The sequence below is a fragment of the Paenibacillus oryziterrae genome, from assembly GCF_042610485.1.
GTDB lineage: Bacteria > Bacillota > Bacilli > Paenibacillales > Paenibacillaceae > Paenibacillus_AQ.
Window position 1 is genome coordinate 57672 of sequence record NZ_JBGJZO010000008.1, and the last position, 57671, is coordinate 115342.

Consider the following 57671-nt stretch of genomic DNA (forward strand, 5'->3'; position numbering starts at 1 on the left):
GTGACGTTCGTCTGGTAAAAGCGGACCTGAGCTTCCGTACGGACTGGAATCCGCAAGGACGGCTGTTGAATCCGGAGCTTGGCGGCGGCGCACTACTGGACGTGGGTATCTATCCGATTTCTTTTGCCTCCATGGTGTTTGGACCACATCCTGAGAAGATTCAAAGCACGGCACATATCGGAGAGACCGGTGTGGATGAGCATTTCTCCATGCTTCTGTCCTATAGCGGCGGTAAGGCGGCTTCCCTGAATGCCGGCGTCCGTCTCAAAACACTGGAAGAAGCACATGTATTCGGAACCGAAGGCTACATCATTGTTGAGGGAACTCTGGTTAATCCAAAATCAGCATCTCTGTATATAGGCGATGAGAAAGTGGAAACCTTTGAGGACGACCGTATATCCATAGGATACAATTTTGAAGCTGACGAAGTGGGCCGATGTCTGCAAGAGGGACTTACTGAAAGTCCGGTGATGCCGCTGGATGAGTCACTGGCTCTCCTGAAGCTGCTGGATCAAGTACGGGCGCAGTGGGGGCTTGTATATCCCGGTGAATAATCGGATGACCTTCATAACTTGAGAATATCAGCAGCCCCCGGTGTGTATGGCTTGATCCGGGGGCTGTCTTATACATATGTGACGTTTGTTTATGCAGAATCAGGTCAGTTTCGGCTATAATACAACTATCTTGATTAGGAGGAACGTCCGGCATGAGTTCATTTACCAAAAGACTTCTGGTTCATCTTGCGGTGTATACCGTTTTATTTTTCCTTATTCCGTTTATGCAGACCAATACTACAGGAACCATGAATGATTTGGGGGTTTGGGTATTGCTGCTGCTTATGGTTAATCCGACCGCAGTGCTAATCGTTACGGGGGAAGCGGGAATACGTACAGGGTTCAGTCCCGTTTTTATTCTGCTTCCGGTGGTGCTGTTCACTCTTTCGGTGTATATCTTCTTTGAGGGCAACACCAGCGCATTGTTCTACTCAGGCATGTATGGCGTGACTGCGCTTCTTAGTAATGGGATCGGAGCTATCTCCAGAAGGAAAAAAGAGAAAAAATAAAGGTGCATCCGAAGAGAGGACAGTTATGCCGGTGAAGCTTCGCCGGAATAACTGTCCTTTTTCGTTTGGCGCGCAGCGGGGATTTAAATCAATTAATCAATCTATGAATTCCTGTCCTTCTTGTGGTTTCTCCGGTATTGAGCCGGCGTCATCCCGAACGCCTTTTTAAATACAGAGTAAAAAGTGTTCACTGAGGTAAACCCATAATTTTGGATGATCGGCTCGATCGGCGAGTCGGACGCCAGCAGTTCTTGGCATATAAGATCCAGCCGTCTCTCTGAAATCGTGTCCGTGATCGAACGGTTCGTTTCCGCTTTATATAAACTGCGCAGATAGTTTACGGACAACCCCAGCTCATCGGCCAGCATTTTGGAGGAGAGGTTCGGATTGTTGAGCCGTTCCCCGATCAGACGCTCCACCTGCTCGATCAACACCGCGTTTCTGGACAGGCTGCGGGCAGCCGCAATGTCCTCCAGCGTTTTATCCAGCAGCTTTTCCATCCAATGGGACACGTTGTCGAGCGTTTCCAGCCGAATAATCTGATTTTCGAGCGAGGTCAGTCCCCATGAGCTGGGCAGAGGCTGATGGAATTGGTCCTGCATTAACCGGCGCATATCGCTAAACAAAGTGATCAGCGACATTTTACACTCAAAATAGGGCAACTCTCTCAGTTTTTCTACGGCAAAAGCCATGATCTGCAGCACGGTGTCCCGGTTCCCTTTCTGAATCGCTTGCACCATTTGGCGCTCTTTCTCCAGCGGAAGATGGAACATCACGCCGGGAGCGCCCGACAACTGGTTCTTGAGAATAATCGCCCCATGTCCAAAGCGGAATCGCTCCTGCGTCAATTCGTAGGTCTCTAAATACACCTCATGTATGTCGGTCAGGCTATAGAGCGTTCTGCCCCAGGCTACGGTCATTCCGATCGACAAATATTGTTGCAGCAGCTCCTGCGATCCGCGCAGCTTCTCCGCGAAATTGGGGGACGAAGCTGCAGCGGACAGGACTACGGCGATATGGTCGTTTCCCATATCGACCGTTTGCATCCGGTGATCGGAGGCTTGCAGCGACTCCTGGATAATATTCGCCATCGCGAAGCGGAGCAGCCGGCGGTCTTTCTCCGAATACATCCCCGTAAACTCCGGGAAACGGTCTATCCGAAAGATCGCAACGGACAAATTTTCTTCCGGTAGATCGATCTCCCACTCCTTAAAATGCCTGCGGATTTCAGCTGGAGAACGGGCTTCATCACCCAAGAATTCGCGCAGAAAACGCTCCCTGCCGAGGACCTTGTTATGCCGCCACTGCTCGGTCAATTCATCGATCTGTTCCTTTTGGGCCGTAAAGACGCTGGATAAATAATCAAGCTCATTCCTCGACTTCGGGTCCCCGAGCTGCTCGGCCCGATACTGCCGCATGACGCTGCTGACCAATTCCTGAATGGGGGAATACACCCGCTTGGAGATCAGGACGATGACGGTCAGCGAAGCCAGGAACAGGCCTGAGAACAAAAAAAGACTGATGTTGCGGAGCACGGAAATCCGGCCCAGGATAACCGCCTTCGGAATGCTTTCAATGAATGTCCAGTCCTGAATCCCTTTAATCGAGGCTGTCGAGTAAACCATAAGCTGTTCTTCCCGGCCATGTGGCTTGAACAGCTTCCAACCGTTCTTACTTTGCTCCCCCTGATGGCTAAGCTCCAAAATCTGCTGGCCGTTAAGCCGGACTGTGCTGAACACCTCCTCATTCCGGTCATTCAACACCGTTACTTGCCGGTTTGGATAATTCGAATTGTTCTGGAGCAGGTCCATTAATTTGGCGGTATCCACATTCATGACGAAGGCGGAAATAGAACTGCCCTTCTCGTACAGTCTGACGATGGTGATGACATCTCTGGCGGCCTCCCCGCTCAAGGGAAGCGCTAGCGTTCGGGGTAAGGGAACGGCTCGCTCGGCCAGTTGAGGATCACGCAGCCGCTTCAGGATATCCTGATCGTAAAAAACAGCGGCGTCATTGACGCCCAGCCGGGAATCGACCACCGTGTCGGCGTAGTCGTTGATCAAGTAGACAGAATCGATCGCGGGGTTGGCGTTTTTGATCTCGCCTAACCGTCTCCATACGGTGTATGTCTCAAAATCAGTGTAATGATCCGAAAGCGCATATACTTTCAGCTCGCTGTCGTTGCTGGAGGCATAGCTGTAATCCAGTGACCATTCCATCAGTCCGGCCGTATTTCGGGCGCCGTTTTGCAGAAGCGATTCCGAATGGTCGCCGATTTCCTTAAGGAGTGTTTTCGAGGACTGCCAGTACAACAGCAGGAAGGAAATCGCCAAGACGAGCACGTTCGCGCCGACAAAATAAAAAATGATTTTCATATAGGTAGGATGCTTCTTCAATGAGGCAAGGCTCGGATAGCTGAATTTTGTCATGCTGGAACCCCCGTTACTTATGTCTCTCTCTATGCTAAGTGCAGATTCATTGTAGCATATTGTGGTTTTCCGTCAGCACAATCGTTCATTTCTGGAAAAGTGATGTTTTTGGGAAAATGCGAAATCTGCGCTTGCGGGAAGAATCCGAGTTTGCCGGAATTGCCTTCCTGTAGGCGGGCTTGTTAAGGTGACGACATCGGACGGCGCAGAGGCTGAAACACCGGAAACCGATTTTAGACACACAAGGGGGTACTTGAAACTATGCAGTACGATCGAAACAAAGGGAGAGGATCCAAGCTAAAACATATTACTCGAAATCCTTTCCTATATGCGATGGCCGTGCCGGGCCTGTTGTTCTTCCTCGTATTCAGTTATCTTCCCATCTACGGGATCACGATTGCGTTCAAGGACTATGACTTCTCTAAAGGGATTACGGGAAGTAAATGGGTCGGCTTCAAAAACTTCGATTATTTCTTCACCTCGGACGACTTTTGGACCGTCCTGCGCAACACATTGGTGTTGAACGCGCTGTTTATCTTCTTTACGACAGTCGCCGCCGTGCTTATCGCGCTGATGTTCAATGAAATTCGCAACAAGTATTTTAAAAGAATTTCGCAGTCGCTCATCTTTCTGCCCTATTTCATGTCCTGGATCGTGGTAGGGATGATTGTTCAGTCGATGTTCGGCGGGGAAGAGCCGATGATCAACACTTGGCTGCAAAATATCGGTATGGAGCCGGTCAACTGGATGTTCGAGTCGAAGCTTTGGCCCGCCATCCTTACCGTGATTCGGGTATGGCAGGGGGCGGGGTATCTCTCGATTATTTTCCTGGCGGCGATTACCGGCATTTCCGAGGATTTATATGAGGCGGCCCGAATCGACGGAGCGTCCAAGCTGCAGATTATGTTCCGCATCACACTGCCGCTGCTGGTGCCAACCATCATGATTATGACGCTGCTCGCCGTAGGCCGGATCTTCAACGGGGATTTTGCGATGATCTATGCCATTATCGGTGACAACTCCCTGCTGTATCCAACAACCGACGTCATCGATACCTTCGTGTTCCGCTCGATGAGACAATTGCACGATTTCGGGATGTCATCGGCGGTTGGGCTGTTCCAATCGGTGATGGGCCTGATTTTCGTAATCATCGCCAACGGGGTTACTCGCAAGGTATCTAAAGAATCCGCATTATTTTAGGAGGCAAAACGATGAGACAGAGTGTTCCGGACCGGATTTTTACGGTGTCCGCTTATACGATCATTCTAATGTTCACCTTGTTCTGTCTGTTCCCCTTTCTACTAATGGTTATCGGTTCTTTTACCGATGAGGGCGAACTGATCGCGCATGGGTACACGTTATTCCCGCAAAAGTTTTCCTTGGCCGCATACGAGGCAGTGTTGCAATCAAAGGTGCTGTTCAACGGTTATACCGTGACAATTTTGGTTACCGCTGTAGGCTCGGTAAGCGCGTTGTGCATTTCGGCCATGCTGGCCTACTCTTTGGCTAACAAACGGAATGTCCTGCAGACGCCTTTTCTGCTCTTCTGCTACTTGCCCATGCTGTTCTCGGGAGGCATTATTCCGTTCTATATCGTAGTCAGCCAGTGGCTGCATTTACAAAATACCGTCTGGGTGCTTATTCTTACAATGTTGTGCCAACCCTTTCTCGTATTTTTGCTGGTCAGCTTCTTCCGCACCGTTCCCGAGGAATTGGAGGAAGCTGCCCGGATCGACGGGGCGAACGAAGTGAGAATTTTCTTCCAAATTATACTGCCGATCTCGAAGCCGATCCTGGCTTCCGTCGGTCTGTTCTACGCCCTGAACTATTGGAATGACTGGTTTATGGGACTCATGTTTGTGGATAATGAAAAATTGTTCCCGCTGCAGTTGATTCTGCGCCGGATGGTATCCAACATGGAGGCCGCCAAAAACCTGATTCCATCGGGCGCGGCCATCGCGGTCACGCCGCCGACTTACGGCGTGCGTATGGCGACGACCGTTCTGACGATCGGCCCAATCATCCTGCTGTACCCGATGCTGCAGAAATATTTTGTTAAGGGCCTCACGGTAGGGGCCGTGAAAGGATAACCGAAGATTCCGGCGTTAACCGGATTCTTCCGGTTAAGCATAGATGCATGATTCATATTTAAAGGGAGGTTACCAAAGTGAAATTAAAAAAAATGTTTGGCACGGCCATGGCTACGGTACTGGCTTCAACGCTGCTGCTGGCTGGTTGCGGAGGCAACAACGACAATGCAGGCAATGGAGGAAATGCGGAACCTGGCAGCACGAATTCGGGTACCAACTCCGCTTCAAACGCTCCGAAGGAAATTGTGGAATTAAAGGCCTATCTTCCGGGAGATAAACCGTCCGGTTTCGATGAGGTGCTGAAGGCCGTCAATGAAAAATTAAAAACGGACAACGTCGGCGCTTCGCTGAACATCAACTTCCTTCCGTGGTCGGATTACGGCAACACGGTAGCGGTCAAAATGTCCGCCGGAGAGGATTTCGATATGTATCTGGATGCACCATGGCTGTCCATGAACCAGATGATCGCCAGCAATTCGCTCCAGGAGCTGGACGCCATGGTGGCTGAGCGGCCGGAGCTGAAAGCGTCGATTCCCGATGAAATGTGGGAGTACAACAAATTCGGCGGTAAAATTATGGGCATTCCGCTTGGTACAACGCAAGGACCAGTGTATGGCCTGATGATCCGCAAGGATTTGCGCGAAAAATACGGATTGCCTGAGCTGAAAACGCTTGCCGATCTGGAGAAGTTTTTCTATACGATCAAGGAAAATGAAAGGGATATCAACCCGTTTGTCATCAATGGACTCAAAGCGGATAAACTGCCGTTTATCCTGAGCGAATCGGTCAATATGGCCGAGGATGCCGTGCTCGAAATCGGCATCAACATGTTTGCCTACTCCACCAAAGACAAGAAAGTCGTAGGGCAATGGGAAAGTCCGACCGTTGCGGACGGTTATGAACGCGTCACCAAGTACTATAAAGACGGGATTTTGTCCAAAAATATCGCCCAGGAGCAAAATGCCGAAACGCTGTTTAAGCAGGGCAAATACGCCGCCACTTATTATACGGCAGACGGCGTGGAAGGGCTGAAATATGCGGAAATGCTGAAGGACAGCAGCGATAAGCTTGAGGTATTCGTACCGAACGGCGATAAGGCGAAACCGTATACAGCTTTCCAACAGTGGAATTTCCTTTGCATTCCCGCCTCCTCGAAGCATGCCGATCTGGCTATGGATGTAGCCAACTGGCTGTCGATCAAAGAAAACCACGATTTGATGGAATACGGTATCCAAGGGAAGGATTGGGAACCGGTCGGAGATACAAGTTATAAGGTACTTTCGAGCTATGTCTTCCCGGGCTATACGCTGACATGGCGTCCGACGTTGAACCGCACGCCAGATACGATGATGCCGGACGACAAAAAGTGGTTTGACTTCTCCGCCGACCCGGCCAACTTTACGCTAAGCCCGACGGCAGGTTTCACCTTCAACGCCGAAAAGGTCAAAACCGAATATGCCAAAATCACACCGTTCCACGACTCCATTTTCCTGCCGCTTAGCCAGGGTGTGCTGTCTGCGGATAAAGGCAAAGCGATGCTGGAAGATAAAATCATGGGCGTGGGCGGTCAAAAAGTCATCGATGAAATCCAGGCGCAAATCGGCGCCGTTGCATCCGGTAAATAACACTCCATATTCAGAGAGGAAAGAGGTACTTTATCTATGAATGTTATACGCTGCGCGCAAAATCCCGTGATCCGGACGGAGGATGTTAAGCCCTCGCGCCCTGATTTTAAAGTGCTGGGAGCGTTTAATGCCGGTGTTGCGGAATATCGTGACGAAACGGTTCTGCTGCTTCGCGTTGCGGAAGCGCCGGTTTCGGACCGGGTGGGCGAAGTGCTCGTCCCCCGGTTGAATGAAACGGGCACCGGGGTGATCGTGGAACGTTATGCGGATACCGATCCGCGTTACGATTTCTCCGATTCACGCTTTGTGGCGGCGGACGGACAGCTGGTCATGCTGACGTCCCTCTCCCATCTTCGAGTCGCGCGAAGCAAGGACGGCGTTCATTTCGACATCGATCCGCAGCCTGCGCTGTTTCCAGAGAATGCCCTGGAAGCTTGGGGAATTGAAGATCCGCGCGTAACCCAAATCGGAGATACGTATTACATCACCTACAGTTCCGCATCCGTTCGCGGCGTTGGCGCGGGTCTGGCGGAAACGAAAGACTTCCGCACATTCAAACGGCACGGGCTTATGCTGGCTCCCGAGAATAAAGACGTTATGCTGTTCCCGGAAAAAATAGGCGGCAAATACTATGCCCTGCACCGTCCGGTTCCGAAATCGTTTGGCGCTCCCGAGATGTGGATCGCCGAATCGCCTGATCTATTGCATTGGGGCAACCACCGCTTTCTGATGGGTCTCAGCGAGCAAGGCTGGGATTCGGCGAGAATGGGCGGCGGCGCGGTTCCGATCCGCACGGAGCGCGGCTGGCTGGCGCTGTACCACGGGGCGGATACCAAACATCGTTATTGTATGGGGGCGGTGCTGCTTGATCTGGAAGATCCAGGAAAAGTAATCGCGCGATCGACACGCCCGTTTATGGAACCGGAAGCGGAATATGAGATAAACGGATTTTTCGGTGGCGTCGTGTTCTCGTGCGGCGCGCTCTTAATCGGAAATACCATCCGCATGTATTATGGAGCGGCGGATGAAGTGATGGCGGTTGCGGATATTCCGCTGGACGACATCTTTAGCACGCTATCATAAGATCGTTATATTACTACGGTAACGCCTGGCCGAATGGCACCGCCCGTAGGCCGTGGCTGAACAGGTGCGGCGGAGCAAGAGCTGCGCATAAACCATGGAAAAGTTGACCGACTCGTACTATGTCGAACATGACTGTCACACAGAAATAAAGAACAGAAACCCGCTTCTGTAAACTGAAGCGGGTTTCTTGTGTCCTATGGGTCAGCTGCTGCTTCTCCGGCGATGCAGCCCCCGGAGCAAATGCTCTGCCGCACCGCGGATATCGTCTGCTCCCGCAATCGCCGAAATGACGGAGACCCCGTCCGCACCGGCGGCCATAACAGGTTCGGCATTGGCGGAGGTAATGCCCCCGATGCCAACCAGAGGGATACGGAGGCCGCTGCGGCGGAGCTCCTGAATTAGCGAGGTTCCCTGAACAGGCCGGGCGTCATCCTTGGAGGAGGTAGGGTAGATTGGACCGATTCCCAAATAGTCAGCCCCGTCGTATATGGCCTGCCTGGCTTCTTCAAGGGTGTGAGCCGATACACCGACGATTTTACCGGGACCGAGCTGCCGCCGTACGATGGCTGCGGGTGCATCCTCCTGGCCGATATGTACACCGTCCGCGTCCAGAGTAATCGCCAGATCAATATCGTCGTTCACGATGAAGGGAATGCCGTGAGAGCGGCAAAGATCGCGCAGTTCGGCTGCCAGAGCAGACCGGGCCGCCCCCCTCAAGGCTCCGGACCCTTTTTCCCGGAACTGGAATAGGGTAATGCCGCCGTATATGGCTTCGATTAGTGTCTCGACGGGCGGACGCACGCAGTTGGGGGTTCCCATAATGAAGTAGAGCTTCAACTGTTTCCGCAGCGTTTCAGTATCCCAAACGATTCCCATACCCGCTCTATTCCCCTTGGAGTTATTCATCGATTGCACCTCTCCTCCGCCGTCCGTAGGCGAAATGATTTGTTGGCCCATGACCGGCGCCGAGTCCGAGTCCGTCTTCAACCGCGGCCTGAATGAAAGCCTTCGCAAGCTGCGCTGCCTCCTTGACGGTCAGTCCCTGCGCTAGTCCTGCGGCAAGAGCGGCAGAATAGGTGCAGCCGGTGCCGTGCGTATGCCGGGTCTCGACTCGTGTCCCGCTCATATACGTAAACTCGCTGCCGTCATATAGGATATCAACAATCTCATCCCCGCTGTAGTCATGCCCGCCTTTCATAACCACATAGCGGGCACCCATGCCGATCATCATTTTGGCTGCTGCTTCCCGCCGGGCTAGGCTATCTATGGTTATTCCCGTAATGATCTCCGCTTCCGGGATATTTGGCGTGACAACAAGTGTTAGAGGCAGCAGGAAGGTAACCAGTGAATCAACAGCCTCCTGCTGAAGCAGTGGGGATCCGCCTTTGGCGACCATGACAGGATCGACAACCAGGTTGCTCCAACCGAATTTACGTATCTTACCCGATACCGTGCGGATGATTTCTGCGCTGAACAGCATTCCGGTCTTGACGGCAGCGGGCGGCAGATCGCTACCTACTGACTCCAGCTGCGCCGCAACAGCTTCCGGCGGCAGGGGGAAGACACCTTGTACTCCGAGTGTGTTCTGGGCGGTAACGGCAGTCAGCGCGGACATGCCGTATACGCCAAGCTCTTGGAACGTTTTAAGGTCGGCTTGGATACCTGCACCGCCTCCGCTGTCTGAGCCGGCAATCGTTAATGCAGTACTAATGGGCAGAGTGTGGCTCATGTTCAATATTTGCTCCTTTCTTAGTGACCCGGCTGAAGGGTCACGGGTGCTGATTTGGTCAGATTCTGCTGATCCGCGCACGTTCTGTATATTCTTCCGGCGTTACAAGGGCAAGCTGGTTCAGGAATTCAATCTGAAAGCTTCCCGGTCCTTTGCCTTCCGTCAGACCTGCGGCGATTTCCGCAGCCACTCCGTAGAAGGATATGGCTTCGGCCGCTGCTTCAAGGGGATTATCCTTGCCGACAGCCAGAAAAGCGCCAAGCACTGCGCTGAGCAGGCATCCTGTTCCGGTAACCCGGGTCAGAATGGCATCTCCGCTTGAGGAGACATAGGTAACCTCCCCGTCCGTAATGATGTCCTCCTTGCCCGTAAGGGCAACAATGCAGCCGAGCTTGACCGCTGATTTCCGCGCGATTTCAACAACGTCGCCGCTGCCTTCTCCGGCATCGACGCCTTTGCCTGACCAATGCTCTCCGGCAATATGAGCCACTTCGGCGGCATTGCCGCGCAGCGCGGTGAGGCGCATTTCGCCGAGTAGCTCCCGCGTGACTTCGTTCCGGTAAGCCGTGGCACCGGCGCCGACCGGATCGAATACAACTGGCACACCGTGCCGGTTGGCTGCTTCCCCGGCCAGTTTCATGGACGCAATCAAGGATTCGTTCAGTGTGCCGATGTTAAGCACAACGGCCCCGGCCATCGCAGCGACATCCTTCACCTCTTCACGGGCATCCGCCATAAAAGGGGATGCTCCTAACGCCAGCAGCCCGTTGGCACTAAAGTTGGCAACAACAATATTAGTGATGTTGTGGATCAGGGGGTTCTGCAGACGTACTTTGGACAGATAAGACATGATAATTCCTCCTTAGTTATAAGTTCGATTGACTCACAGATTCACAAAAGCATCTTCTGCTGCAACATCACTGTCCAGCAGTCCGTTATCACTCAGCCACTGCCGCACATTCTTCCAGGATTCAGGGTCCTGGTGTCCGAAAGGTTCGCTGCCTGCATCCATTAACGGAAGCAGAATATCGAGGCTCCGCTTCTCGACGCCGCTGTCGAGCGGTGAGGTTTCATTCTCATGCTGAAGCAGGATCTCAAGCGCTTCCTCTGGATGCTCCTTAACATACTCCTGCCCCTGGGCGGCCGCAGTCATGAACTTCCTGAAGTCTGAGCCGGACGAAGATATTCCGTCCTCGCTTGCCGCCAGCACAAGCTCGTAATAATTAGGCACGCCATAGTCTGAAGGGGCGAGCGTCCGGACGAGGTGGCCTTCCTTCTCCAGCAGCAGAGCTTCATGGTTGATGAAGCCGCCCATGATACCGTCCGTTTGGCCGGTAGCCAACGCCGGAATAAGATCATAACCTACATCAACAAGCTTGACCTTGTCCGGGTCGCCGCCGTCATTCTTAACCATTGCCCGCACGATGGCATCATAAAGCGGGATTGAAGAATACCCGATATCGCTACCCTCTAATTGGCGGGGGCGTTCGATGTCCGAGTCTTCGGGAACCATCAGGTGAGTCAGGGGATGGCGGACGATGGCGGCTAATGCTTTAACGGGAACGCCCTCAGCTCTAGCCATCAGCACCTGCGGCTGGTAGCTGAGCGCCAGATCCACCCTGCCTGCAGCGGCGAGCCTTAGTGCATCGTTTGTATCAGCAGGCATTACAAATTCCACGTCAAGTCCCTGTGCAGCAAAATAACCGTTCGCCTCTGCGGTATACAGGAAGGTATGGACGGCGTTAGGATACCAGTCCAGCATCAAGGTAAGCTTGCGGAGCGGCTGCTTTCCGGAGCTTGTGCCATTGTCCGGGGCGGAGACGGTACTTAATGCGCCGCTGCCGCATCCTGCAACGAGCAGGGACAGACATAGGATGATAACGGGTACAAGCCTTCTTACTGCATAGCGGTGAATTGCCTTATTACCGTATAGTCCGGTATTTTGGAGCATCGACCTCATCTGGAATGACCTCTTTTCTTTACAATCATTTTCTCCATTCCCGCCATCAGCAGGAATAGGACAAGTCCGAGCACCGAGAGCATCAGGATGGATGCGAACATCTCTGCGCTCTGAAGATTTCCGGCCATGCGCCGGCTGAAATAACCAAGTCCGCGGCTGCCCCCAAGCCATTCTCCGAGGGTAGCCCCGATGACGCAGTAGACAATGCACAGCTTGAGCCCGGAGAAATAAGAAGGCAGGGCAAGGGGGACTCCGATTTTGAGCAGCAGCTGCCTTGGGGAAGCACCCATGGTCAGCAGCAGCTCGCGGTACATGCCCCCTCCTGTGCGGAGCCCGTCATACGTCCCGACCACCACCGGGAAAAAAGCAGTAAGCAGCACTACAGCAACCTTGCTCCACAAGGAATAGCCGAACCACATAATAAATACGGGGGAAAGTGCGATCAGCGGGATGGTCTGGCTGATGACGACGAAAGGATAGACGGCTTTCTCCAACACCCGTGACAGATGCATCCCTGTTCCAAGCAGTGTGCCAAGCAGTACGGATAGCAGAAATCCGGTCATGACCTCCAGAAGCGTTGCCGGAAGATGGACGCTGAGCAGCAGGTCCAGATTGCGGACCAGAGCGTTAAAGATGCTGCCTGGAGAAGGCAGAATATAAGAAGCAACCCAACCAGCCTTTGACGCGGCTTCCCAGCCAGCCAGCAATATGAGCAAAAGGACGAGGAAAGGAAGGTATTGCCGTAAAGCTGTTTTAACGATCTGCTTCATGAAGCCTCTCCTCCAGTTGCTTCCTAAGCGCCGTGAACCGGGGCTCGTATCTCATAGCATCGCTGCGTGGCCGGGGCAGGCCGGTGTTCACTTCGGTCAGGCCTTGTCCCGGGCTCCTGCCCATTAAATAAATACGGTCGCTGAGCAGGAGTGCCTCTTCAAGATCATGGGTGATGAAGAGAACGGTCCTGCCGAGACTGCTCCATAACCGCAGCAGCCACTTCTGCATTTCCCGCTTTGTGATGGCATCGAGCGCCCCGAAAGGCTCATCCAGCAGCATGAGCTCCCCGCCGGACAAGACGGTCCGCAGAAAAGCCGCCCGTTGCCGCATACCTCCCGATAGTTCATGTGGATACGCAGATTCGCACCCGGACAAGCCGAATTCCTCCAGCAAGGCTCGGATTTCACGGATTTTGTCCTCTTTGCGGCCGCTGCTGTTGAGTTCCCACGGCAGCAGGCAGTTGCCGAGAATCGTCCGCCAAGGCAGCAGGAGATCCTGCTGCGGCATCAGGGAGACATGGCCTAGCCGTCCGCTTTCACAACCTGTAATCCGGATGTTTCCGCCGGAGGGTTCAAGCAGGCCTGCGATCAGTCTGAAGAGAGTAGTTTTGCCGCAGCCGCTCGGGCCTACCAGCGAGATGAATTCTCCCCGTGCCGCCGTGAGGGAAACCCCGGGAATTACAGGATTCTCAGGTAGGCCGGGGTAATGATAGACCACATGTTCCAGTGTCAAAAGATTCGTTATGTATGATCCCTCCTGTAAACGAACAAAGGACCCGCCCATTTCCGGAAGGAAATGAACGGGTCCGATTCATAAGGGTATCCCGAAATGTAGATGCGGGGAGTACGCCAGATCGAAGTTTCCGTTCCACTTCCCTCCGCCGGTATGATCCGGATCAGGTTCAAAGGGTCCGGATGCGTAAGCTTCCGTCTCAGCCGTGAGGCCCCCCTAGTGGTTAAAAAGGTCTTTATTCGATTCGTATTGCTCATTAATATAACACAAGTGATATTTTTGTAAAGGTGAAGCATGACTTTTTATGATCACAACTTCAGGCTTAAGCTCCCGACGAGTCCACTACGAACACAGGCACGTAGAATTCGCCTTCGTCCGTTAAGATATATTCATATCCGCCCTGAAACTGGCCAGGTAACCCGGAGTTCCCGCCAACTTCAACGTTGCCCCATAGCGAAATATAACGCCCATCCACATTAATAAAAGGCTTACCGTTGTAATCCAGGCTAATATCCCCTTGAATCATGACGTTCTCATACATATGCTGCTCTAGTTCGGCAGCTGTAACCAGCGGGTATTCCAGCACAGTCTCGGTGAACTGATATACACCGTCGAACTCGCGGTAAATGGCTGTCTGCCCATCAACACCGTCTCCAAGATCTGCATTGTGCACGATAATTGAGCCATCATCCTGAAGCTCATAGCTGTCACCACTGAAGGAGAACAAAACAGATATTCCTTCGGGCTTCACCGTGTAGGCGGCAAATGATGTTCTTCCGTCCTCAAGGTCAGTCTCTGTGAGAATAGCGGGTACACCTAGGGAATTTCCCAAGCTGCTGTCAAAATCGATTCTGCTTAAGTTCTCTGCGCCAGCTACAGAATCCCCGTTGATTGTTACCGTCGTACCGTCATCCTTTATGGCTGCATAAACCAAACGTCCGCTGCTGTCTATTCCGGCAGCATATATCTGGTAGCCGTAACGGTTCGAACCGGAAATAACATGGGTGTACCTGCCTTGTTCTTCGCCCCCGGGCAGCAGGCGCACCGGCTCTGCCTTATTCCAGGCTAGCGTAACTTCAGCTACTTCATCTGAGGTATCTGAAAGGGGCGCAAGCTCGCCATAGCGTTTGATCGCCTCCGCATATTTACCGGCCCGGGCCAGCTTTTTAGCGCTGTTGAGCAGTCTGGTTATGCTTTTATTAATATAGGACAGAACGCTGGAGGAAGCCTGATCCGCGTTCGCTGCGAAGTTCCGGAAAGCCAGCGCGTGCTCGGCGAAAGCGGTGATGTTCTCCCCCTCGACATCCTTGCCGAGGATCGCTCTGCTGCTTGCTTCACTTTGTTTCAGCACCCATGGCGCTTTATAATCATGACCTTTATACCCGTTAACCATTAGAAGCGCGCTGTCCAGAAGAGACTGGAACCGCCCCGCCCCCGCAAGAGCAGCTAATTTCTTAGTGTCATGGGACTCGAACCGTTTCTTAAGTTGCTGTTCTTTGGTTTCATCTCCGCCATAGTAGTCTCCCGGAATAAGCAGCAGATTCCACTTGAAGCTGTCATCTGTGGTGTCAATGTTGCTCATGCTGGTCTCCAATTCAGCATAGTAATCATTAATAAACTGCCGGAAATAGGAAGTCATCTGATCGGAGAGGCCTGAAACGGCGGATAACTGGCGATAATAGGATTGATAAGGACTGCTAGATTGCATATATTTCGATTTTAGAGCCAGGAGATCTTTATAGCTCTTTATGAGTCCGGTTAAATCCTTTGTTGCCGCCTGATCGCTTGTGGAGCGGACCAGTGTTGCCAGGGTGCTCCGGATGTCTGTGATCGGAGCAAGCTTGCTGAGGTACTCGGAAATCTCGTTCTCTTTATAGTAAATGGATGAGTTATCTGCCGCTTTCCGGTAGAGTTCCTCTGCGGCGATCAGATCCCCGGATGCGTACAGCCGCGCGGCTTCATTAACCGTTTTTATTTTGTCTGCGATCAGAAAAGACTTCTCGCCCAGCAGCACGATTACGAATATACACAGAATAATCATAATATTCTGCGGGTTTATCAGCTGTTTGATCGTCATATGTAGTGGACCTCTTTCATCTTAAAATTCCGGGTCCCAGCGATAGCTGTTCTCAACCACTTGCGCCACGGCCTGATCGAGTCCATTCCAAGGCTCAGCCGGATGAGCCGAGATCATTCTGGATAACCGGAGGATACGGTCACGCGGCAGCTCCTCTAGGTATCTCGCGATAAAAGTGGAGTACAGCAGGGCGTACCGTTTCATACGTACAGCTGCTCCGGCTACACCCGCCAGAATGTTGCCGCCTTTTTCCAAGCGCAATATTTGAGTTTCATACTTCTGTACATAACGGATTGTACGGTCCTTGATTAAATCCGGACGGACCTTAGCCATTTCACCGATGTATTCGGCCAGCAGAGGCTCGAAATCCTTCAGCAGTAATTGCTCCATCTCAAGGTCCATATCCCGGCGCAGCAGGAAACCGTGCAGCAGAGCCACGCGCTGGCGGGCAATACGGTCTCCGCGCAGGAGGATAGACAGCTCACGCAGCTTCTCATAAGCCAGCACATCATTTTCGCGAAGCACGGAAACAGCCTCTTGTCGGTTAAGCTCAAGCCCTTCCTTAACGATTCCGATGTTCTGGCCGAGCAGCACGTCAAGGGTATGCAGGTTCTCGGCAGAACGCACCTTGCGCTGCGTATAGTACAAGAGAACCATCAACAGCAGCCCTCCGGCAGCGCAAAGTGCCATCTGGGTGAACGTATTGCCGAAGTAGACGGAGATCAGTGTCAAAAGAAGAACCAAGAGGAGCCGTGTCCCCATCTTTCGGCCCGCAATTGAAGCGGCCCGCTGCTCAACCGGAGACAATGAGGCCCGCCCGCATTTCAGACATCTTTCTTCCGAAAGGCCGGTATATCTTGCGCAGTGGCGGCAAATGCGCAGCTTGTCAAAGGCATACCGGGGAGCCTTGAAGGGGCGCAGGGTTACAGGTTTCTTCTTATTCATGGGCGTTTCTCGCCTCCATTCAGAGCAGCCAGCAGTCTCTCGTCAATGTCTTCGCGGTTAAGCGGTTTACGCAGGCGAGAGGTGTACATGTGAATTTGAATAACAGTATAAAGGAACGTAATCCCTAGGATAACGTATGAAATCATGGCAGCGTCCTTTCCAGGTCCTAAAGTTGAAGTTTACAAGGTTTAATTATATCATAATGGCATACTATTGACAGATTTTAGAACCCTTATCCAGCTTGCCATATGTGCCAACTAAAACACAAGAGGAGCCATCTTTATGCTTCATAAACATCAAGTTAAATCATTCTTCAAACCGGGGATCAGCCGAATGTTGCCGGCGTTATTTCTGGCAATCTGTCTGTTAACCGGACCTTTTGCAGCCATGCCTGCTTATGCTGCTGCACCGGCACCTTCACACATCGATGCTGTGCTTTTGCTGGATACCAGTAACTCTATGAATAAGAGCGACAAGAACAGCATTGCAGGTGAAGCTATGAAAATGTTCATAGATATGCTGTCCACGCAAGGAGATAAGGTAGGTATTGTTGCCTACACGGACAAGGTCCAGCGGGAGAAAGCGCTGCTGCAGATTAACTCGGCGGGGGACAAACAGGACCTGAAGGATTTCATCGACGGACTCGACCGTGGACCATACACGGATATAGCGGTTGGGATGGAAGAAGCGGTAAAGGTGCTGCAGAACGGCAGTGATCCTTCCCACGAACCGATGATCGTCATGCTGGCAGACGGTAATAACGACCTCGATGAAGCATCCGGCAGAACGCAGAGCCAGTCGGACCAGGAGCTTAAGGATGCGGTGGAAACCGCGAAAAAGAACGGGTATCCCGTATACACCATCGGCCTGAACGCCGACGGCAAGCTCAATAAAGAGATTCTGGCTGATATTTCAGACCAGACTGGCGGTAAAGCCTTCTCCACGGATACAGCCGATGATTTGCCGGAGATTCTGAGTGAGATTTTTGCCAGCCATCTCAAGCTCAAGATCGTGCCTGTCCAGTCCATAACAGCAAACGGCAACTTTCAGGACGTGACTGTAAATGTGCCGAATGCCAGTGTACTGGAGGCTAATATATCGATTATGTCGTCACAGCCGGTAACGGTGAAGCTGACGGATCCGTCAGGAAATAGCGTAGCCATTCCTTCGGACGATGTACTGTTGTCCAAATCCAAAACCTACAGCCTGATCAAGCTGTTGTCGCCCGCGCAAGGGGACTGGAAGCTTCAGGTGAAGGGTGTCGCCAAGGATAAAATTGATATCAACCTGGTATTCAACTACGATATGGAGCTGAAAATCGATCCGCTGTCCTCCTCTACCTACAAAAAAGGAGACAAGATTGATATCACATCCCACTTGTTCAGCAACGGGACTCAGGTCACTCTCAGCAACATGTATCAAAATATGAATGCGGTCCTGATCGCCACGGACACTGATACCGGACTTGCCGAAGAAATTCCAATGGACAATACGGGAGATGTGTTCAAAGGAACCTTTGAGGTGAAGGACAGCCATAATTATGAACTCAAGGTCCGGGCAGAGGAGAAAAGCTTCTACCGCGAGAGCGATACGGTGAAGATTAATGCGGGGGGCGGAGCTGCAGGGACCGGAACCACTGGAACTAGTACTCCTGCCGTAAATGAGGAGCCTGCTGCTGAAGAAGGAACTTCAAATCTCCTATACTTCATCATCGGCGGTGTGCTGCTGCTCTTGGCGGCTGGAACTGCTTTATGGCTGTGGATGAAAAAAACAAGCCGCGGCTTTGTAGGCCAGATGGTGATTGAGGTGCGCGACGAGAATACCGGTGAGAAGACCTATCCGCAGTATAAGAAGCTGAACGGTTTTAAAGGGAAGTTCACGCTGCATCAGCTACTGCAGCTGGCGCCGGAGTTGAAAGAAACGGAGAAGCTGGTCTTCACTCCGGGTAAGAACGACCGAGTGCTGGTACGAAGCGGAGAAGGTTTGACAGTAGAGAAATCGGGACGCAATACGGATGCCTCACGCGGCCTGGAACTTAAGAACGGCGACCGGATCTCAGTGTCGCTACACAGTGTAGATAAGACGATTCTGATTGAATATCTGATTTAGTGGCGTATGCTTTCGAAGCCAGTTTTGTTATGAGGTCTATACTTCGAAGCTATGCTCCACAAAACTTTTAGGAGGAAAACGATGAAACCGGTAGTGAGAGAGCATATTCAGCAACTTGATGTATCCCTGGGCGGAGGTATCGTCAGCGACAAGATCAGGGTGGACACCATTGATAATCCGATGCTGATCATCGGACTTGGGGGAACAGGGATTGACGCGCTGCTGCGTCTGAAATATCAGATCAACCGCCGCTTTAAGCTGCCTGAGGATCCATTGTCCAAGAAGAAACGGGATAAACCGGACAATGTGGAGTTTCTGGCGTTTGAGACGAACGAGCAGGATCGCGGCAAAAAATACAAGGGCATCGGCCTCGACCCGCAGAATGAATTTGTGCTGCTGGCCAATGCCGAGATTGGCGGACTGCTGCAGAACCGCAGCATCCTAGAGCCTTATATTACCGAATGGCTGTCACCCGAGCTGAGCATCACTGACGGTATGAACGGGGCTGCCGGGGTACGGCAGGCCGGAAGATTGCTGCTGTTCACGAAGATTAACCAGGTTGTGGCTGCCATTGACAAGAAGATCAAGACGCTTTCTGTCGGCACCAGCAAGAAGCTGATGGTATTCCTGCTGACAGGTCTCTCGGGAGGTACCGGAAGTGGTGCATTCCTCGATATCGCGTATATCGTACGCGGCATTATTGAGCGTGATTACGGTTCCGCGGGGATCGACCGCGTCAATACGCTTGGATATCTGTTCACTCCGGATGTGAATCTGGCGAATAAAAGCCTTAGCGAGCACACCCGTGAATATATCCGCAAGAACGGCTACGCCGCGCTGAAAGAGCTGGATTACTGGATGAACGTGGACAGCCGGGGCGAGCGGTTCCGCCAGCAGTACGGCAATATTTTGACGGTGAATTCGCCGCTTCCGCCATTTAATCTGTGCCATCTGATCTCTGCGACGAATACAGAAGGTAAGTTGCTGGAGAATGCCTACGACTACTGTATGAATGTGACAGCGGAGAACATCACGAACTTCATGGCGAGCGAGGAGAAACAGTCGGGCGAGGAATTCGCTATTCATGACTATATCAGTAATATCCGTACGAACATTGCCCAGATGAACAAGACGTATCCCGCTAATTATGAATACAACATTATCGGGGCTTCCTCGGCGGTGCTGCCAATAGAGGAAATGACGACTTATCTGGCTTACCGTTTGTTCCAAAAGATGGAGAATATGTTCCATCAGGCTCCGGGACAAGAAGAAGTGGAGAAATTCGCCCGCAGACTCGGCATTGATCTAGACAGCATGATTAAGACGTTCGAGGCCCGTGTACCGGAGCCGCTGCCGGGATATGAGAACAGTGAGCGTCTAAGCCACGCCAATGTCATCAAGAACCAGGTCGTCAGCATGGATACGGAGCTGGAGCAGAATTTCTTAGCCCGTGCGCGCGAGGAATATATCAAATCCAAAAAGCAGCTTCCCGGCGAAATTGTCGGACGTTTCGGGGAAGAGCTGGAGCGGATCTTCCTGCATCCGGAGCAGGGACCATTCTATGTGTCACGCCTCTTGTATACCGAGAAAGGCTTCTGCATTCTGAAGCTGATTCTCTCTTATATCGAGGCTCTTCGTGAGAGCCTGTTGCGCCTGCCGCGCGATATTGAGACTGCGCGTGATAGCGCAGAGGAGAAGCTGGGAGATGCGCGGAGCGCTTTTGTCTCCAAGGAGAAGAAGAAGAACGCTTATATTGAAGCTAAAATCAATGAATATTGGCTGCATGCCGATGTTGAGCGCACGGAGCGCATGATTGAATTCTACGAGGATCTGTATGAGCTGCTGAATGAAGAGAACAGCCGCATTTATGGCGTGTTCACGGAGATATTAAGCGCGCTTAGCTCCATTTTCGCCAAGAACGGGGATATCCTGATTAACGGTGAAGAGCAGACCGACCATAAAGGTAACACGACATACTACTGGAATATCGTCAATGTTCCGGATATCTCCGCGACCATTTCGAAGCTGATGGACCAGAAGGACGGCGATGATCTGATCCGTGATTTCACCCGTGAAATGCTGAACCATTCGGGGCGCTGGGTCAGAGAGCAGGAAATTGATGTCGTCCGTTCGATTTCCGAATTCCTGAGCGACAAGTTCGGTGACCTGATCACCCGCTCCATGGAAGATTTCCTCATTATGAAATACGGCAGTGAGGAACCGCTCGACAAGTTCGTGGAACGCATTATCGCCGGGAAGCTGGATGAACAGGCCGTACCGACCTTCCATCTGAGCAACAGCTCCGGCAGCCTGCACTTCCCGTCCTGGGGCTTCGTCTCGGTGCCGGTGAAAGCACCGGGCATCCTGAAGGGGATCCGTAACTATCAGAATAATGCGCTGGGTAAATCGCAGTTTACGATTAAGGAGAGCGAAGTTAAGAACCGGATCTTCTGGCTGAATACACGCAATGGTGTACCGCTCTTCGTATATACACCGCTTCGGGTGTTTGAGGAGAATTACGAGCGTACCATTCTCGACAAAGAAGGCATCGGCCGCCATCTGGTGATGACAGACAAGGAGAACTGGACGTACCTGCCTTCTCCGATTCCGGAGAAATCATGGGGAGATACGTATAGCAACAACCGTGTCCGTGAGTATAATTCACGGGTTCGCGCAGATTTCGCCAAAGCACTGGAGCTTGGTGTGATTAAGGAAAAAGGTGTGGATGAGAACACGAGCAGCCGGTATTTGGTGGTGTTCACCAAACCGCTGGACATCGATTCTTTCCTGCGTAGCTATGATCTGCAGCTTCAGTCAGGCCGCCCGAATATGGGCGAAGTGAAGAAAGCGGCCGATGAATTGAATCATCTGCGTGATCGTGGCCTGGAACGCGAGGGCGTCAAGGACATCTTCGGCAGTATTAATAAGGACCTGGCGCAGGAGAATCTGATCCGTTCACCACAGCTCATTGCCCGCGTACGTGAGGAACTGGCGAAATATGCCGCGCTTGCCGCGAAGGCTGCAGAGCTGGAATCACTGCTTCATCAGCATCTGGACGAAGAGAAGTGGATGGATCAATTTATTGAAGCACTTTACACGGACAGCATCGTTAAGAAAGGCGCTTTGTATGTCTATGACCGTGATGAAGAAGAAGAGGATTGGGAGCCATTCGCCAACTTAATGAAGGAACGCAGCTATGTGGAATACGCCGTATATCGTCATTTCCGCGGACTGGATGAGAAGAGCCGCAGTGTGCTGCTGCGCAAGGCGGCGCGCCGTGCGGGTGAGATGACCGCAGCGGAAGATGTGACTCCTCTGCTCTATAAGCTGGAAGGCCTGTATGTAAGCTTCCTTGAAGCGCATGACAGTCTTGAATACGAACGGGTGGAGCATGCCGACGGGGATGAGATGTATGCCTTCTATAAGAATATGACCGGCAAGCTCAGCAGCATCCGCAGAAAGCTGAAGTAAGGGCATGAGCAATGTAACGGCATTAACCTATGCAGAACAATATGCCGCGCGGGAAGAGGCACAACAGCACAAAGGAGACGGACGCAGCAGCATCCATTATCCTGCCCTTTTCCTGTTCGTCGGTGATAAGGCGGGTCCGGCGATCCGCCCTGTGCTGGACAGCTGTGAACGCAAATGGGATAACGCAGGTGGTGTGATGGCGCTGCATGTGGTATCTGATGGTGGCAGCGGAGTCGGCAGCTCCATAGACGGGGCTTACTCCGGCAGTGCAGGGCATGAGCGTGTACTTACTGTAAAGCTACCGGGTACGTCCGGCCTCGACCAGCGCACGGTACGGCGCGATATTTACCGTGAGTTTTATGATAACCAATCCTTTCTAGCCGAGATGAACCGGACGCTGCGGCGGATAAGCAACAGCATCGCGGATTACGGAAGGCTGTATTCCTCCTTTGACGTGATTCATTTGTCAGTCATCACGCGGGTCGATGACCCGCTTAATGTATTCCTGCCAGAGATTACCCTGCTGGCCCGCGCGGTTCTGGGGCAATCCTTCAAGTCGGTGCAGACCGACATGTATGCCCTGATTCAGGAGCGAGAGCAGGGTGACAACTTCGGATATTCCAGCTCGGTGGGACTTGCGTTCCTGCGCGAGCTGGAGCATATGCAGTCGGCCGAATACAGGTTCAATGCCCCTCTATTAGTTACTGAGGAGGGATTCTCGATTTCGGTATCTCACGGCCCGTCACCGCTATTCGATCTGGTCTATCTGTTATCTGATAAAAATGAACGCGGAATGCTGTCACCCGGGGGGATGAGCGACAATTACGAGATCATCTCCCACATCAGCCTGCTGAAGAACAGGGTGCGTCCTACTTCGGATCAGGCTGCAGGAGGCGGCTACAACAATATGACCTTTAAGAGCGGAATTCGGGGCAGTACCGGACGCCAAGGTTATGCTTCTGCCGGGTTCTCCAGTGTGCGGCGGCCGAACCGGCAGATTGCGCTGGCTGTTCTATACCATGCCTTCCGGCGTATTACGTCAGACATGCGTGAAGCAGATTCATTGAATATGAGGGAACGGCAAACTCTGCTTATGCTGGACCCGGAAACCTTGCGGGAACAAGCCCGGGAACTGCTCCCAGATGAAGCGGGAATCGCTGAAATGACAGGGCTGATGAGCCATGGACACCCTTCCTATCACGAATTGCGAGGAATGTCGCTGCGTGAGGCGGAGGAGCAGCTCTTCGGTGACGGAGGCGAGAACTATTTCCGCAATAACTTTACTGCGGTGTCCGGCAAACGGCTCCAAGATTTCCATCCGCTGCAGGAGTGGAGAGTACGGCTTGACGGCGGGAACGGTTCGCCGCCTGGGGTATCGTTCTACCAGCTTTCGAAATGGACGTCTGAGCGGGATGAAGGCGGTGGAAGTGTCCTCGTTCAGCTTAGGCAGCAAATGGCAAGCCTGCGCGCTGTCATCGGTGAGGTGGAGGGTGAACTTGCAGCGCTGTATGCAGAAAGCGTGGAGCAGCAGCCGTTTAAGCGGGTGCCGCTACTGGACAAACGCACGGTGCGCAATTTCATCCAGTACCTGTTTACAACCGTTTACGGTAAAAAATATGAGCTCCAGCGTCTGGAGAATGAGCTTTCTCTTTGTCTTCGCCTGGAGTCTGCGCTGGAACAGCTTCATGAGGAGAGCTCAAGTAAGGTAAGACAGATGGACGCGCTTGAGGAAGAACTTCGGGTAACCCTGCTGGAAAGTCTCGGCCATGCCGGTGATGAACTTGGCCAGAATATTATGGAATATTACCGTATGGTTACTGAAGAAGTGATGAGAGGGATAGAGGCCGGAAGGGGCCCGGACATCTTTTTCAGCGAGCGGTTTATGGGGAATCTGTCCGTACTTCTGGATAAAGGTCCTCATGCTGTAGTGGAACGATTAATCGATATCTGCCAGCGGGAGCTGCTTAAAGCTGAGCCTTTTGAGTTATCTTTCGAAGAGGAATTACTGCGGAGGGCCAATGTTGCGGCAGCTTATGACAATCGGCAGGTGTTATCACGGGAAGAGTTGTTTAAGCGGCTCTACCGCAGCCTCGAGGAAGGGGCGACCATCAATGTAAGGCTGTTCGAATATACGCAGGAGCACCGCCACGAGGAGAAATATTTCTTTGGTGACAGTACCTCCGAATTTCTGCGTTACGCCTACGGTGTGGACGAGACAACACGGATTTACCGGCTGGGATTTGTGCATGAAGAGCGGCGGAGCGGGGTGGAGAAGCTGAACCTGATGGGCGGCTTCCACCTGGAGGATCTGCTGTATTACCGCAACGGCAAGGTCTATTACGAAACCTATGTGCAGAACGGTTATGAACTTCATGGAGTGAGTCAGGAGCAGCTTCCCGGCCTTCACTAAGAGGCTAGTCTGATAAGTAAAGGAAAGGATGAGTGAGGCATTATATGCAGCGAAAAATCAATTTCCTCCTGCTCTTGTTCAGTATCATCGGCGGGGGGATCGCCTTTATCCTTGGAGAAATTCTGCTTGGCCGCTGGCTCGGGGAACTGCCTTCCATACTACTCGTAGGTATTTATTTCACCATTGTTGCACTCGGTGTCGGGCTTGGCGCGCTGATTGCGGAGATCATATCACCACATCTGAACGGAGCTTCCTGGAAACAGCGTTATCTTGGCCTGTCCTGGAAGCTGCTTCCGGTGATGCTGGTAATGCTGCTGGCTGCTGGTGCCTTGACTGAATTTGTGTATGAGCTGAATTTCGGCGGCTTGAAACCGGTGAAGGACGTGGTCATGGTCATTGATGATTCCGGAAGTATGACCCAGAGCGATCCGGGTAACAGCAGATATGCCGCTGCTGAAGGACTGGTTGCCCGTATGGATAAAGACAACCGTGTAGCTGTTCTGACCTTCAGTGATGAAGCCCAGATTGTCCAGCCGCTAACGCTGCTTTCAACGACTGACTCAGTCAATCAGGTCACGGCAGCGATAGCGAATTTGCAGACGACTGAAGGCGGCACGAATATCAGCGGCGCACTTTCGCAGGCGCTTAGCGTGATTAACGGGGATAAGACAGGGGACCGTGGTGCTATGGTCATTCTGCTGTCCGACGGTTTCAGTGAATTCGATACTTCCCGCGAGCTGCAGGAGTATTTAGATCAAGGCATTAAAGTGAACACGATCGGTCTCGGGCTGGATGATCCATCCGGTTCTGAGCTGTTAAAGGATATTGCAGGCACAACAGGCGGCCAATATTATGATGTAAGTGATACGAATCTCCTGGCAGGCGTCTTCCAGCAAATCTATGACCGTCTGGGCGACCGTACGCTGCTTACGGAACGCAGTGATAATACAGCGGACAGTCCTTATTATGCCGCTATCCGGATTCTGTCCCTGCTCCTGATTGGGGCAGCTCTTGGATTGGGGCTTGGAATTGTATTCGATAACCGCCATCTGGCGAAAAGTTTTGGATTCGGTGGTGCCGTATCGGGCCTGCTTGCCGGCCTTATCCTGGAATTTGGCCTAAGCGGACATTTCTTTGCTGATGCCCTGATTCGTCTGATCGCTGTACTGGTGCTTGCGGCGATCATTGCCTTGTTCACGGTGGTGGTTCCTATCGGAGAGGGACGTATCACCCGCCGGGGACGGAACGGCGACAGCTCTACGCCGCCGGTTTCGGGCCGCTTCCAGAATCCGCGTAGAGACCGCAGCAGCAAAGGGTTTTAATTGATTTGAAAGGAGCTGCGGCTATGAGGTACACCGAAGTTGATAATGAAGGCTCCTTGCCTGTCATCCGTGATGTGACTTCGCGGGTGGAGGACCGGTGGTGCACCTTAAGATGGCGCTGGCCCGATGGTGTGCAGGCGGTTTGTATTCTTAAGGCCCCCGCTGGAGAACAGGAGAACCATACTCATCCACCCGCCGGGCTGAAGCTGTATACACGTGAGGAATACAAGGCGGGCAACGGCTATCGCGACCGGCTGGATGATATCGGTCTGGTATCTTACACCATCTATGCACGTCACACAGAGAATGGCGAAACGGTACTGGTAAGACAGCAGGATGGGGCCAACTCTATCGTTGTCAGTGCAGGCAAAGCCCGGGTCTACTATTCCGTCCAGCAGAAAAAGGGATTGTTTCAGAAGGCGAAGACGGTACATATGGCGATCCGGGCAGAAGTGCCTGTCCCGAGAGAGGTTCTATGCTATGTCAAAAAGCGTGGAGGTAATCCCGCGAATAAAGACGACGGTATTCTTTTTCCGTTTGTACAGGATTTCGCCCCCGGACGCAATATATTACCGCCCATTGAAATCGGCAAGGATGACTATGTGCGGATCTTTTTCACAGATGGACGGAAGTATGGGCTTTATTATGAGCTGCTGCCTGAGTAGCAGAAGAACTTGAATGTTGGTTATGAAGAAACGGGTTTTGTGGGGAAGCACATCACTAAAGCGGGTCCACAGAACTTTTGGGAGGAATGGGAATGTCTTTTTTCAGCCGTTTTATGAAGAAGAACCAGCCGCAGCCGCGGCCGCTTTTTTACGATATCGTATGTCCGTACTGCTTCAGCAAATTCTCCCCTGAGGATGTTGTGTTTCGGGCTATGCACAGCCGCGAGGATGATGAGAATTATGCGCTCGGCGAGGATGATGCCTTGAACAAATACCGGGAGCGGTTCGGTCTCGACACGGTGGATGATATTGAGGCCATTATTAGACCTGCGGATATTCCGGAGGAGTACCATCATATTACTGATCATGTGCTGATTGGGCTTACGGACCGGTACGGAGTGCTCACGCGCAGACGGCTGTGTCCTTCCTGCCACAATGAACTGCCGGTTACCGCAGGTAAGGTGCCGAGCAATATTATCTCGATCATTGGTGCGTCGCAGGTGGGCAAATCGGTGTATATGACCTCGCTGATTCATACGCTGCAGCATACGACTGCCGGTCATTTTGACGCTGCCTGCATGCCGCTGAATGCTGAAATCAGCCGCAAATTCCGCACGCTGTATGAGGAGCCGCTGTTTGAACGGGGAGATTTGCTGGCTTCCACGCAGAAGGAGAGAATGCAGGAGCCGTTTATATTCCAATTTGTTTTTAAAAATGACGACAAGCCGCCTTTGACACTCGTGTTCTTCGATGTGGCGGGGGAAGGGATGGTTGATCAGGATTATCTGGGGCTGCATGGACAGCATATCAAGAATTCGGCAGGCATCCTGTTCATGGTGGACCCGCTGCAGATCCGTTCCATCCGTGAGAAGATCCATATTAACCTCGGGGACCGCCCGGGGGAATGGGTTTCGCAGTATGATGAACCGCGTGACGTGGTACTGACGATGTTCGGGGATTTCATTGCCTATCAGGAGAAGAGCAGAACGGATATCCCAACTGCTGTAGTGCTGACCAAAAGCGATATGCTCCATTCGCTGAAGGATAATGACGGCGACTATATCAAGTCCAACAGCAATGTGTTCAACAATTATGTGCACCGCAAAAGTCTGAATCTGGACGAATTCCATAACATTGACGGCGAGATCAGCCGCTTCATTTCTAAGGTAGACCGTCCGTTTAAAGATACGATGGATGTGTATTTTTCGAATACCGCTTATTTTGCCGTATCCGCTCTGGGAAGCAACCCGGTGAATCAGAAGGTGGAGGGGGTCGTCAGCCCGATACGCGTGGATGAGCCATTCATCTGGCTGTTGCACAAGCTGGGCTTCATTGAGGGGAGCGACGGCCAGTGAATAGATCGCAAGCCCCGCTGATCACCCAGCAGATGTATACCCGCGAGCGGCGGGGGATTTACCGTGCCACCGAAGGCTTTGACACTGTAGCGAAGTCTGAAGGACTGGACAATAATTTTATTAAAAAAATACTGCATCCTTTCTGCCTCTATGATGCTCCGGCGGAGCTTTCGTCCCGCGGGGAGAAGGATGAGTCGCAGTATCCCGCCGCGCTTCACCTGTTCCATACAGAGACTGGTGAGACGGTTATTGGCAGCAGCAGCTATCAAGCAACGGATTTCACTGGACAGCGGAGCGCTTTTTTCGCCCATAACTTTATCGTTCCGGCGTCCAGAGGGGATGAAATCCTACACCGCTACAGTGACTGGCTGCATGCCGACTTTGCCCGTGAGCTGAAGGATGAGCCAGGAGCCGTTTTACCCGAGCTTTCAGAGATTCCAGTAGACAGAAGTACAAGGGGCCGGGAGCCGGCTGCAGTGCTGAACTCGCTCGGCATCGATGAAGTCTTGTTCAAAAACCTGCTTCAAGCGGTGATGACTGCTGTAGCGGGCAAGAAGAAAATCTATATCACACTTGATGTGCCGATTAGCGAGTTGTCTATCCGCGCCGCTGAGCTGACGGAGGTGCTGTTCCGCACGCTTCCCTATGAATTCCGCCGGAGGCTGGGTGTCATCACGTATGCCAACGAGCCCAAGAGCCGTAAATATATCCATATAACCTTTGTGGAGAAAGGCTCACTGCGCCCGGGTGACCGCAGCATCGAGAAGGATTTTATTATTGATCTGGCGTCCGGACGTACCGCGAATGTTGACTTTGGAGCGCAACGCCAGCCCTATGCCGACTTTGCCTGGAATGCGCTTCATACGAATGTATCATCTCTGGAGGACTTTGCGTCCTTTTCCGGGGAGATGCTGAAGGGCCGGGACGGAGAACGCAGCACCTCGCTTGCCGTATACAATGAACTGGCGGTATTTTATGAAATTGAACAGGGAAATGAAGCCCTTTACGAGGACAATAAAATCTCCGTGCTTAGCGGGCTGCTCTCTTACCTGAAAGCGGAGGGTGCGCTTGATTCCAAAGTCAGGCTGAATGATTTGTTTCTGGAACGGTTTGACCGTGAATTTGATCTTATCCGGCAAAAGGGCATCCTGGTTCCGGCCATTATGGACAGCTTCAAGGCGTATTTTTCGCTGAAGGGCCACACCTATAAAGGCAAAATCGTCGATTATTTCATCAACGGAATGCTGAACAGCCAGGCGGCAGGACAGGATGATGTGGTCAAGGCGGCTTACAGCATTATCGAGAGCGATGATGAATTGGGCAGAGCCTTCTTCACGAGGCTACTGTCGCAGCCGGTGTTCCGGGGTGCGCTGTTTGAGCCCTATGTGGAAGCACGGCTTGGAGCAGCAGGACGGGCCGCGGATATTATGAGCTTTGTGGTCAATTGGGGCCGCTTCCTGCCGGAAGCACTGCAGCTGCCTTTTGTGAAGGATGCTGTGAGAGACTATCTGCTGGAGAAGCTGAAGCTGGAGAAGGAAGCAGTCACTGCTGTAGCTGCTGTTCACGATACGGTGCAAAGAGTGGAAAAAGAACGGCGCAAGGGCTCTGGGGTATCTCCGGAAACCTTGATACTGCTGCAGACTATGGCTTCGGCGGCGGACCGTTATTTGCTCCAGAACTTGTCACTCGAAGATATTACTCAGGAACAACTGCTCGAATTGCCCTTTGTACATTTCCCATCAGGGGTGACGGAATGGAGTCCGCCGCTGGATTATGTGAGCAAACGTAAAGCCAATGTGCTCCGGGCTGCATACCGCTGGTTCGGAGAAGAGAAACCGGATGTCGAGCTGTTTGCTGAGCTGACACCACAGGAGCTCGATGACGTACAGCTACTCGGCAGGCGGTGGCTGAAGGCAAGTAATCAGGTAGAGCCGTTTGACCGGCTTCCCTTGGCTTTTTATTACAGCAATAGCCGTGAGGGAGGTCCGCTGGATTATGCGGCGCTGTTCGAGCTGATCCGGAGCAAACCCGGGTTTCAGGAAGAGACGATGTACCGTTTTCTGGCCTGGTCGGATGGCAACCCTCTGTTTATGATTTCAAGCAAGAAGCTGCAGCCGGAATATCGCCGGGCGATCATGAAATACTTCCTGACCCATGACCGTGAAGCTTTCAAGAATCGTGATTTCCGCAAAAATGTTGTCGCAGCAGCAGGCCCTGCCCTGCAAAATGTGTACAGTGAAATCCGGTCCAAGCTGTCCTCACCCTTGGCAAGGTGGATACAACGGAGCCGATTTCAACTGATGATCTCCGGCATGCTCTTAGTCTCAATCCTGCTGATTACACTTATCCTGATCAATGTGCTGGGTTCAGGGGGGAAAGATACAGCTCTGCCGCAGACAAGTCCTGGACCAACTGCGGGTGTAGGCTCAGAGCCAACTACTGATATGGCTGCTGTATATCTGGACACCCGTACAAGTGAAGGAGAGGGCAGCAGTCTGCTGTTCAAGTTCGCTGTAGCGACTGACTGTGAATTGTTTAACCCGGAAGAGGTAAGCGTTGAGTCTTCGGGCGGTGTCTCGGAATCCTATAGGGTATCTGCTGTGACGAAGTCCTGCACTGTGACGGAAACACCTTCAAGTGCTGCTCCGGAGAGTGATGAAACAGCGGTGAATACTGATTCCGCTGCAGTGACTGATTCCGCTGAAGGGACTGATTCTGTTACAGCGACTAGTTCGGTTGCAGTGACTGATTCAGCCCAGGGAGGTGGCAGCAACACTGCATCTACGGAGACTGCTACGGCATTGCCGGCAACACCAAACTTGCCTTTCCAAGCAGAGGTCGTACTTGAAACTAAAGCCGCTCTTCTCAAAGGAAGTCTGATCAAAGCCGAGGGTTACACACTCACACTAATGGCTGAACCATCGGCCGCACCAACCTCTTCACCTGCACCTTCGGCATCACCGGCTACTGACGACACAAATTCGGCAGACGATGACAGCGCAACACCGGAACCAACCGATTGATTATATAATCGATGTATAGACACTCCTGAAGCTTCAGGAGTGTTTTTTGTATGGAGCGGGACACATAAAATTCACAGCAAGTGTGATAAATGTCACTTATAATGGGGTTATAAAGAGAAGTTCGATCATAATTTGTGTAAGCCGCTTAGGAGGGTAAATCGGATGAAGCAACGAATGTATCCACTTTTGATCCTGCTGATGATTGCTGTATTTCTGCTCCCGTCCCCGGTTAGTGCCCACGCCAAGGTGAAGCAGACGATTCCTTCAGCCGATGCCATACTTAAACAATCACCTGCCGAAATCAAAATTCAATATAGTGAGAAATTTGATGCCTCCATTAGCAGTATCACGGTAAAAGATCAAACCGGAAGAAAGATTGACGGCAAGCCGGGTACGGAAAAAGACAACTGGTTCATCTATCAGATCCCTGATCTGGTAGCAGGAGAGTATAGCGTGAGCTACCGGGTGCTTGCTGCGGATACCCATGTCACCGAGGGCTCTTTTAGTTTCACTATCGCCGAAGATCCGGCGGCAACAGAGGTGCCTGCAACAGGCACAACAACAGGTACAACAACAGGCACAACCTCAGGCACAACAACTGCGGGAGGTGTAACGGTGAGTGCCGCACCCAGTGCTGCACCCAGCTCCGCACCCAGTGCGTCGCCAAATCCGGTAACGGCAGAACCATCAGCAGTTTCGCCAGCTGCGGGCAATTTGCAGACTGCGGCGGCAGGAAATAATACGGGATCTGAAAAGGGAGCATTGGCAGAAGAGGGTGTTGTTTCGTATGGTGCGCTAGAGAAATTCATTCGCGTATTAGATATATTGGCAGCAATCACTGCCACTGGTTTTATCCTGTTCCGGTATGGAATTTGGGGGAATGGCGAATATAACCTGCCTGCCTTATTCTCGCTCCGGAATGAGCGAATTCTATACATTATGGCTTTCCTCATCTTTATTATCTCCGGTGTAGTGCATACGGGTACACTAGCCCATGAGCTAGGTGGTCCGGGTACGGGAAGTTATGCGGAAGTGTGGCTGAATGTGATTACAGACACCTTTGCCGGAACCGCATCATGGCTGCGTCCTGCGGCCGCTGGACTCCTGGTATTGGCGGCGCTGGGATCAGGGGGGACATCCTTTCCAGCACTTCTGGTGAAGGTTGCAGCAGTTATTATGCTTATCGTGTTATTTCCTTTGACAGGCCATGCGGCGGGAGATGATGCGGCCAGAATGTTTGCCGTCCCCGCCCAAATTCTGCATATCGGCGCTGCTGCTATCTGGTTCGGCGGTGTAGGCGGGCTGCTCGCGGTTATACATGGCAGAGAGAAGTCAGGGATAACCTATTCCCGGCTAAATCAGCTTATCCTTCGTTTCTCCGCTATTGCATTACCGTCGGTTGTTGCTGTTGCCGTAAGCGGGATCTTCTTGGCCTTATTCAGGCTCGGGAGCTGGGGGCTACTAATCCACAGTCCATATGGGCAGCTGGTTCTGCTTAAATCACTTATCACTTTATTGATTCTGGTTATTGCCGCTCTACACCGATTGGTGTTGATTCCAAGGATGAATCAGAAGCTCGCTGAGAAAACCGGTGCAGAAGTTGATGTTATTCCAAGAGGCTTTATACAAGCCATCCGTCTGGAGATTATATTGGCTGTTGCTGCTATTATTCTGGCGGGGATGTTGTCAGGTACTTCCCCTCCAGCCCAATCGTTTGTTGCCTCTCCGGTCTATTGGCATGTGATGGGGGATACGGCTCATATGTCTATGAGGATTGAGTTCGATGAGAATTCCGGGCAGACACTGCGGATGGATGTATGGCTGCCTACAGGAAATGAGGCTCCCACCGAAGCAGAAGCCGTCCTTATTCCTGGCGGTGATGAGGGTACCTCTGCATCTATTAAGCTAAAATCACTTGGAGGAGGCCCTGACCCCTATGGCTATGAAGGGTTTGACAAGTACATGTATGAAGCGAAGGGGGATTATTTTACCGGGGGAGGAGAGTGGGAGGTTACGTTAACCTTCACTGACGCTGCGGGCAAGATTCATACTTACGAGAAGCAGCTAACCCTGTAATTAAAGACCTGCAAGACGGCATCCCAAGAGCTTCCCTATAGACATAGGGGAGATTACTAGTTATCATTATGGATATTAAAATTATATATATTTATCAAAAGAGGTGCGGGCCCCCAGCAGGGTCTGCTTAAAAGGGAAGTCCGGTCCACAATCCGGCGCGGTCCCGCCACTGTAAATGCGGAGCAACTCTTCATAGGCCACTGTTTCTTAAAGGAACGGGAAGGCGAAGGGAAGTGATGAGGCATAAGCCAGGAAACCTGCCTTTTTGGTGACAGCTTCTTTTCTTCGGGGGGTAAGAATCAGAAGCATGCGTTATAGGTCTTTCGTGTCCGGGCTTGAAGCCTGAAGCATGTCTGGCCCCGCAATGAGTATATGAGACCGCCCGTCAGGGGCGGTTTTTTTATTTTCCAAAAGACGGTCGCCGTCATCTTAGATGCACGACATCCGCTTTTACGGCCCTCAAAACTATTTTCAAGGCCCTCAAAAACCTTTTCCCCGCTCTCAAAAACCTATTAGAAAAGAGGTAAATAATGAAACGCATCTTATCTTTCAAACATTTCATGTTAAGTATGGCATTGCTTCTGGTCGTTTCAGTTCTCGGTACTTCCTTGGTGCCTTCCGGCAGAGTATCCGCCGCTGAGCAGACCACAACAGCAGTTTCAGTAACGGGAGCAGCAGAGGCTCTTACTGCAGCCAAGCAGGCGGTTCTAAGCCGTGGAATTCAATCGGACTGGCAGGCCATTGCTCTGGTTCGTAGCGGCAGCGTTCTTCCGGATAGCTACCTGACCGGACTGCAGAATGAAGTGAAGACTCAAAAAGGCACATATACCAATGTTACGGATTACGCACGCAGAGTGCTCGCCGCAACAGCAGCCGGCATCGATGCCACAAATCTGGCCGGGTATAATCTTGTAGAGAAAATCTACAATAACAGCAGAATGACCAATCAAGGTCTTAACGGAGTGATCTACAGTCTGCTCGCACTGGATTCAGGCCATTATAGCGTGCCTGCCGCCGGACAGTGGAATCAAGATAAGCTGGTGAGCCATATTCTCTCCAAACAAAACACGGATGGCGGCTTTACGCTCTCCACTGGGGACAGTGATCCGGATGTAACGGCGATGACACTTACAGCCTTGTCTGCGCACCTCGATAAAGCTGAAGTGAAGGCCGCTGTGGACCGTGCAGTTTCCTGGCTGTCCAATAAGCAGCAGAATCATGGCGGGTACGGGGAGAGCAGCGAGAGTGTCGCTCAGGCGATTATCGCGCTGACCTCAAATAACGTGGATCCTGCCGGCCAGAAATTTACGAAGGACAGTCATCAGCTGATGGATCGTCTGCTTAGCTTCCGTACTACAGATGGCGGATTTGCCCACACGTTATCGGGTGGGTACAACGCTTTGGCAACCGAGCAGGCTTTGCAGGCTCTCGTGGCTTATCAGCTGTTTGTTAAAGGCGAAGGCCGGTTTTATGCATTCCCGCAGCCGGTGAAGCAGCCGCTTGAAGTTCAGGTTTCCGTTGTGATTGAAGGTCCACAGGGCCTTCTGGCTGAAGGCGATGTAACATCCGCAAATGCGCTGGACGCATTAAAGAAGCTGAAAGCAGACAAGAAAATTACGCTTGAGCTGACCAGCAGTGCTTACGGTGATTATGTATCAGGGATTCAAGGTGTTAAAGGAGGTCTGTACGGCGGCTATGATGGCTGGAATTATGCCGTGTCCCGCCAGGGAGAATGGATTTTCCCTGCTGTAGGGATGGGAGAGTTTGTTCTGGAGTCCGGGGATCAGCTGACCGTGTATTATGGTGACACCGGAACACAGCTGGTGGATTCCGTCACAGTTACACCGGCTCAGCTGGCAGCCGGCAAGCCGTTTACAGTGAAGGTGCAGAAATCAATGCTGGACTGGGAGACCGGCAAGGCAGTTGTTACTCCGGCAGCCCAGGTTAAGGTTCAAATGGGTGCGCAAAGTGTCACTTCAGACGTATATGGAACAGCTGCATTTACTGCCGGCGTTAAGGGCGGGGTCTATTCTCTGACTGTTACCGGCTACAGTAAAGGTAAAAGTCCAAGCGTAGCGCGGTATACACAGCGTGTATTGGTATCACCCGTGTTTGCGGATCAGAAATTAATCTCTTCATGGGCGACAGTTGCCGTTCAAACCGCGGTTAAACAGGGAATTATGGACGGGGTAAGCAGCACAGGTTTTGCTTTTGCTCCGAAAGAGTATATTACCCGGGCGCAATTTGCGGCCTTGCTGCTTAGATTGACGGGCAATGCTCCAGCTGCAGCTGCGGAAGCTTCCCCGTTCAGCGACGTAAAAGCAGGAGCATGGTATTATGGAGCTGTGCTGAAGGCGAAGGAACTCGGTATTCTTGAAGGAGTAACGGCCTCCAAGTTTAATCCGAACGGTCATATCACCCGCCAGGATATGGCTGTAATGATCGACCGGGCTTTTAACCTGACTGCTTCTGCTCCGAAGGCGCAGTTCAAGGATAAAGATCAGATCAGCAGTTATGCGCTGGCTTCGGTAAATACCGTTACGGATCAAGGGTTTATGAGCGGCTTTAAGGGCAGCTTCGACCCGGCAACAGCAGTTACAAGAGAGATGGCTGCGGTTGTGGCTGTAAGACTGGCTGAAGTTAAATAATTAACCGGCATAATTGGAAGCTGGACTTGTATAAAAGTAATTGAACAGTAAATAGTTACGGAACGGGAGGCACTTGCCGCCCCGTTCCTTTCCCGTTTTCAGGAGGTGTGAATTTATATGTCCAAAAGGATTGTATATTGGCTGAGGCTGCCTCTCGCAGTAGTGCTTGCAGCGGTACTCGCTGCAGGTTGTTCTTCCAACGATCCGGAAGAGGCGGACGGCAATAACCGCCTGAATCAGCAGCAAATTGAATCAGCATCCAATACGGCGGAGACCGGTACAGTTAGTGATCCCGCTTCTGACCAGCAGCAGGATGCAGGGGAAGCGGCTTCAGGTTCTGTTGTGAGTTCGCCTGCGCAAGGCTCTTCGGCAATGCCTTCAAGCCCAGCCTCGGTAGGCTCAGAGCCTTCAACGCAAGCGGCAGAAGCAGCAAAAGCATCAGGAGCAGAAGCATCTGCCCCCGCTTCAGCAGCTCAGAGTTCTACGAAGCCGGCAACCTCTGCGCCATCGGCTTCGGCTCAGCCTTCAGCCACATCCAAGCCTGAAAGGCCATCTTCTCCTCCAGCAACAGCCGAAAGCATGAAGACCAATATGGCGACTCTGACAATCACTGGTGACAGCGATTCCGGTGTTATTCTGGCTCCTTCTGAAGTCGAAGTGAAGAAGGGGGACAATGTGATCGATATTTTGAAACGGGTCACCCGCAAGAATAAAATCCAAATGGAGTTTCAGGGAGCCGGACCGCTGGCTTACATTGTCGGAATTGATAACTTGTATGAGTATGACAAAGGGGCAGAGAGCGGTTGGATGTACAAGGTGAATGGAGAATTCCCTGATATAGGTGCCGGTGCGTATCCCGTGAACCCCGGAGACCAAATAGAATGGCTCTACACGCTGGACCTTGGTCAAGATATTGGAGCCAAAGGGCCATGAGCAGGAGCGGTTTCCAGTCTATGCATCCGTCGGTAACCTTCGTATATTATGCAGGCTTGCTGCTCTTTACGGCGCTTTTGTTTCATCCGCTATTTCTGTTCACAGAGCTGGCCGGTGTACTTGTCTTACTGCTCATGCAGGGCGAGGGGAGAAGACTCTTGTCCGGGCTTCCCTTTTATCTGCTGATTGCGGGCTCGGTTGCGGTGTGGAATCCTTTATTCTCACATAGGGGCTCGCATATTCTGTTTTATTTTCTCGATCAGCCCGTCACATTGGAAGCGGTTCTCTACGGACTGATGATGATGCTTGTGCTGCTGACGATTATGTTTGTGTTCACATCCTATAATCACAATGTATCCGCAGATAAATTCATGTATTTATTCGGCAGGCTGGCTCCCAAAAGCGCACTGCTTATCCTCATGGCGATCCGCTTTGTGCCATTGTTCCAGAGGCGTCTGCGACAAATCAGCATCATCCAGCAGACCAGAGGCATCAGTATTAGCACAGGCAAGCTGCGGCAGCGGATGGCCGATGGAATGACACTGCTCAAGGTGCTCTTGACCTGGTCGCTGGAGGAAGCCCTGCAGACTGCAGACTCTATGAAAGCAAGAGGTTATGGGGTTCGAAAGCGCAGCGTTTATGGTATCTATACAATAGATCGGCAGGATGTGATGGCCCTCGCACTGATGGGAGTCAGCGGTTTAGCTATAGTCCTGTTCAGCCTCGTGGGATATGGAATGATGGAGATCTATCCCCGTCTTAAGACGCCGGTCTTTCATTGGGAAGATTGGGTAATGCACGGCTGTTTATGCCTTTTTCTCGTTATCCCCATAATTCTGGAAGGAAAGGAGATGTGGTTATGGAGATCATACGGGCAGAAGGATTATCCTTCCGCTACCCTGATGGGGGAAGAGATTCCCTCCACGATCTTTCGTTCACTATAAACGAAGGCGAGTTTGTTGTGCTCTGCGGCCCGTCCGGATGCGGCAAAACCACGCTCCTGCGGCACCTCAAACGTGAGCTGGCACCCGTAGGAGCCCGTAGCGGAAATCTGTGGTACAAAGGGCAACCATTTCAAGATTTACCGGAAGAGAAGGCCGCGGCGAACATAGGTATGGTATTCCAGAACCCAGAAGCGCAGATTGTGATGGATACCGTATGGCATGAGTTAGCCTTCTCCATGGAGAATCTGGGTTATTCTCAGGTGGTCATGAGAAGCAGATTGGCTGAAATTTCTGGAAGATTCGGACTCGAACCCTTATTGCATAAGGCGGTTCATGAGTTATCTGGCGGACAAAAGCAGCTGCTTAATCTTGCTTCCGTGCTGCTGCTGCGGCCCAAGCTGCTCCTGCTCGATGAACCTACATCCCAGCTTGACCCTGTTGCGGCCCGTGAGTTTATACATACTTTGCGTCAGCTAAATGAAGAGCTGTCGATGACGATTATGATTAGCGAGCACAGGCTTGAAGAGGTGTTTCCCCTGGCGGACCGCGTATTGCTGCTGGAGCAGGGGCAACTGAAGGCGGACGGATCACCTGGAGATATCGTACGTCTGACCGGACAGGAGCGGGAATCTTCGATTTTCTCCTATCTTCCCACTGCTTCCCGGCTCTTTCTGGCGCTAGACCCTATGAACGATAGTTTGAATGCCGTAGTTCCTTTGACCGTTAGGGAGGGGAAAACCTGGTTACGTGGGAGACAAGAGCTGCTTCATCCATCTATAGAACGTCATTCAATACCTCACAACGAAGTTCAAAGAGGTTCCCGGCCTTCCGTTCTGGAATGCTCTGAGGTTAGCTTCCGCTATGTAAAAGACGCACCCGAAGTGTTGAAAAAGCTGTCGCTTGCGTTGTACAGGAATGAATTGCTGGCCGTCGTTGGCGGCAATGGAGCGGGTAAATCTACATTGCTGCAGCTGCTGGGAGGATTGTTGAAACCGCAGCGCGGGCGGATTAAAGCGGATAAAGGAATGACTGCCGGATATCTGGCCCAGAATCCGCTGCTGTATTTCAGCCATGATACGGTAGAGGAAGAACTCCTCCATATGGCAAGGTACGCCGGTATGACGGAACCTAAGGCGGAGCAGGAAATCTCAAGAATGCTGTCTCAGTTCGGGCTGGAAGATGTCCGTGGAAGCCATCCGCTGGATATTAGCGGCGGACAGCAGCAGAAACTGGCACTAGCCATGGTACTGCTGCCAGCCCCCGGTATCCTGCTGCTGGATGAGCCAACCAAAGGTCTGGATCCTTCAGCCAAGGATAGACTTGCTGCGCTGTTGTACCGATTCATTGAAGAAGGAACAACCGTAGTGCTGGTCACGCATGACGTGGAATTTGCGGCAAAGTATGCTACGCGCTGCGCGATGCTGTTTGACGGCAGCATTACTGCCGAGGGGCCACCTGAGGTATTTTTCAGTGCCAATTATTTCTATACTACGGCTGTGAACCGTATTGTCCGGGACTGGATTCCGCAAGCACTGACTCTGGAGGACGTGAAGCCATGACACGTTACAAATTACCGGTTGTCATAGCCTCAATACTGTTTATAGCTGTTTTGGCTCTAACCTCTGCACTGCAGGACCGCCATTATCTTCTGCTGAGTTTGGTGCTGCTGGTATTGTCGCTGTTACCGCTATTCGTGAGACTGGAGCGCCGCCCCATAGAGTCCCGTGAGCTTGTATTGCTCGCTGTATTGTCCGCTGTAGCTGCTGTGAGCCGTATTCCTTTTGCCGCATTGCCTAGTGTTAAACCGGTGTCTGCTATTGTTATCTTATCGGCTTATGTGTTTGGTGCTGAGGCGGGATTTATGATCGGGGCGGTAGCCGCGCTGGTTTCTAACCTTTATTTCGGGCAGGGTCCCTGGACGCCTTGGCAAATGTTCGCCTGGGGAATGGTCGGGCTAACGGCGGGGTTATTTAGAAATACACGCTGGTTCCGGAAGAGGACGGGGCTGCTGGTGTTCGGCTTCATCTGGGGATTTCTGTTCGGATGGATCATGAACCTGTGGATGCTCATCAGTCTGCCGGACGCTTTAAGTTGGGGGCTTGTCGCTGCCACGTATGCATCCAGCTTTTATTTTGACCTGGCACATGCCGTGTCCAACGTGATATTTCTGTCCATTCTGGCAGGAAGCTGGATTAAGGTCTTAGAGAGATTCCGAAGAAAATATGGTCTGCTGCAGCATAAATAATGCTCATATTCCTGAAATTCACACACTACCACCTAGCAATTTCCATCAATGATTGGCCCGTAATGACCGATAAATATATAGAGAGATAATCGGGGGGCTGGAATATAGTGAAGCATTTAAAAGTAAGTCAAAAAATGATGGTGTTAGTGATTACAGTAATAGTTATGATCATTGGAATCGGTGTTATGGGGATCTCAACTACGGGGAAGATGGAACAACGTTCGAAGGAGACATATCAGGAAAATTTGCTGCCGGTCTCTTATGTTAGCCAAATGCGTACGAATAACCGCGCGATCGAATCCTTCCTGCTGGAACAACTTCTGTCCAAGGATGCTGCGGCAGCAGTCCAGTTTAATGATGATATCAATGAAAAAATTAAGCAGAATAATGATTTGCTTAGCCAGTTAAAGCAGATTCCATATAATGATCCTAAACTGATTGCTAAGATCAATGAATATGCAGCGAATCTTCCGGACTACCGGGCACAGCGCCAGCAGATTATTGAGCTTGGAAAGAACAACCAGAAAGAGGAAGCATACGCTTTATTCTCCGGATCATTTAACGCATCCCGTGAGAAGATGATCGGTCTTCTGAAGGAAGTGACGCAATTGCTCCTCGACAATGCTAAGACTTTTAACGCAGAGAGTGTTGCAGATGCGAAGCATTTCAAGAACCTAAGCTATATCATCATTTCAGTGGTGTGGGTGCTGTGCGTGGGACTAAGTGTCCTTATTACAAGATTGATTACCAAACCTCTGAAAGAGCTGCGAGCCCTAATGCTTAGAGCAGAGGAAGGCGACCTGACGGTTATAGCAGCCTATAACTCCAAGGACGAGATTGGTGTAATCAACCGCTCCTTTAATACTATGCTTGCCAGCCTGCGAACGATGATGCTCAGTATTTCAGAAAGTGCTGAAATGCTGTCGGCTTCCTCGCAGGAGATGAGTGCAAGCGCTGAACAGACCAAGTCGGCATCCCAGATGATTGCTGAGACTTCGGGTGAAATTGCCTCCGGATTTGAAGAGCAGATTGTCAATATCGCCCGTACTTCAGAGGCCGTGCAAGCGATGTCAGATGATATATCCTCTGCAGACCGTAGCAGCCATGAAATGTCTAATCTTATGTCTGTAGTGTCCAGAACTACGGACCATGGGGCGGAAGCCGTAAGCGAGATCATCGGCCAGATGAAGGAGATTGACACTAGTGTGTCCGGAATTCAGGTGATTGTCGGCAATCTTGCCGCTTTGTCCGAAGAGATTAATACGATTACGTCTACCATAAATGGAATTGCCACACAGACCAATCTGCTGTCTTTGAACGCCTCCATAGAAGCGGCCAGAGCGGGTGAGCAAGGACGGGGATTTGCTGTGGTTGCCGGGGAAATCCGCAAGCTTTCAGAAGTTACAGGAAAAAGCTCGCTGCAAATCACAGATCTCATTACCCGCATTCAAGGACAAACAGAAAGCGCCCTCGAATCGATGGCACATGGTTCACGACTGGTGTCTGACGGCGTTGCCCAAAGCCAGCTGGTTTCAAAGGCTTTTGGAGAGATTCAAACCTCCATTAAGGACGCTGAGCTACAGACAGAGGAGATCCGCACGGCCATTGAACATATCTCCCAGGAGTCTAAAGGTGTGACAGAAGCCATGAAGCAGGTCAGCGAGATTTCAAATGCGGGGGCTGAAGGTGTGCAGGATACTAGCGCTGCCAGCCAGGAGCAACTGTCTGCCATGGAAGAAATGACAGGCTCTGCCCAGTACCTCGCCACCTTGGCAGAAGAACTGCAGAAGAGTCTGGCCCGGTTCAAGTTATAAGATTCGGAGCATAATTGACATCTTTTTAAACCAAAAGAAGAAGCCTGCCCCATAATCGAGGGCAGGCTTCTTTTGCAACTATACAGATTAAAGTTATGAAGATCATAAAAAGTGCAAGTATCGAAGGGGAATTTTGGAAATGTAGGAGCGGTAGCGACCGCCTTTGTCTCCGGATTTCAACCGCGAGAAGCGGTTCAATTCAAGAAATCTGGAGACAACAGCGGCCGGAATTCCAAACATTCACCGAAGTTACGTATAGCACCTTTTTATTTAGAATTCTTAACTTAGTAATACCAGCCCCACACAAAGATGAACAGGGTACCGAATATCGTTACCAGTCCGACGAACAGTGCATAAGCGATATTGATATAGAGCTCTTTCTTGGTCTCTGCATTCTCCCCGATGTGCATGAAGACGAACAGCTGCAGGGAGGCCTGGATAAGGGCTGTGATCAGCAGGACGGCCATATTGGAACCTTGTGACAGATCACCGTAGATCACGACAAGCGCAGCGGCTGAAAGGACCAGAGAGGCCAGATAACCCATCACATGGCGAATCGGAAACAATTGCTTCATCATGTCACATCAGTCCTTTCAGGTAGACGAAGCTGAAGATGAATATCCAGACAACGTCCAGGAAGTGCCAGTACAGCGAGAAGATAAAGGATTTATTGGCCGTAGCCGGGTTAATCCCTTGACGCCATAGCTGGATCATAATACCGGTTCCCCAGAGGAAACCGAAGGTGACGTGAGCACCATGCGTTCCGAGAAGCACGAAGAGACTGGACAGGAATCCGCTCGTTTGAAGGGTTGCACCTTCATTAACGTAAGTTACAAATTCCGTGATCTCAATGCCCAAGAAGCCGAGACCCATGAGCAGGGTAGCGCCCATAAAGACCATCATCGCTTTTTTGTAACCATGACGCATCGCATGAACAGCGAGCCCGATCGTGAACGAACTGGTAAGCAGAAGGAAGGTTTCGATCAATACCGGATTGATTTCAAAAAGCTCTGCTCCGCTTGGACCGCTGGCGAAGCGGGTCACCATAACAAAGTAAACGGTGAACAATGTGGCGAAGAGGGCGATTTCCGCCCCCAGGAAGATCCAGAAGCCAAAAATTTTGTTGCTGTTCTCTTCTGTTGAATATTCCAACGGCTTGGACGCATCTATTTTCATACAGTCTCACCCCGCAGTTTCTTTTCTGTAGCAATAACTTCTTCAGCCGGAATATAGAACCCGTGATCCCGGTCAAAGGACATGGTCGCGAGCACAATAAGAATGCCGAGGCCAGAGACAATCGCCGGAATCCATAAGCTGAACACGAGAGAGAAGCCGAAGACGAAGAAGATCACACCCAGGATAAACGGTTTGCCCGTGTTGCTTGGCATATGAATCTTGGTAATCTCCTCTTCGTATAGAGGCAGGTTCTCATGTTTGGCGGACCAGAATGCATCGCGGGTCTGCACTTTGGGAACCACAGCGAAGTTGTAAGCAGGGATCGGGCTGTTCGTTGCCCATTCCAGCGTACGTCCATCCCATGGATCGCCAGTGGTGTCTCGCGGCATGTACCGGGTACTCCAGTAAATATTGTAAACCAGGATAACAAATCCGATGGAAAGGCCGATTGCCCCAGCGAAGGACAGCATGTTAAGCGGACCAAAGCCGGTCTCTTCGGAGTAGGTGTACATCCGGCGTGTCATCCCCATCAGTCCCAGGAAGAACAGCGGGAAGAAAGTGACGTTAAAGGATACTACGATCCACCAGAAGGCGTGTTTGCCTAGACGCTCATTCAGGCGGAAGCCGAATACTTTAGGGAACCAGTAATGGAAGCCTGCAATAACGGCGAATACAGCACCGGGAATAAGCACGTAGTGGAAATGCGCTACAAGGAACATCGTGTTGTGGTACTGGTAATCGGCGCTGGCCATGGCCAGCATAACGCCGGTTACCCCGCCGATCGTAAAGATCGGAATAAAGGCCAGGGTGTAGAGCATAGGTGTTGTGAAGGTTATCCGCCCTTTACGCAGGGTGAACAGCCAGTTGAATATTTTGACCCCTGTCGGGACAGCAATCGCCATGGTTGTAATGGAGAAGAAGCTGTTGACCATTGCGCCTTGACCCATCGTATAGAAATGGTGAGCCCATACCAGGAAGGACAAGAGCGAGATAATCAGCATACTGAACACCATAGAGGTGTAGCCGTACAGGTTCTTCTTGGAGAAGGTGGCAATAATTTCGCTATAGATACCGAAGGCCGGCAGGATAACGATATATACTTCAGGATGTCCCCATACCCAGAACAGATTCGCCCAGAGCATATCCATACCGCCGTTAGCCATCGTAAAGAATTGGGCCCCGAATATCCGGTCGAACATCATCAGGGCAAGCGCTACGGTAAGCACAGGGAATGCAAAGACGATAATAACGTTAGTAATCAGCACGGACCAGGTGAACATCGGCATCTTCATCAGCTTCATGCCCGGTGCGCGCATCTTCAGGATCGTTACGATGAAGTTGACGCCTGTGATCAGTGTTCCGATACCGGAAATCTGCAGGGCCAGGGAGTAATAGTTATTACCGACTGTCGGACTGAATTCCAGACTCGCCAGCGGGAAGTAGGCAGACCATCCGGCATCCGGAGAGCCGCCGATGACAAACGAGATATTGAGCAGCATGGCGCCGAAGAAGAAGAGCCAGAAGCTGACGGCGTTCAGACGGGGAAAAGCCACGTCACGTGCGCCGATTTGCAGCGGTACAATTACGTTCATTAGTCCGATAATAAAGGGCATCGCCATAAAGAGGATCATGATCAAACCATGGGTGGTGAATACCTCATTATAGTGCTGTGCATCGAGAAACTTCATTTCAGGAGCAGCGGTCTGCAACCGCATCATCATCGCGTCAATACCGCCGCGGAACAGCATAAGCAGCGCTGCGAGGATATACATGACCCCAATGCGTTTGTGGTCAACCGTGGTCAGCCATTCACGCCACAGATAACCCCATTTCTTGAAGTAGGTCAATCCAACGATAATCCCGATGGTGGCCAGAGCAATACTGACCATGGCTCCATATATCAAGGGTTCGCCGTGAACCTTAAATTTTTCCAAATCCATTAGGATGGCTCCTTTCAGGGTGTTCGATCAGGCAACAGATTAGTTGCTCTTGTGAGTATGCTCTTCAACAGGAGAGCTTGGCAGCGGCTCTTCGACTTCCGGGTTAGGCTCACCATTAAACTCCGTTTCGCTCGAAGGTTCAGGAGAAGGATGAATCTCCTTGTTGTCCTGATGCTCCATGCTTCCGTTGTCCATATCCATGTCCATCCCGTCATGGTCCATGTCCATATCCATCTCGCTGTGTTCCATTGGAGGAGGACTAAAGGACAAGTGGGTGGAGGAATAGGTTTCCCGTCCGAGAATATCAGCGGCAAGCAGCCCTTTGAATTTGTCCTCGGTCAGTTCTGGTGCGGTTTCCTTAACCTCTTTCACCCAATCGGTATATTCTTTGTCGCTCATGACAAGCGCTTCGAATTCCATGTGAGCGAAGCCTTTTCCACTGAAGTTCGAGTTCTTACCGATATAAGAGCCTACGGTATCAGCAGATAGGTGAAGTGTAGTGAGCATGTCACTCATTGCGTATTTCTGTCCGCCCAGCTGCGGAATCCAGAAGCTAGTAATTGTCCCGAAGGAATATAATCTGAATTCTACGGCGCGGTTCACTGGGAAATTAACGTAGTTGACGGTTTCAATCCCTTCTTCAGGGTAACTGAAATGCCATTTCCAGTTGGAGGAGGCGGCATAGATAACCATTGGCTTCTGATCTTTGTATTCCGCTGCAACATTTTCCACAGCACCGGTCGTCTTGACCGTTATGAAAGAGAGAAAGGCTACGATAATAATAGGAATCGTAATCCATGTTGCTTCCAGCCACTTGTTTCCTTCCTCATGTGGAGGGATGTAATCTTCGTTGCTTTTCTTTGCCCGGTATTTCACAAGAACAAAGATATATAAGATGTAGACAACCGCAAGGACACCGAGCATCACCAGAATAGACAGGATGATTGTATCGGATAAAGTGCGGGCGGCCGGGCCCTTGGGATTCAGGACAGTAAGAGAACTGCAACCTGGCAAGAGCAGGACTAGGCTAAGAAAAAAAGCAGATAATGTCCCTTTTTTGTTCATGTGTGAACTCCTTCCTTCCATTATTGTTTCCCGCTTCCGGAAACATTGATCTATATCTATACTAAGAATTCCTTACGCTTAATGCAAAAGACATAATCTGGCTATACTTCCTAATAATATCCTTAAAAATGGCAATTGCGTTAAATATGTGTGTTCAAATTGTTACGACTAATCAATGATGTGATTTAAATCACTGTAGCGGCGCTGTTTTGTGGACATTTTTATTTGTTCATGTTTTGTTCAAAATTATATAAATGTTACTCATATTGTCACATTTATTTGCTCTTTTTAAGGCCGATTAAAGCGCTTTATTTATGATTGTGGCGGCATTTTTTGCAGATAGTAACAGGATTTTCACACTTGGTTACAATCTCTCAAATTCCAATGTCCCGATCTATGATAAATTAGAAGCATAAATCATAGATTGGGGATTTCATCCAATGGGCGGAAAAAAGGTTTGGCTATTGTTCTGTGCATTAATCATAAGTGTAGTGCTTGCCCGTGAGGCGACCGCAGAAGGTGCGCCGTCTTTGCGACTGGGAGTTAATGACCAGCTTACTGAGATCGAAGCCATTCCGGTTAAAGGGAGTTATTATGTGCCGCTTCGGGATCTTGCCCAGGAATTGACCTGGACCTTAACAGGTCAGGCAGACGGCATTGATGTTCAAGGATCGAGCGGACATATGCTGCTAGCATTAAAACCGGAACAAGGGAGCAGTATTACTCCAACAGGGCTTGAAGTTCAACTCGATCTTTTTCAAAGAGACGGTAAACTGATGATTCCAATCAAAGTGGCAGGATACCTTGGATATACGGTTTCCTATAAACCTGTTCAATATGTACTTAGAGTTTCAGATGCTTCTGCTCAGTGGGACGATGATACGTTTGCTGCTCAGTTCAAGGATGAATTGAAGCCGGTCCAGAGTCCTGCCAATCCCCCCGTGACGAAGGATACAGGAGCCTTAATACCTCCGGGTAAAACCGTATACCTAACCTTCGATGACGGACCCACTGCAACCACCGGGCAATTGCTTGATATATTATCCGAATATCATGCCAAGGCGACTTTCTTTATGCTAGGCCCTAATATGACCAAATATCCAAACGAGGTTAAACGGATGGTCCGTGAGCAAGATGGAATGGGACTTCATGGCATATCACATCGTAAAGAGAAATTCTACGCTTCTCCGTCTGCAGCGCTTGCTGAAATGGATGGTGACAACGTTATTCTTAACAAACTGACCGGGATACACACCACGCTGATACGGACACCCTACGGGAGTAAACCCTATTTCACAAAAATATTCAGAGATAAGGTGCTGCTTCAAGGATATGCGCTGTGGGACTGGAATGTAGATTCACTCGATTGGAAGTACAAAGAGGATAGCAACAAGATTTATAGTAATGTTATGAATCAAATCTACAAACTGCAGAAGAATAAGGTTAACCCGGTTATTCTGATGCATGACCAAAAGACGACCCTAAAGGTGTTGCCGTTAATTCTGGAGACGTTGAATAAAGAAGGTTATCAATTTCAGATCATTTCGAAAGATATGAATCCGCTGAATTTTTGGAAAGATGAACGATGATAGCCCGGAGGCCGCAGATACCCTGTGGTCTATTTTTTTGCTGGTATACGGGCAGGTAACTATGGAATTTGCACCTTTACATATAAAAATGAAAGAGCTTACAAAAAGTTTTGGGATCGCTCAAAATATCCGTTGAGACAAGGAATTCATTTCCTTTACACCTTGTTGGAAAAAAGATAAAATATAACAAGCTTCGACCTTTGATGACATAAATCGACACCCTGGTATACGGGAATGGAGCAATACCAAGGACAATAAGTTCTTTATCCTTATGAGTCCGAAATTCAGGAGGAAAATTATTAATGAAAAAAAGATTTTTTGTACGGGGGTCCTCCATCAAAATTAAGTTAATCCTCTTTACCGTGGTTTTACTGCTGTTGTCTTGTTTGATAATTGGCATACCGAGCTATTTTGTAGCGAATCAGGAACTGGACAAGCAAGGGGAGACGATTCTGCAGAACGGTGTCAATATGGCGCTGATGCTGATTGATGCCAAAAGTACGGATGTCAAGAATGGTGTCATTACGGAGAAGGAAGCACAGGAACAGGTTAAAACCTATTTGCTTGGTGAAAAAAATGCCGATGGCACACGGACACTAAATAAAAAAGTTAACCTTGGGGAACATGGATATTTCATCATATATGATGCTAAAGGTCTTGAAGTGGCTCATCCCTCGCTTGAAGGGAAAAATGTATGGGACGTCACTGATAAAAGCGGAAATAATTTCTACTTAGTTCGTGATCAGATTGAGAAGGCGCAAAAAGGCGGCGGGTTTACATACTATACTTGGACTCTGCCAAACTCTGAAGCTACGGGTACTAAAATTACCTACTCGAGTCTAGATAACAATTGGGGCTGGATCGTGGTTGCCGGCTCTTATATGGAGGATTACAACAAAGGCGCTAATAAAATCACAAATCTGATTATGATGTCGATTTTGATTGTACTGGTTTTGGGCGTAACGCTGTCCTTATTCTTTATTAATGGGATAACCCGGCCATTGAAGCAGCTGGTTGAAAGTATGAAGAGAATTGAGAAGGGTGATCTTTCAGCCGAACTTTCTATCCGCAGGAAAGATGAGATCGGAATTGTGGCAGACGGCTTTAACAGCATGATAAAGGCCCAGCGTGTGATGATTCAGGAGGTTGTGGAATCAAGCACAAATATTTCCGTTCTCGTAGCGGATACGGATAAGAGTATGATGGAGCTGAATGAGAGTATTACAAGCATTTCGGCAGCGACCGAATACATTTCTGCGGGTATGGAAGAGACGGCTGCTTCTATGGAGGAAATGAATGCTACTTCTACTGAGATTGGCGCTGCTATTGGAAATATCGCCATGAAAGCTGAGGAAGGGGCTGTCTCGGCCGGTGAAGTGAATCAGCGTGCGCTCAATCTAAAGGAGAATGCTGAGAAGAACAAGCAGGCTGCTCACGAAATCTATGCCACGACTCAAGAACGGATGAAGAGCGCTATCGAGGAATCTAAGAAGATCGAACAGGTTCGTGTTCTTACAGAGTCCATTCTGTCAATTACGAATCAGACCAATTTGCTGGCACTCAATGCAGCTATTGAAGCTGCAAGAGCCGGGGAAGCGGGTCTGGGCTTTGCGGTTGTAGCTACCGAAATCAGAAAGCTGGCTGAACACTCCAAGAATACGGTAACGCAAATTCAAAGTGTCGCCAGCGAGGTTATTCTTTCCGTGGAAGGGCTGGTATCCAGCTCAGAGGAGCTGCTCGGCTTCGTTAATTCACAGGTCATCGGCGGCAATGAAATGCTGGTTGAATCCGGGGAGCAGTACAGCAGGGACGCAGGTCTGATGGATAGCCTTGTCGATGACTTTAGTTATACAGCCAAAGAACTGCTTCAATCCACTAACAGCATGATCCGGGCGATTGACGAAGTAACTAAGGCAACCAGCGAAGGTGCTGAAGGAACATCGCATATTGCAAGCCAGGTTAATGAGGTTATCCGTAAATCCGAGGAAGTGGCGAAGGTGGCCAAGAACTCCAAGTCTATTGCCGATAATTTGCTCGATAAAGTATCACGGTTCACATTGTAATAAAAAAGAGAAAGAGACCTTGAATTTCTACCTGGTAGAGACTCAAGGTCTCTTTTTGTCTACTGAGTACGCACATTGTTTGAATTTTGGACACAGCTTCCTATAAATTATCTATCGACGATGCTCACATGCTATGTTATCATGGTACTCTGATAACGTATTAGCGAACTAAAGCGTTTGGACTAAGCATACTTTGTGTGTGTTATTTTACTAGGGGGAAGAGAGAAATGAACAACAAACGACTAATGGTGTTATTTATGATTATGGCGGTTGCGATTTCAGTGCTTGCAGGCTGCTCCGGCTCAAACGGCGGCAACGACGGCGAGCTGGTTATCGGGATAGACGACAAATTCGCACCGATGGGCTTCCGGGATGATAATAATGAAATCGTTGGTTTTGATATTGATTATGCGAAAGCTGCTGCAGAGAAAATGGGCAAAACGGTAACTTTCCAGCCCATCGACTGGTCAGCCAAGGAATCGGAGCTGAACAGCGGCCGTATCGACATGATCTGGAACGGATATACAATTACGGATGAACGCAAGGAGAAGGTGTTATTCACCAAACCTTATCTGGAGAATAGCCAAGTTGTGATGGTACCTGCGGATTCGGCACTTACTAAGCTGGATGATTTGTCTGGTAAAGAAATTGGGCTGCAAAGTCTTTCTTCCGCAGCAGATGCTTTAAATTCAAGCCCGATCAAAGATCAAATTGCGAATGTTGTGGAATTCCCGGACAACGTCCTGGCATTGACTGATCTGAAGACCGGACGCCTGGACGGCGTTGTTATTGATGAAGTGGTGGCGAAATACTACATGGCTAAGGAAGCGGATGCCTACAAACTGTTGGATGAATCGCTTGCTCCGGAACAGTATGGTATCGGTATTAAAAAAGGGAATGAGGCTCTGCTGGAAGAACTCCAGAAGGCACTTGATGAGCTGAACAGTGACGGAACAGCTGCAGAGATCTCGACGAAATGGTTTGGCGAGAACAAGGTACTGAATTAGATTGTTATCACTTAGGAGTCGGTAAGAAATGAATCTGGATTATATTATTAAAATTGCAGGGCCTATGCTCGAAGGCGCGCGAACGACCGCATTGCTGTTTCTGATTGTTATCGCGTTGTCGATTCCACTGGGGTTCCTGATTACACTGATGGCGAAGAGTCTCATCAAGCCGCTGGCATGGATCGCCCACACTTACATTTATGTAATGCGGGGTACACCGCTGCTGCTGCAATTGTTATTTTTCTGCTTTGGGCTACCGCAAATTCCTGTAATCGGACAATATCTGGTGATGGACCGTTTCGCGGCGGCATGCCTGGGTTTTGTTCTGAATTATGGAGCTTACTTTGCGGAGATTTTTCGTGGGGGACTGCTCTCGATCGATAAAGGCCAGCATGAAGCAGCCAAAGTGCTTGGCCTGAGCAAATGGCAGACGCTGCGCAAGGTTATTTTAGCCCAGATGTTCAGGGTTGCCCTGCCTGCTGTAGCGAATGAGTCCATCACTCTGGTAAAAGATACTGCACTGCTCTACGCGGTTGCTGTACCGGAACTCTTAAACTATGCCAAAACGGCGGTGAACCGTGATTTTACCGTGACGCCGTTTGTGGTAGCAGGTGTGATTTATCTATTGATGACTCTGGTACTGACTTTGTTCTTCAAAATGCTGGAGAGACGATTCAAATTTGAGTAAAGGATATGTCCATATATGAGTAATATGATCGATGTTCACGAGTTACAAAAGTCATTTGGTAGTTTGGATGTGCTGAAAAAGGTCACTTTCACCGTAAGTCCAGGGGAGGTTGTGGCCGTAATCGGGCCTTCCGGCTCCGGGAAAAGCACCATGCTGCGCAGTCTGGTTCACCTTGAAGAGGTTACCGGAGGGAGTATCCTTATTCACGGTCAACCTCTCGTCCGAAACGGTAAATATGCCGCAGGGGCGGATATCAAGAAGATTACGTCAAGCATGGGCATGGTGTTTCAGCATTTCAATCTGTTCCCACACCTGACGGTTCGCGGAAATCTGGAGCTGGCTCCACGGACACTGAAACGGGAGAGCGTGAAGATCATTACCGAAAGAAGCGTGGAGTTGCTCACTAAGGTAGGGTTAGCGGATAAAGCGGACGTGTATCCTTCCATGTTGTCAGGTGGACAGAAGCAGCGGGTTGCAATTGCCCGGGCAATGATGCTAAATCCGGATATTCTGCTTTTTGACGAGCCGACCTCCGCTCTTGACCCTGAGCTGACCGGGGAAGTATTGCGTGTCATCCGGGAATTGGCGGAAGAGAACATGACGATGATTATCGTGACGCATGAGATGGGCTTCGCGCGTGATGTCGCTGACCGGATTATCTTCATGGATAACGGCGAGATTGCGGAATCAGGTACACCGGAAGAAATCTTCGGGGCTCCCAAGCTGGAGCGGACCCGGGCTTTCCTCAGCAGGGTAGAACGGGATTAAGGTATAGAACACATGAAGAATGGAAGCTGTCCCGGTTATTTAACTGTGGCGGCTTTTTGTATTTGATAGAGCAGATGCTTTATGGAATACGGAGCCGATCGTTAGTATACTAGAATTTGAAAAAATAAGGAGGAGTTCTCATGAACGAGGTGCCGGATCATTTGGATTATGGATTGCAGATTGTGTTCATCGGTTTTAATCCTAGCCCGATCTCCGGGGAGCTGGGGCATCATTATGCTAATCCACGCAATAATTTCTGGCGGATACTGCATCGTTCAGGACTTACTCCTCGTCTATACGATGCTTCCGAAGACGGGGAGCTGCTTAAGCTGGGATATGGGTTCACCAATATCGTGCAGCGTCCGACAAAAGGGGCGGAGGATATAACCCGTGAGGAGTACAGCGAGGGTAGGGGGATTCTGAGAACTAAGCTGGAGCAATATCGCCCAAGGATTGCTTGCTTTGTGGGCAAAGGAGTATATACAGAGTTCAGCCGCCACAAGAAAGCGGACTGGGGATTCCAACAGGAGACAGTAGTGGATGGCGTTTGTGAATTTGTGGCGCCCTCATCCAGTGGACTGGTACGTATGCCCATCGATGAAATTGTCGGTATATACCGGCGCCTGAATGAATGGTTGGCAAGGCAATGATTTTATGAATGATAGACTGCGGGAAGGGGATAGTCATGAAATACGAATTGATATTATTCGATGCGGACGATACATTGTTTGATTATGAAATGGCTGAACGCCACGCACTGCATAGTGCTTTTGAACAATTTGGATACCCGGCCGGAGCGGCCGAACATACGGTGGTGTATAAGGAGATCAACAAGGCGCTGTGGAGAGAATTGGAGCTCGGCCTCATCTCCTCCATGGCCCTGCGGGTGGAGCGTTTCCGCAGGCTTTTTGCCACCCAAGGGCTTGAACTGGAGCCGGAGGTGTTTAGTGAAGCTTATCTAAAATATCTGGGTGAAGGGAGCTTCCTCATTCCAGGGGCTGTAGAATTGTGCGGAGAACTTGATGGATTGAGGCTGGCCATCATTACAAATGGTATTCGTGAAGTACAGACCTCCAGAATACAGGGCTCGTTGCTGTGCAATACCTTCGAGCAAGTGATTATTTCCGAGGAAGCGGGTTGTCAGAAGCCGGAGAAGGGGATTTTTGACTACGCATTTAACAAGCTTGGACTTACGGATAAAGACAAGGTCCTGATCGTTGGTGATTCGCTGACCTCAGATATCCAAGGTGGTATCAATTATGGTATCGACACCTGCTGGTATAATCCTCGCGGAGCCGTAAATGCATCGAATCTTCAGCCAACCTATGAGATCCGTGATTTATCGGAGCTGCTTGCCATTACATCATCATAGACTTAAGCGAAGATAAGGGAGCCTTTCATAACGAAGGTTCCCTTTATTTGATTCTGCCCCCGTGGAATCTGCATTCATAGATTCTGCTGCCGTTCAGCCAGATTTCCTCATACCCGCTGAACCAGGAGAAGTCTCCGTCCACGGTGCAGGCGTAGGTATAAGCCCCGTTTTCATAGAAGGCGGGACCGCGAAACGGTTTGTCTTGCGGCACCTGGTACAGTGCTTCCTTGAGAAAATCCCCATTGAAGCCTTCAGCCAGTACACGTCCTGCATAGTTCATTGCCCAGGAAGGCAGGTCGTTCTCCCACAAGGCCTCCTCGCCGGCGAACTGTTCAGAGCCCAGATAGGTATCGATATATTTCAGATTCCCCTTCGAATACACCAAATCATGTGATGACGGACGGGATGACATAAACTCAGGCCCTTTGCCTGCATAGGTTGCCCTTTTGGCTTCAATCAAGAAATCAATTTCAGAGACAGCAGTATTCTCCACGCAACTCAGCTCCCTGTTAAAATTATCAAACTCAACTTAAATGATAGAACACTAGTTCGTTTATATCAAACCTAAAAACGCACGAAACTGTGAAGATTCGTACGCCTGTTGAATGAACGGGTATTTGCAAGCCCTCACAAGGACTATTATGATGAACATGGAACCCTATTTCATATGGACAATCTTCAAGAATGAGGAGGACGGCGATGCACACCAAGGAAAGTCTGATCAAACATCTGCAAGAGCTGGGGATAAACCCGAAAGGAACGGTTTTGGTGCATTCCTCTTACAAAAGCATCGGCGAGGTCGAAGGCGGACCGGATACTGTGCTGGACGCTTTCTCGGAATATATGAAGGATGGTCTGCTTATATTTCCTACGCACACCTGGTCGTATATTAACGCGGACAATCCCCGTTTCTCGGTTGTGGAATCGCCGTCCTGTGTGGGGCACTTAACAGAATTATTCCGTCATCGTACAGGTGTGATCCGTTCCTGGCATCCAACCCATTCGGTTGCTGCCCTGGGCAGGGACGCCATGGGATTTACTGCTGGAGATGAACGCTGGGATACACCCTGCGCCAGAGGGTCTGTGTGGGGGAAGCTGCTGGACCGCAAGGCTGAAATTATCCTGCTCGGCGTAGATCTGCGGAGGAACACGTTCATTCATGGTATTGAGGAGTGGGTCGATATTCCCGGCAGAATGACGGACGAGCATGAACGGCTGTATACGATTACTCCGGGCGGTGAAGAAATTGAGGTGCCTTCACGCAGGCATTGCGGCTTATCCTGGTCACAGCACTTTTGGAAAGTAGAGCATGTGCTTGAGCAGGGGGGAGCGCTTAGAAGAGGGAGATTTGGGGATGCTCAGGTAATGGTATGTACAGCCGTGGAGACCACGGATATCCTTACCCGCATGCTATTAGATCATCCGCATCTGTTCTCCGATAATGAGGCATTGAACGGGGAGAAGCAGCCGGAACCGCTCCCAAAGACGAAAAGAATGAAACCCTGAGGGGTTTGGGCGCAGAACTAAAGGCTTAGGGCTTCATCTGGCGGGTGCCTATCAATGTATGGTATATTATTCTCAATAAAACACAGTAAGGAGATTGGAAATGGAAAAAACATTGGTCTTTGGTCACAAAAATCCGGATACGGATACGATTTGTTCAGCGATTGCCTATGCTGCACTCAAGAAAGAACTGGGCTGGGATGCAGAACCGGTTCGTCTTGGAGAAGTTAACGGTGAGACGCAATATGCACTGGATCATTTCGGTGTGGCGGCCCCGCGTCTGGTAGAATCCGTGGCAGGCGAAGCGAAACAGGTCATTCTTGTTGACCATAATGAAAGCCAGCAAAGTGCGAATGATATTGATCAGGTACGTGTGGTTGAGGTTATTGACCACCACCGGATCGCCAATTTCCAAACGGCTCACCCGCTATACTACCGTGCAGAGCCTGTGGGCTGCACAGCAACCATCCTGAATAAGCTCTACAAAGAGAACGGCGTGGCTATTCCTAAGGATACCGCTGGACTTATGCTGTCCGCCATCATCTCCGATTCACTGCTGTTCAAATCACCGACCTGCACAGAGCAGGATGTAGCCGCAGCGCGTGAGCTGGCTGAAATTGCCGGTGTGGATGCTGATAGCTATGGACTTGAAATGCTGAAAGCTGGAGCTGATCTCAGCGACAAGAGCATTGCTCAATTAATCTCTCTGGATGCTAAAGAATTCACAATGGGCGCCTACAAGGTGGAGATTGCCCAAGTGAATGCAGTTGATGTGAACGATGTGCTCTCCCGCCAGGCTGAACTGGAAGCTGCGCTGACCTCTATCATTGACGACAAAGGACTGGATTTGTTCCTGTTCGTGGTTACCGATATCCTGAACAACGATTCGGTGGGACTTGCCCTGGGCCGTGTAGCAGGAGCTGTAGAGCAGGCCTATGATGTTAAGCTGGATGATAATAAAGCGATTCTTAAAGGTGTTGTATCCCGTAAATCGCAAATCGTACCGGTTCTTACTGAAACGATCTCCAAGCTGTAAGAAGCCTAGTCTTTATAAGGAATCACTAAGGTGCGCCGACTATCTATAAACCATTAGGAGTTTCCGTTGCTATCATTCAGATGATGGCGGCGGAGCTCCTTTTTTGTTTTCTTTTTCTTTCTGATACAATATTTTTAGCTTACAAGACGCTATGGAGGGGATATCATGATTCGTGTCTATACGGCAGAAGAAGCACACCGCTTTGATCACGGCTGGTTGAAGGGCAGCCACATCTTCTCGTTTGGTGATTACTATGATCCAGAGAATACGGCTTTTGGTCCCATGCGGGTATGCAATGATGATACGATTTCTCCAGGTAGAGGATTTGGTGCCCATCCCCACAGCGACATGGAGATTGTTTCGATTGTGCTGTCTGGAAGACTCCGGCATGAGGATAATTTAGGTAATGTGGTCGAAACGGAATTTGGTGGAATTCAGCGGATGTCGGCCGGAGACGGAGTGATTCATACGGAGCATAATCCTTCGGACTCCGAACCGGTCCGCTTGCTGCAGCTATGGTTTATGCCCCGCATACGCGGAACGGCTCCTTCTTATGAGACGGGACAGTTTGATCCTGGTAAGCTGGAAGGTCGCCTGTTGCCTGTAGTGGCTGCTCAAAGCGCGGAAGAAGTTGTGGGCATCGCTCAGGATATGACCATTTATTTAGGCAAGCTGGACACTGGACGGGAACTGGATTATAGGCAGGAAGCCGGAAGAAGGATTTTTATATATGTGATTACAGGACAGCTTTGGATTGATGAAGAGACTCTGCTTCGGCCTGGGGATTCAGCTAGAATCGGAGAACTTAGCGGGCTAAAGCTGAAAGCGCAGGAGAATGCATTTATCATGCTGGTCGATCTGCCTTAGTCGGATTTCAAGTACATGTACGGGAGGGTGAACTATGGTGCAGCGGGAGAGAGTACTGGTCAAACACTCGGTGACAGGGCGGATGCTCGTGAACAGCTCGGAAGGGCTATCTTATACCTTTGATCAAAAGGGCAGTCTAACGGTGATCTCCATTTCTGGTGTAACTGCAGACAAGGGTATGGCTGTACAGGAATTGAAATTAGAGTTGAATGTATTCCGTTTTGAAGAGCCGGAGAATGGACCTGTAATCAAGCATTGGTATTATGTTGGTGATAATCCGGTTGAATATGATGAAGAGCGCGGGTGCCTGATGATATCCGTCCAGTCGGAAATCGAATACCGGCCGGATCAATACTGGGAATAAAAGAATTTCGGATCAACTAACCTCTGGCGGTTTCTGACACCGGGGGTTAGATTTATGTTGTGGATTGTATGAACTTTCGCTATTTACGGCATGAATAGGACAAAATCCATTGACATCAACAGCAGTTTGCAATAGCTTTGTTATGAAACATAACGTGTATATAGATAAAGAGATAGGAGAATTGGAGAACATGGAATTATTTGCGGCAATGGAACGGGATGATTACGAGGAACTTTTGTTTTGTCAGGACAAGGCATCCGGTTTAAAGGCAATCATAGCTATTCATGACACTACCTTGGGCCCTGCGTTAGGGGGGACCCGCATGTGGACGTATGCTTCGGAGGAGGAAGCGGTCATTGATGCGCTGAGGCTGGCGAAAGGCATGACGTATAAGAATGCCGTGTCCGGCCTGAATCTGGGCGGGGGCAAGACGGTAATCATCGGTAATCCGAAAAGAGACAAGAATGAAGCAATGTTCCGGGCGTTTGGGCGGTTTGTCCAGGGGCTGAACGGGCGCTACATCACCGCAGAAGATGTAGGGACCACGGAAGAGGATATGAACATAATCTATCAGGAGACCGACTATGTTACGGGAACCTCACCAACCTACGGATCATCCGGCAATCCCTCCCCAGCTACGGCTTATGGCGTCTACCAAGGAATGAAAGCTGCGGCCAAAGAAGCCTTCGGTACAGATTCCCTTGAGGGTAGAAC

The 57671-nt window shown here is 50.6% G+C and carries 46 protein-coding genes and 2 riboswitches (2 of these 48 cut by a window edge); of the genes, 32 read left to right on the forward strand and 14 right to left on the reverse strand.

The genetic code is table 11. The features are described 5' to 3' along the window. Together ACAN55_RS11085 and ACAN55_RS11090 are read left to right on the forward strand one after the other, a co-directional pair. Positions 1-554, forward strand: partial view of a Gfo/Idh/MocA family protein gene (locus ACAN55_RS11085; RefSeq protein WP_379132103.1) — the 3' portion only. 445 nt of this gene lie to the left of the window's left edge; only the last 554 of its 999 coding nucleotides appear in the window; the start codon falls outside the window, past its left edge; the stop codon is at positions 552-554. Between the two features lie 152 nt (positions 555-706). Then, positions 707-1063 carry a hypothetical protein gene (locus tag ACAN55_RS11090; protein WP_379132106.1) on the forward strand — a complete coding sequence of 119 codons (357 nt, stop codon included), beginning with the start codon at positions 707-709 and terminating at the stop codon, positions 1061-1063. Positions 1064-1164: 101 nt separating this feature from the next. Here the strand turns inward: ACAN55_RS11090 and ACAN55_RS11095 are convergent, their stop codons facing one another. Then, a complete protein-coding gene (locus tag ACAN55_RS11095) occupies positions 1165-3492 on the reverse strand; it encodes a helix-turn-helix transcriptional regulator (RefSeq protein ID WP_379132108.1) in 2328 nt (775 codons plus the stop codon). A 261-nt stretch (positions 3493-3753) separates the two neighbouring features. On the opposite strand from ACAN55_RS11095, the gene ACAN55_RS11100 reads away from it, so the two are divergent. The 4 genes from ACAN55_RS11100 to ACAN55_RS11115 all read left to right on the forward strand — a co-directional run bounded on the left by ACAN55_RS11100 (position 3754) and on the right by ACAN55_RS11115 (position 8290). Next, complete coding sequence (locus ACAN55_RS11100; protein ID WP_379132111.1) at positions 3754-4692, forward strand: ABC transporter permease; 939 nt, start codon at positions 3754-3756, stop codon at positions 4690-4692. Between the two features lie 11 nt (positions 4693-4703). Continuing rightward, entirely contained in the window at positions 4704-5582 is an 879-nt protein-coding gene (locus ACAN55_RS11105; protein WP_379132113.1) for a carbohydrate ABC transporter permease, read from the forward strand. A gap of 77 nt (positions 5583-5659) precedes the next feature. Next, a complete protein-coding gene (locus ACAN55_RS11110; protein ID WP_379132116.1) occupies positions 5660-7207 on the forward strand; it encodes a DUF3502 domain-containing protein in 1548 nt (515 codons plus the stop codon). A 36-nt stretch (positions 7208-7243) separates the two neighbouring features. Beyond that, positions 7244-8290, forward strand: a complete 1047-nt coding sequence (locus tag ACAN55_RS11115; RefSeq protein WP_379132119.1) for a glycoside hydrolase family 130 protein — start codon at positions 7244-7246, stop codon at positions 8288-8290. Between the two features lie 201 nt (positions 8291-8491). On the opposite strand, the gene thiE is transcribed toward ACAN55_RS11115, so the two are convergent. The 8 genes from thiE to ACAN55_RS11155 all read right to left on the reverse strand — a co-directional run bounded on the left by thiE (position 8492) and on the right by ACAN55_RS11155 (position 16504). Then, positions 8492-9196 carry a thiamine phosphate synthase gene (thiE, locus tag ACAN55_RS11120; protein ID WP_379132121.1) on the reverse strand — a complete coding sequence of 235 codons (705 nt, stop codon included), beginning with the start codon at positions 9194-9196 and terminating at the stop codon, positions 8492-8494. Beyond that, positions 9189-10019 carry a bifunctional hydroxymethylpyrimidine kinase/phosphomethylpyrimidine kinase gene (gene thiD, locus ACAN55_RS11125; protein ID WP_379132124.1) on the reverse strand — a complete coding sequence of 277 codons (831 nt, stop codon included), beginning with the start codon at positions 10017-10019 and terminating at the stop codon, positions 9189-9191. The genes thiE and thiD overlap by 8 nt, the downstream gene beginning before the upstream one ends. Before the next feature lie 58 nt (positions 10020-10077). Next, the gene (gene thiM, locus ACAN55_RS11130; protein WP_379132127.1) at positions 10078-10869 is read right to left on the reverse strand and encodes a hydroxyethylthiazole kinase; all 792 of its coding nucleotides are present in this window, start codon (positions 10867-10869) and stop codon (positions 10078-10080) included. A gap of 33 nt (positions 10870-10902) precedes the next feature. Further along, a complete protein-coding gene (locus ACAN55_RS11135; RefSeq protein WP_379132130.1) occupies positions 10903-11979 on the reverse strand; it encodes an ABC transporter substrate-binding protein in 1077 nt (358 codons plus the stop codon). Then, positions 11976-12749: an ABC transporter permease gene (locus ACAN55_RS11140; protein ID WP_379132132.1), complete on the reverse strand. Its 774-nt coding sequence runs from the start codon at positions 12747-12749 to the stop codon at positions 11976-11978. The genes ACAN55_RS11135 and ACAN55_RS11140 overlap by 4 nt, the downstream gene beginning before the upstream one ends. Beyond that, the gene (locus tag ACAN55_RS11145) at positions 12733-13482 is read right to left on the reverse strand and encodes an ABC transporter ATP-binding protein (protein WP_379132135.1); all 750 of its coding nucleotides are present in this window, start codon (positions 13480-13482) and stop codon (positions 12733-12735) included. The genes ACAN55_RS11140 and ACAN55_RS11145 overlap by 17 nt, the downstream gene beginning before the upstream one ends. A gap of 123 nt (positions 13483-13605) precedes the next feature. Beyond that, positions 13606-13710, reverse strand: a riboswitch (TPP riboswitch). 94 nt (positions 13711-13804) lie between these two features. After that, positions 13805-15559 carry a hypothetical protein gene (locus tag ACAN55_RS11150; RefSeq protein ID WP_379132138.1) on the reverse strand — a complete coding sequence of 585 codons (1755 nt, stop codon included), beginning with the start codon at positions 15557-15559 and terminating at the stop codon, positions 13805-13807. Positions 15560-15580: 21 nt separating this feature from the next. Continuing rightward, entirely contained in the window at positions 15581-16504 is a 924-nt protein-coding gene (locus ACAN55_RS11155; protein WP_379132141.1) for a hypothetical protein, read from the reverse strand. Between the two features lie 333 nt (positions 16505-16837). Between ACAN55_RS11155 and ACAN55_RS11160 the strand changes: the two genes are divergently transcribed. The 14 genes from ACAN55_RS11160 (at position 16838) to ACAN55_RS11225 (ending at position 41519) form a co-directional block, all read left to right on the forward strand. Then, complete coding sequence (locus ACAN55_RS11160) at positions 16838-18613, forward strand: vWA domain-containing protein (protein ID WP_379132415.1); 1776 nt, start codon at positions 16838-16840, stop codon at positions 18611-18613. An 81-nt stretch (positions 18614-18694) separates the two neighbouring features. Beyond that, positions 18695-22084, forward strand: a complete 3390-nt coding sequence (locus ACAN55_RS11165) for a tubulin-like doman-containing protein (RefSeq protein WP_379132144.1) — start codon at positions 18695-18697, stop codon at positions 22082-22084. A gap of 4 nt (positions 22085-22088) precedes the next feature. Then, positions 22089-24494, forward strand: coding sequence for a transcription initiation factor TFIID (locus ACAN55_RS11170; protein ID WP_379132147.1), 2406 nt, complete (start codon positions 22089-22091; stop codon positions 24492-24494). Positions 24495-24538: 44 nt separating this feature from the next. Continuing rightward, positions 24539-25816 carry a vWA domain-containing protein gene (locus ACAN55_RS11175; protein WP_379132150.1) on the forward strand — a complete coding sequence of 426 codons (1278 nt, stop codon included), beginning with the start codon at positions 24539-24541 and terminating at the stop codon, positions 25814-25816. A 23-nt stretch (positions 25817-25839) separates the two neighbouring features. After that, entirely contained in the window at positions 25840-26481 is a 642-nt protein-coding gene (locus ACAN55_RS11180) for a beta-mannanase (RefSeq protein ID WP_379132153.1), read from the forward strand. A 92-nt stretch (positions 26482-26573) separates the two neighbouring features. Then, on the forward strand, positions 26574-27836 hold the full coding sequence (locus ACAN55_RS11185; protein ID WP_379132156.1) for a TRAFAC clade GTPase domain-containing protein: 1263 nt from the start codon (positions 26574-26576) through the stop codon (positions 27834-27836). Next, complete coding sequence (locus ACAN55_RS11190; protein WP_379132159.1) at positions 27833-30859, forward strand: GAP1-N2 domain-containing protein; 3027 nt, start codon at positions 27833-27835, stop codon at positions 30857-30859. The genes ACAN55_RS11185 and ACAN55_RS11190 overlap by 4 nt, the downstream gene beginning before the upstream one ends. Before the next feature lie 162 nt (positions 30860-31021). Further along, the gene (locus ACAN55_RS11195) at positions 31022-32935 is read left to right on the forward strand and encodes a copper resistance CopC/CopD family protein (RefSeq protein ID WP_379132162.1); all 1914 of its coding nucleotides are present in this window, start codon (positions 31022-31024) and stop codon (positions 32933-32935) included. An 84-nt stretch (positions 32936-33019) separates the two neighbouring features. Then, a riboswitch (cobalamin riboswitch) is annotated at positions 33020-33214 on the forward strand. 251 nt (positions 33215-33465) lie between these two features. Then, positions 33466-35583: an S-layer homology domain-containing protein gene (locus ACAN55_RS11200; protein ID WP_379132165.1), complete on the forward strand. Its 2118-nt coding sequence runs from the start codon at positions 33466-33468 to the stop codon at positions 35581-35583. 117 nt (positions 35584-35700) lie between these two features. Continuing rightward, a complete protein-coding gene (locus ACAN55_RS11205; RefSeq protein WP_379132168.1) occupies positions 35701-36516 on the forward strand; it encodes a DUF4430 domain-containing protein in 816 nt (271 codons plus the stop codon). Further along, on the forward strand, positions 36513-37460 hold the full coding sequence (locus tag ACAN55_RS11210; protein WP_379132171.1) for an energy-coupling factor transporter transmembrane component T: 948 nt from the start codon (positions 36513-36515) through the stop codon (positions 37458-37460). The genes ACAN55_RS11205 and ACAN55_RS11210 overlap by 4 nt, the downstream gene beginning before the upstream one ends. After that, entirely contained in the window at positions 37376-39019 is a 1644-nt protein-coding gene (locus ACAN55_RS11215) for an ABC transporter ATP-binding protein (protein ID WP_379132175.1), read from the forward strand. The genes ACAN55_RS11210 and ACAN55_RS11215 overlap by 85 nt, the downstream gene beginning before the upstream one ends. Then, complete coding sequence (locus ACAN55_RS11220) at positions 39016-39705, forward strand: ECF transporter S component (protein WP_379132179.1); 690 nt, start codon at positions 39016-39018, stop codon at positions 39703-39705. The genes ACAN55_RS11215 and ACAN55_RS11220 overlap by 4 nt, the downstream gene beginning before the upstream one ends. 107 nt (positions 39706-39812) lie before the next feature. Next, entirely contained in the window at positions 39813-41519 is a 1707-nt protein-coding gene (locus ACAN55_RS11225; RefSeq protein WP_379132182.1) for a methyl-accepting chemotaxis protein, read from the forward strand. A 284-nt stretch (positions 41520-41803) separates the two neighbouring features. Here ACAN55_RS11225 and qoxD read toward each other — a convergent pair whose 3' ends face one another. From qoxD to qoxA, 4 genes are read right to left on the reverse strand one after another with little or no spacing between them, the layout of a single operon-like run. After that, positions 41804-42097 carry a cytochrome aa3 quinol oxidase subunit IV gene (qoxD, locus tag ACAN55_RS11230; protein ID WP_379132186.1) on the reverse strand — a complete coding sequence of 98 codons (294 nt, stop codon included), beginning with the start codon at positions 42095-42097 and terminating at the stop codon, positions 41804-41806. Between the two features lies 1 nt (position 42098). Further along, positions 42099-42695 (reverse strand): cytochrome aa3 quinol oxidase subunit III, encoded by a 597-nt coding sequence (gene qoxC / locus ACAN55_RS11235; protein ID WP_379132188.1) that lies wholly within the window; start codon positions 42693-42695, stop codon positions 42099-42101. Next, positions 42692-44635, reverse strand: a complete 1944-nt coding sequence (gene qoxB / locus ACAN55_RS11240; protein WP_379132190.1) for a cytochrome aa3 quinol oxidase subunit I — start codon at positions 44633-44635, stop codon at positions 42692-42694. Before qoxB ends, qoxC begins: the two co-directional genes overlap by 4 nt. Before the next feature lie 39 nt (positions 44636-44674). Continuing rightward, positions 44675-45700, reverse strand: coding sequence for a cytochrome aa3 quinol oxidase subunit II (gene qoxA, locus ACAN55_RS11245; protein WP_379132193.1), 1026 nt, complete (start codon positions 45698-45700; stop codon positions 44675-44677). Between the two features lie 440 nt (positions 45701-46140). On the opposite strand from qoxA, the gene ACAN55_RS11250 reads away from it, so the two are divergent. From ACAN55_RS11250 to ACAN55_RS11280, 7 genes are all read left to right on the forward strand, one after another. After that, entirely contained in the window at positions 46141-47289 is a 1149-nt protein-coding gene (locus tag ACAN55_RS11250) for a polysaccharide deacetylase family protein (RefSeq protein WP_379132196.1), read from the forward strand. 302 nt (positions 47290-47591) lie between these two features. Next, the gene (locus ACAN55_RS11255; RefSeq protein WP_379132199.1) at positions 47592-49352 is read left to right on the forward strand and encodes a methyl-accepting chemotaxis protein; all 1761 of its coding nucleotides are present in this window, start codon (positions 47592-47594) and stop codon (positions 49350-49352) included. 227 nt (positions 49353-49579) lie between these two features. Further along, positions 49580-50359, forward strand: coding sequence for an amino acid ABC transporter substrate-binding protein (locus ACAN55_RS11260; RefSeq protein WP_379132202.1), 780 nt, complete (start codon positions 49580-49582; stop codon positions 50357-50359). Positions 50360-50387: 28 nt separating this feature from the next. Beyond that, complete coding sequence (locus ACAN55_RS11265) at positions 50388-51047, forward strand: amino acid ABC transporter permease (RefSeq protein ID WP_379132205.1); 660 nt, start codon at positions 50388-50390, stop codon at positions 51045-51047. A gap of 15 nt (positions 51048-51062) precedes the next feature. Continuing rightward, a complete protein-coding gene (locus tag ACAN55_RS11270) occupies positions 51063-51815 on the forward strand; it encodes an amino acid ABC transporter ATP-binding protein (protein ID WP_379132207.1) in 753 nt (250 codons plus the stop codon). Positions 51816-51955: 140 nt separating this feature from the next. Further along, complete coding sequence (locus ACAN55_RS11275; RefSeq protein ID WP_379132209.1) at positions 51956-52465, forward strand: mismatch-specific DNA-glycosylase; 510 nt, start codon at positions 51956-51958, stop codon at positions 52463-52465. A 35-nt stretch (positions 52466-52500) separates the two neighbouring features. Then, entirely contained in the window at positions 52501-53187 is a 687-nt protein-coding gene (locus ACAN55_RS11280; protein ID WP_379132213.1) for a YjjG family noncanonical pyrimidine nucleotidase, read from the forward strand. 43 nt (positions 53188-53230) lie between these two features. Here ACAN55_RS11280 and ACAN55_RS11285 read toward each other — a convergent pair whose 3' ends face one another. Beyond that, the gene (locus ACAN55_RS11285) at positions 53231-53680 is read right to left on the reverse strand and encodes a DUF5680 domain-containing protein (protein WP_379132216.1); all 450 of its coding nucleotides are present in this window, start codon (positions 53678-53680) and stop codon (positions 53231-53233) included. A gap of 206 nt (positions 53681-53886) precedes the next feature. On the opposite strand from ACAN55_RS11285, the gene ACAN55_RS11290 reads away from it, so the two are divergent. The 5 genes from ACAN55_RS11290 to ACAN55_RS11310 all read left to right on the forward strand — a co-directional run. Continuing rightward, the gene (locus tag ACAN55_RS11290) at positions 53887-54693 is read left to right on the forward strand and encodes an AAC(3) family N-acetyltransferase (RefSeq protein ID WP_379132219.1); all 807 of its coding nucleotides are present in this window, start codon (positions 53887-53889) and stop codon (positions 54691-54693) included. Between the two features lie 100 nt (positions 54694-54793). Beyond that, positions 54794-55726 carry a manganese-dependent inorganic pyrophosphatase gene (locus tag ACAN55_RS11295; protein WP_379132222.1) on the forward strand — a complete coding sequence of 311 codons (933 nt, stop codon included), beginning with the start codon at positions 54794-54796 and terminating at the stop codon, positions 55724-55726. A gap of 165 nt (positions 55727-55891) precedes the next feature. Beyond that, a complete protein-coding gene (locus ACAN55_RS11300) occupies positions 55892-56593 on the forward strand; it encodes a pirin family protein (RefSeq protein WP_379132225.1) in 702 nt (233 codons plus the stop codon). Positions 56594-56627: 34 nt separating this feature from the next. Further along, a complete protein-coding gene (locus tag ACAN55_RS11305) occupies positions 56628-56957 on the forward strand; it encodes a hypothetical protein (protein WP_379132228.1) in 330 nt (109 codons plus the stop codon). A gap of 190 nt (positions 56958-57147) precedes the next feature. Beyond that, on the forward strand, positions 57148-57671 hold the 5' end (the start) of the coding sequence (locus ACAN55_RS11310; protein ID WP_379132231.1) for a Glu/Leu/Phe/Val family dehydrogenase. 583 nt of this gene lie beyond the right edge of the window; 524 of the gene's 1107 nt are visible here — the first part of the coding sequence; the start codon lies at positions 57148-57150; its stop codon lies off the right edge, out of view.

Coding starts and splice junctions, on each gene's coding strand:
- ACAN55_RS11090 (WP_379132106.1), top strand. CDS start 707: ATGAGTTCATTTACCAAAAGACTTCTGGTTCATCTTGCGGTGTATACC.
- ACAN55_RS11095 (WP_379132108.1), bottom strand. CDS start 3,492: ATGACAAAATTCAGCTATCCGAGCCTTGCCTCATTGAAGAAGCATCCT.
- ACAN55_RS11100 (WP_379132111.1), top strand. CDS start 3,754: ATGCAGTACGATCGAAACAAAGGGAGAGGATCCAAGCTAAAACATATT.
- ACAN55_RS11105 (WP_379132113.1), top strand. CDS start 4,704: ATGAGACAGAGTGTTCCGGACCGGATTTTTACGGTGTCCGCTTATACG.
- ACAN55_RS11115 (WP_379132119.1), top strand. CDS start 7,244: ATGAATGTTATACGCTGCGCGCAAAATCCCGTGATCCGGACGGAGGAT.
- thiE (WP_379132121.1), bottom strand. CDS start 9,196: ATGAATAACTCCAAGGGGAATAGAGCGGGTATGGGAATCGTTTGGGAT.
- thiD (WP_379132124.1), bottom strand. CDS start 10,019: ATGAGCCACACTCTGCCCATTAGTACTGCATTAACGATTGCCGGCTCA.
- thiM (WP_379132127.1), bottom strand. CDS start 10,869: ATGTCTTATCTGTCCAAAGTACGTCTGCAGAACCCCCTGATCCACAAC.
- ACAN55_RS11135 (WP_379132130.1), bottom strand. CDS start 11,979: ATGAGGTCGATGCTCCAAAATACCGGACTATACGGTAATAAGGCAATT.
- ACAN55_RS11140 (WP_379132132.1), bottom strand. CDS start 12,749: ATGAAGCAGATCGTTAAAACAGCTTTACGGCAATACCTTCCTTTCCTC.
- ACAN55_RS11150 (WP_379132138.1), bottom strand. CDS start 15,559: ATGACGATCAAACAGCTGATAAACCCGCAGAATATTATGATTATTCTG.
- ACAN55_RS11155 (WP_379132141.1), bottom strand. CDS start 16,504: ATGAATAAGAAGAAACCTGTAACCCTGCGCCCCTTCAAGGCTCCCCGG.
- ACAN55_RS11160 (WP_379132415.1), top strand. CDS start 16,838: ATGTTGCCGGCGTTATTTCTGGCAATCTGTCTGTTAACCGGACCTTTT.
- ACAN55_RS11165 (WP_379132144.1), top strand. CDS start 18,695: ATGAAACCGGTAGTGAGAGAGCATATTCAGCAACTTGATGTATCCCTG.
- ACAN55_RS11170 (WP_379132147.1), top strand. CDS start 22,089: ATGAGCAATGTAACGGCATTAACCTATGCAGAACAATATGCCGCGCGG.
- ACAN55_RS11175 (WP_379132150.1), top strand. CDS start 24,539: ATGCAGCGAAAAATCAATTTCCTCCTGCTCTTGTTCAGTATCATCGGC.
- ACAN55_RS11180 (WP_379132153.1), top strand. CDS start 25,840: ATGAGGTACACCGAAGTTGATAATGAAGGCTCCTTGCCTGTCATCCGT.
- ACAN55_RS11185 (WP_379132156.1), top strand. CDS start 26,574: ATGTCTTTTTTCAGCCGTTTTATGAAGAAGAACCAGCCGCAGCCGCGG.
- ACAN55_RS11195 (WP_379132162.1), top strand. CDS start 31,022: ATGAAGCAACGAATGTATCCACTTTTGATCCTGCTGATGATTGCTGTA.
- ACAN55_RS11200 (WP_379132165.1), top strand. CDS start 33,466: ATGAAACGCATCTTATCTTTCAAACATTTCATGTTAAGTATGGCATTG.
- ACAN55_RS11205 (WP_379132168.1), top strand. CDS start 35,701: ATGTCCAAAAGGATTGTATATTGGCTGAGGCTGCCTCTCGCAGTAGTG.
- ACAN55_RS11210 (WP_379132171.1), top strand. CDS start 36,513: ATGAGCAGGAGCGGTTTCCAGTCTATGCATCCGTCGGTAACCTTCGTA.
- ACAN55_RS11215 (WP_379132175.1), top strand. CDS start 37,376: ATGGAGATCATACGGGCAGAAGGATTATCCTTCCGCTACCCTGATGGG.
- ACAN55_RS11220 (WP_379132179.1), top strand. CDS start 39,016: ATGACACGTTACAAATTACCGGTTGTCATAGCCTCAATACTGTTTATA.
- qoxD (WP_379132186.1), bottom strand. CDS start 42,097: ATGATGAAGCAATTGTTTCCGATTCGCCATGTGATGGGTTATCTGGCC.
- qoxC (WP_379132188.1), bottom strand. CDS start 42,695: ATGAAAATAGATGCGTCCAAGCCGTTGGAATATTCAACAGAAGAGAAC.
- qoxB (WP_379132190.1), bottom strand. CDS start 44,635: ATGGATTTGGAAAAATTTAAGGTTCACGGCGAACCCTTGATATATGGA.
- qoxA (WP_379132193.1), bottom strand. CDS start 45,700: ATGAACAAAAAAGGGACATTATCTGCTTTTTTTCTTAGCCTAGTCCTG.
- ACAN55_RS11250 (WP_379132196.1), top strand. CDS start 46,141: ATGGGCGGAAAAAAGGTTTGGCTATTGTTCTGTGCATTAATCATAAGT.
- ACAN55_RS11255 (WP_379132199.1), top strand. CDS start 47,592: ATGAAAAAAAGATTTTTTGTACGGGGGTCCTCCATCAAAATTAAGTTA.
- ACAN55_RS11260 (WP_379132202.1), top strand. CDS start 49,580: ATGAACAACAAACGACTAATGGTGTTATTTATGATTATGGCGGTTGCG.
- ACAN55_RS11265 (WP_379132205.1), top strand. CDS start 50,388: ATGAATCTGGATTATATTATTAAAATTGCAGGGCCTATGCTCGAAGGC.
- ACAN55_RS11270 (WP_379132207.1), top strand. CDS start 51,063: ATGAGTAATATGATCGATGTTCACGAGTTACAAAAGTCATTTGGTAGT.
- ACAN55_RS11275 (WP_379132209.1), top strand. CDS start 51,956: ATGAACGAGGTGCCGGATCATTTGGATTATGGATTGCAGATTGTGTTC.
- ACAN55_RS11280 (WP_379132213.1), top strand. CDS start 52,501: ATGAAATACGAATTGATATTATTCGATGCGGACGATACATTGTTTGAT.
- ACAN55_RS11290 (WP_379132219.1), top strand. CDS start 53,887: ATGCACACCAAGGAAAGTCTGATCAAACATCTGCAAGAGCTGGGGATA.
- ACAN55_RS11295 (WP_379132222.1), top strand. CDS start 54,794: ATGGAAAAAACATTGGTCTTTGGTCACAAAAATCCGGATACGGATACG.
- ACAN55_RS11300 (WP_379132225.1), top strand. CDS start 55,892: ATGATTCGTGTCTATACGGCAGAAGAAGCACACCGCTTTGATCACGGC.
- ACAN55_RS11305 (WP_379132228.1), top strand. CDS start 56,628: ATGGTGCAGCGGGAGAGAGTACTGGTCAAACACTCGGTGACAGGGCGG.